Raw genomic sequence first — 57,671 nt, forward strand, 5'->3', positions numbered from 1 at the left:
CCCCTGCAAGAGTAGGACGCCGCCAGGCAATTATAAATTTTATCTAAACGACCTACATACTCAGTGATATTTATATCATTGGGTTTATTAATATCTAAGGATATATACTATCAATACACATACATAAAATCGTTTATATGTCTATTCCACAGTAGCTCAGTGGTAGAGCAATCGGCTGTTAACCGATCGGTCGCAGGTTCGAATCCTGCCTGTGGAGCCATAATGCTTCCATAGCTCAGCAGGTAGAGCACTTCCATGGTAAGGAAGGGGTCGTCGGTTCAAATCCGGCTGGAAGCTTAATAAAAACGTTAAAATGACGCTGTTCTTGAAAAAAGAGCAGCGTCATTTTTGTTGAATCTATTTCTTGGACTGTTCCACACTTTGTTAATCACCGAATGACAAGGGGAGTGTCATAGAATCTAATACCCACAGACTGTAGCCGGCCAGCACTTAAAAATCGGCTTGTTGGTTCCTCCTCAGCACATAATGGACATTGTCACTACTCGAATTACGATTTTTTTGATCTTATATGCTAAGTTGTAAAATAATTAGAATGTTTATTAATTTATGTTAAGATATATAATGGGTAATTCAATAAATAGATCAGATTGTTCAAAGGCTATACTGATAATGATATGTAAAAGGAGGGGTATATTAAAATGGCTGTTAAAGTATTATTTAGCCCTATACTAGCTTTTGCTCTCTTTATGGCAGGTATGTGGTTGGGAACAGTAAATATATCATTCGGTTTAATGTCAATTGTAGGTGGTTTACTATTTGGTTTTTCTTTATCACGTAATGATGTGAGAACTATGAATAAAAAGGCGAAGTTATTACTTTGTGGGGCGTTTATTTTTTTTCTGTCACTATTCTCGATAACTTTTTTAATTATAACTAAGGTCCTCTTTTAGGTTAATTGTATTAACGATTATGCCTCAATCAGGCATGATTGCAGTATACTGGTTTCTATGTAAGGGCTAGATTTTCCTAAAAACAATAGATGGAGGAAAAATTGTGCTCGATATTTTAGTGTTAGTGATTTTGCTAGGCTTCCTATTTGACTTCGTAAAGCTTAGAAAGCAAAATCAAACAATGATTGAACAAAATGATAAAATTATTTCTCTCTTAGAAGAATCTAAGAACAAATAATAATCCAACTAGAAGTCGTCGGTGGAAATGCGGCGTCAGGCCATTAAAAATAGCTATGTAGCTTTTTAGGCGAACATATTTATAATGAAGCGTGTCCTATTAACATACATATCAATATACGTGCTTTTTCTATGGTTCTATTTCACAGATTTTTGGGTGTCATCATAGACAAAGCATTGCATTTTTGAGAGGGGGATGGACATGGGTGCATTATCCGTGATACTTGGCATTGTGATCGTCATATTTTTTCTTTACAGCATTTTACCAGCACCGTTTGGCTGGTTAGTCATTGGCTTGATCGGAATGGTGTCGCTTGGCTGGTGGGTGTACGAGGGCAGAAAGAAAGCACCCCCTAAGGCAAAAAGGCGGCACCCGGAAGATGGAGACTTCGATGAACAACGGCTGACCATTGAGACGAAACGACAGGAAGAAAGAACTGATAATAGGATGCGATAAAGGATCTGACATGACTATGGGTGTGCCCACACCTGAGTTAGTCATTCGTAGCCGATAAAAATAAGTTTGAGTTCCTGTATAGCTAGAACGATTGCTCCTAATACAAGTAATATAGGTGTTAACCCTTGGCGCGCGAAAAAACGCATGTTTTAAGTGGTATGCAAGTAACAGAGTAGTTGTATGAAGTTCGTATTAGAGATCGATTGAGGATGAAATTTTGATAACTTATAGAAGCTCTCTTTTAAGCGCTTAACTGATAAAGGTTAGGCGTTTTTATGTGTGAATGCTGTTGTTACCATTTGTTGTCTATTTGAAATAAGCTGTAATGTTTTCTACATACTTTCTGCACAAGCTTCCCTTAACATAGTATCTAGAAAATATTTACAGGCGGTGTGGAGAATGAAACGATATATCGTGATGGTTTTAACCTTAATGGGCCTTATTATTTTGGCTGCATGCAATGCTGGTAATATGATGGATACGCCAATGGATACGTCAGATGAGAATTCGGAAGACAATACCCAAGGATCGATGATGGGACAAGGGTCAATGGGCATGGGACACGGACATGATGATGTGCACATACAAAATTCGACAGGGGAAAATCGGTTAAACATACCGCCTTTATTGGAAAAAGATAAAGAAGACGGTAATAATGTCTATTATACAATTGAAGCACAAAAAGGTCAGACCGAAATTTTTGACGGTGTCCAGACCGATACTTTAGGGTATAATGAGCCTTTTTTAGGGCCAGTTTTGAGGTTAGAAAAGGGGCAAACTGCTCATTTGACATTAAAAAACAAATTAGATGAAGCAACAACCTTTCATTGGCATGGCTTGATTATAGAGGGTGAAGCGGATGGTGGACCGCATAGTGTTATTCAACCGGGAGAAGAAAAAGAAATTACGTTTGACGTACAGCAAGACAGTGCAACGTTGTGGTTCCATCCTCATCCAAAAGGAAAAACGGCAAAACAAGTTTTTGAAGGGCTGGCGGGATTAATGTATATAGAAGACGAGGCGAACGACAATTCATATGTATATGGTGAAAATGACTTCCCATTAATCATTCAAGATAGAACATTTAATGAAGAGAAACAGTTGGAGTTTGAAGCGGTAAAGGATGAAGACGGTACATTGGGTGAGACGTTACTTATTAATGGTACGTTAAATCCTTATTTAGCAGTTAAGCAAGAAAAAGTACGTTTAAGACTATTAAACGGCTCTAATATGAGAAATTATACGTTTAAATTAAGTAACAACCAATCATTTCAGCAGATTGCATCAGATGGTGGTTTATTAAATAAGCCAGTGGAATTAACTGAAATACAATTAACGCCGTCAGAGCGGGCAGAAATCGTCGTTGATTTCTCTCAGCTAACAGAAAACGAAAAGATCGCGTTAGTCACCGATGATGAAACTGTATTATTACCATTTAAAGTAACTGATGCAGTTGCTAAAGAAACTAAGGGCATACAGTTTCCTGAAGCGCCAATAGCGTTGACTCAAGAAGAGTTGGATAAACCGGTTAGTAAGCGAATAGAATTATTCGGTATGGGTGAGCATGTGACGATTAATGGTAAAAAGTTTGATATGAATCGGATTGATTTTACGCAGAAAAAAGGTGAAACAGAAATATGGGAGATTTATAACAAACCGGATATGATGGGCGGTATGATACACCCGTTTCATATTCACGGTACCCAATTCAAAGTGATTTCTGTTAATGGTGAAGCCCCTCCGGCCAATTTACAAGGCTATAAGGATACGATTGCGTTGGACCCGGGTGACAAAGCAAAAATCGCAGTCAAATTTCCTGAAGAAGGCGTTTTTATGTATCACTGCCATATTTTAGAGCATGAAGATAACGGTATGATGGGGCAAGTGAAGGTTGAGTAATCAGTGGTTTTACACGCAAAGAAAAAAGGAATCATAAAAGAACAGGTGGCCATTTATCTATAAGAATGAACTAAATTGATACGAATCAAAAAGATGATAGGGGCGATTTTTTATGGTAGACCATAAAGGTAACAACCACGAGGAACATGCCAATCATCACGATCATCATACACATCAACATGAGCATCACAGTCATGAAGGACATGATCACCATAACCATGGGGATATGGTGAGCGATTTTAAGAAGCGTTTTTATGTCTCATTATTGATCACAATTCCGATTCTCGCTTTATCACCAATGATTCAGGATTTTATGGGTGTGAATTGGCGATTTGCAAATGATCACTATATCTTATTTTTCCTTGCCTCACTTGTTTTTTTCTATGGAGGCTGGCCATTTATTACAGGTGGATTTAGTGAATTAAAGGATAGAAACCCTGGAATGATGACCCTGATAGGCCTTGCTATAACAATTGCCTATGTGTATAGTGCGCTTGTTGTATTTGGATGGGACGGTCAAAATTTGTTTTGGGAGCTTGCCACTTTAGTTGATATTATGCTCCTTGGTCATTGGATTGAGATGAAATCCGTAATGGGTGCCTCTAATGCATTAGAGAAGCTCGTTAAGCTCATGCCGAGTCAAGCACATAAACTCGATAGCAATGACGAGGTTCATGAGGTGCCCATATCGGAGTTGAGCAGTCAGGATAGGGTTCTCGTTAAACCCGGTGAAAAAATACCCGTAGATGGAACAATATTGGATGGGAAGTCGACTGTTGATGAATCCATGTTAACTGGTGAATCAGTACCTGTTGAAAAAGAGCAACAGGATGAGGTTATCGGTGGTTCAGTCAATAATGAAGGCTCATTAATCATTCAAGTAGAAAAAACGGGTGAAGCTTCTTATTTATCCCAAGTTATTACATTGGTCAAAGAAGCACAGGAGTCTAAATCAAAAACACAAGATTTAACGAATCGAGCGGCTAAATGGTTATTTTACCTTGCGTTAACAGCAGGCTTTGCAACATTGTTTATCTGGCTCGCATTAGGTCATTCTTTTGATGTTGCCTTAGAGCGGATGGTTACCGTAATGGTCATTACGTGTCCTCATGCCTTAGGTCTAGCAGCCCCTCTCGTTGTCGCAGTTTCGACAGCATTGTCAGCTCATAAAGGATTATTAATCCGTAACCGAGCAAACTTTGAAAATGCACGCCATTTAAATGCGGTCGTTTTTGATAAAACGGGGACTCTGACAGAAGGCAAATTTGGTGTCACAAATATTGTACCAAGTGAAGGTTTTTCGGAAGACGAGGTTTTGATCTGGGGTGCAAGCTTAGAGCAGAATTCAGAACATCCAATAGCAGCTGGTATCTTAAAATCAGCGATTGACAAGGGATTGAAACTTAAATCGATTACACAGTTTAACTCAATGACTGGTAAAGGGATTGAAGGAATTGTTGAAGGGAAAAAGGTTAATGCTGTTAGTCCAGGTTATATAAAGAGTCAAGGTATAGAATATAATCAACAAATGTTCAACCGAATGTCTGAAGAAGGTAAGACGGTCATATTTGTCCTATTGGATGATGACCTAATTGGCATGATTGCATTGGCGGATATCATTCGTGAGTCAGCAAAAGAAGCCATATCCGAGTTGAAAGATAATGGTGTACATTCCATTATGCTAACAGGCGACAATAAAAAAGTAGCGGATTGGGTAGCGAAGCAGTTGGATATCGATGAGGTGTATGCTGAAGTGTTACCAGATGATAAAGCCAATCAAGTAAAGGATATCCAAGCCAAAGGGTGGAAGGTAGCGATGACAGGAGATGGCGTTAACGATGCTCCTGCATTGGCGACAGCTGATTTAGGCATTGCCATTGGCGCTGGAACAGATGTCGCGATGGAGACTGCTGACGTTGTCCTTGTCAGAAGTAACCCTAAAGATGTTGTAGACTTAATGGATTTATCTAAAAAGACCTATCGAAAAATGGTTCAAAATTTGTGGTGGGCAACAGGCTATAATATATTTGCCATACCGCTTGCGGCTGGTGTTCTAGCGCCATTCGGAATCGTATTAAGTCCGGCGGTCGGCGCGGTGTTGATGAGTTTAAGTACGATTATCGTAGCCATCAATGCTAAGCTATTAAAGGCATGACGATGAGAGGTGTTTGATGCTGTTCAAATTAGTGTTATTGTCACTTAATGTCCAGTTGAAGCTCAACACCTCACTGACTTATATTACCAGTATACAACGCGTGAGCGGTATAAATACTGTTACAATAGTTAATACGCCCTAATTGCTCACCATTTCACAAATTTTGCGAATTAAATTACTTGTATTCACCCTATGAGTTTGTCATACTGTAAATGAAATAAACATATTAATAGATTATTCATCAAGGAGATGGCAAATATGGGTAGAGTTGAAGGAAAAGTCGCACTCGTAACAGGCGGTGCATCAGGAATTGGTTTATCTACAGCAAATTTATTGGCTAAAGAGGGCGCTAAAGTCGTAATTGCTGATTTTAATGAAGCAGGTGCCAAACAGGCTGCTGAAGATATTAAAGCAAAAGGATTCGAAGCGTCATCGGTATTTTTAGATGCTGGTCAAGAAGAATCTATTAAACAAGCTGTCCAGTTTACAGTTGATACGTATGACACAATTACAGTATTGGTAAACAACGTTGGATTAACTAACTTACAAAAAGACTTAGATGTTGTCAACATGGATATGGATGAATGGAACCGTTTGATTAATGTTAATTTAACCAGTGTCGTATTAGGCTCACGCTTTGCCATTCCTCATATGCAGGAAGCTGGTGGTGGTGCCATTATTAACACAGCATCGATGGCGGCTTATGCGAGTGATTCTATTCGTACGGCTTATGGTACGACGAAGGCTGCTGTTACTCATTTAACACGGTACATTGCAACACAATACGGAAAAGACCGCATCCGTTGTAACGGTGTGGCACCTGGCTTAATTATGACACCTGCAGCTGAAAAGAATATTCCAGATACGTTAAAGGATTTATTCTTAAGACATAATGCGTTGCCATACCATGGCGAAGGCGACGATATTGGCAATACTGTACTTTTCCTAGCTTCAGATGAGTCGAAGTTTATTACAGGTCAAACGATTCAGGTAGAAGGTGGCCATTATCTTGCTAATCCTACGACACCCGACTTGAATGATTTAATGCAACAATAATAATAATAATAATGCCTAGTATCCGCGGCCGAATGAAGGCTTAGGATCTAGGCTTTTTTTTATGTCTAAAAAGGTCCTTTTTCTATGGATTTAAGGGCTCCTCTTATATTTCGTGTACACGTAATGTTTAACATCTTAAAAGTATGGAACAATAAGGCGGAATAGAACTATTAACGAGGAGTGACGAAGCATGGATCAGAAAGAAATTCGGGAAAGCGTTGAAAAAATATTAGATGAATCTCATGTTGGCACAATGGCGACGGTTAAAGGGAATGAGCCTCATTCACGATACATGACGTTTATGAACGATGGGTTAAAGCTGTATACTGCAACGAGTAAAGAGACCGATAAAGCTGAGGAAATTGAAAATAACCCTTCGACACATATTTTGCTAGGATATGAAGGTGATGGAATCGGCGATGATTATGTCGAATATAAAGGTAAAGTGTCCTTTAATGAATCTGAAGAAATGAAGGATAAAATTTGGAATGATTATATGAATCATTGGTTTGATGGTCCTAATGATCCGAACTATGTCGTTTTAGAAGTCGACCCTGTACAGATCAGACTCATGAATAAGAACAATTTGACTCCGAAAGAATTAGAGTTGTAAATGAAAAGGAGGTTGGGACATAACTTAAAGTTTAACTCAAAAGACGAACAATGCTCACGATTAGCTCCGGAAATATACGAAGACTCCAGCGGAATGGAAGGCCTAGGCGAGACCCCGCAGTGCTTAGGGATGGAAGGCTAAGACCGCGACGTCAATCGCCACGCCTTCATGACGAACCTCCTGTTGCCCTGAGGCTCACCGAGGGGATGGTCGACTAAGTTCGGCGCGGCCTGCGCCAACGTCGACACTAAATCGGCCTGGTTGTCGTTCGTTAAATTCGGCGCGTCCTGCGCCAACGTCGACACTAAATCGGCCTGGTTGTCGTTCGTTAAATTCGGCGCGTCCTGCGCCAACGTCGACACTAAATCGTCCTGGTTGTCGGTCGCGAAGTATATTTCCGGAGCGGTCGTATTGTTCGGCCCTTAATTTGATTAAAACTCTTTTGTCCCAGCCCCTTAATCATGTTCATTCTGCTGTTTGAGTAATTGGCGGATGCGTGCTTGATAAGGGTCTTCTGGGATAGTTGCATGAACGTTACCGAAGACTTTTGTTTGGCAGCTTAGCCGGATATGGTTATGAATATTTGTATCCCCTAGTTTATATCGCTCTTTATCGTTAGGCGGGGAGACATATGATTGATCCTCAATCGTCACCTTGCATGTCGTACATGATGCTTGTCCACCACATTTGTGTCGTAGTGGCACATGTCCTTGTCGCGCAGCACGCAAAATCGTTTGACCGTCTTTAATGGTGGTTTCATAGGACTTTCCGTCTGCGTTTATAAATGTAACGTGTACCATCATGTGCCTCCTGTCTATATGGTGAACCTATTATAAGGTTGCCGAATGATCATAAGCAAGGATATCACTGTTTGTAATTAATGATTCTGCCTTTATGATATGCATTTACTTATCATGACCATCATAAATAACTATTTTCCTTATTCATAAAAATGCTTTATCCTTGTTATAGGAGGTGTGTTTGTACGTTATGGAAAGTACAGAGGCAAATAATCAAATAAAGAAAAATCCTTCTCCGGTGAGTGCTTGGGTAGGAGGTGTTGCATTTACATTTTTAATTGCTTTGTTAGGCTATTTGTTGGCAATGGTTCCTGGATTTGATCAAGTGGGCCAATTAGCATGTGCGATCATTATTGCCGTTGCTTATCGGCAAATATTCGGCTACCCTGAAATCATTCGCTCGGGAATTGCTTTTTCATCTAAGCGGCTTTTGCGAGCAGCTATTATTTTATACGGTCTTAAATTAAATATTGATGTTGTGTTAAGCGATGGTTTAGGGTTGTTGGTTCGTGATGCAGCTGTTATTGCTTTTGCGATTATAGCAACTGTTTGGCTTGCTAAATTGTTCAAAGCGGACAAAAAAATTTCCTTGCTGCTTGGGGTGGGTACAGGTGTATGTGGAGCGGCTGCAATTGCTGCAGTTGCACCGATTATTAAGTCAAAAGATGAGGATACAGCGATTGGTGTTGGCATCATTGCTTTAATGGGAACGGTATTTGCGATTACCTATACCATATTAAGACCAATCCTACCAATCGATGCCATACAATATGGTATTTGGTCGGGAACGAGTTTACATGAGGTTGCCCATGTGGCATTAGCAGCAGCGCCCGGTGGTGAGGATGCCCTTGCCATAGGACTTTTAGCTAAACTCGGACGTGTGTTTTTACTCGTACCACTTTGCTTTATTTTTATTTATATGATGAAACGTAAAAACAAAAATGCTGAGGAAACTGATGCAAAAATCGAATTTCCATGGTTCCTCGTCGGCTTCATTATTTTAAGTTTACTTGGAAGTTATGTATTTGGTCATTCCATTCCAGTATCTGATGGTGTTATGGAAGGTGTCTTTACTTTGACGACATGGCTATTAACCGCCGCTATGGTTGGACTGGGTCTGAATGTGAGTTTAAAAGACCTGCGCACAAAGGCATTACGCCCATTAGCAGCAATGACGATCGTATCACTGGCATTGTCTATCATTGTGTACGTTACTATTTAAAATGAAACAAAAAAGGCACCAATTTATGATGCCTTTTTTGTTAAATTAATTGCATTGTTGTAATGCATGTTCCATCATTGTCGAATGTTGATATATTAGATTCTACTTCCTTACCGTCATACGTCATTTTCACCATATAGGTTTGGTCACGCGGAAGCCACAAATCTATAAAGCCATTTTTGCCTGTATTCATCGTATCTTCAAGTATGACATTTCCGTCCTCGTCCTCAATGTACAAATCAATATCTCGGTCAACCAACTCCCCTTGGCAACCTGTTAAGCTATGATTCGTGCATGGATGTGTGACATTCATGTATGGTGCTATCGAAACAAAGAATTCATCCTTGGGTAAGTCATGAACAGTCTTTTTATTATCGTTACTTGTGATTACGAGCTCTGTTGCCGTAATAGAAGCGGATTGTCCAATCCCATCGCCTGTACTATAATCATTAATCAATTGCTTAAGCTCCTCTGGCGCGAGGTCGTTTGATGCATTTTCTGAGCCATCATTACACGCAGCTAGCAAACCAGTAATTAACAGCATGATGATCGTTAACTTTAGTTTCATTTTCATCCCCCGTTTAGTCTTTTACGTATTAGAACTTGTACATTTTAAGCATATCAATACGTATTATATCAACCAATTATCAATAATGTGTGCAGATACGGATTATTTGTAGGGGATTCGTCATAAAAAGACCAGCAGCACCTTGAAACAGTGCAACTGGCCTTTTCATAATCAATTCTAGCTTTAAATTGGTTAAATTAAACCCATTTTCCTTCATCGATTAGTTTTTGTTTGCCTTTAAAGGCGACAAAGATGATAAACGTAGCAATGACTAACATAACTAAAATAGCATATAAAGCGGAAGAATATGTTCCAGTAAATTGATAGATGTACCCATAGATTGGTAATGCTAGAATCCCGGCAACAGCTAAACCGAGAGAAGCGGTTGAGAAGATTTGGGTATAATCTCGATTACCGAACAATGTGGACGTTAAAACAGGTCCAAGTGTACCGATTGATGCCGATACGAATCCGAATAGCCCAACGCCGAGCATTAACATAATGTTCATTTCTGCAAGGAATAGAAGTAAAGAAACTGACGTGAATCCGACAACCATCGCAAACAAAGCAGTACTCTTCGCACCGATTTTATCACTTAAGTAACCAAACGTTAGAGAACCTACCAGCATACCAATCATGAAAGCACTCATGACATTACCAGCAAATTTAACATCATGTCCCATACTCATCGCATATGATGGAATGTGCATGGCGAAGCTGCCAAATGACGTAATTAAAAAGAAGAACAAGATAAGTGCATATAATGCCATCGATTTTCTTGCAACTGCAAGCTCTACCCCTGACACTTCAGGTTCTTTCGTCTCTTGATTGTCGTCTTGGGTGACCTCTGCTTGTCCATAAGGCAGCATGTTCTTATCCTGAGGCTTGCGAATAAAAAATATAATGATAGGAACTGAGATGGCAATAACAACTACACCAATTGATGTATATGCAAAACGCCAGCCTTGATTTTCAATAAGTGAACCAATGATTGGTTGTATGATTGCTCCAATAGCACCAGAAGCCGCCATCATGACCCCGATTGCAAAGCCTGTCCTTTTCTTAAACCATTGGTTCAATAATACTGGACCAGATACTTGCGTGATAAAAATGGCCCCAATTGACATAGGTACGGCAAAAATATACCAGCCCCATACCGAGTTCATAAATCCGAACATAGAAAACGATCCTGCTTGTAAAATAACAGCCCCAACTAAAACAAGCCGTACATCATACTTTGTTAATATTTTACCCGCAATAGGTAGAAAGACCATCGTAGCAATCGATGCGATACTCATATAAACAGATAAGCTACCAATACCAATACCTAAATCTTCAGAAACTGGCGTTAAGTATAAGCCACCTGAATTATTCAGGCCACCCCTTCCTAAACCGACCATTAGACAAAGACAGATTAACATCAACCAAGCATAATGCACTTTCCCTTTATTCTGACTCATTTTCGTTCCACCTTCCTATCGATTATGAAACAAACTAATAAATCCTAAATTGTAAAGGTGAACAACAATGGTGTGACGATACAGAAATTATGGATTTGAAAAATCTTATACTAATAATTAATGAAGTGCTTAAACGTAAATCATAATAGGTGTACCATTTAGCGATGCATTCCATAAGTCTATATCTTCTAGCTGATATAACTCCTTCCCGCAATAGTTTGCTCACCATTTCACATAGATTATATTTTAGATGGTTGGTATTGTCAATTTTATTCCTGTTAAATAGTGCACTTTTTCACATGTTCGGCTATATATATACATGATCATGTGCAAATTGCACAAAAACAAAACCTAATATGTAAAAAATATACTCTATGATTTTGCTCAACATTTCACAAATTTGTAATCAGATCGTATTGAATTGGTAGAATTGAACTGTCACAATAAGAGTGTAAAGACATTACTAAATAATGGATACCAACTCATAACAAGGAGATGTCAGTATGGGAAGAGTAGAAGGAAAAGTAGCATTGGTAACTGGTGGCGCTTCAGGTATTGGACTATCTGCATGTAGACTAATGGCTCAAGAAGGTGCCAAAGTCGTTATAGCAGATTTTAATGAAGAAGGCGCTAAAAAAGCTGCAGAAGACATTAAAGCAAACGGTTATGAAGCAACGGGTATCTTTTTGGATGCTGGTCAAGAGCAATCTATTAAAGATGCAGTTGAATTTACAGTAGATACGTATGGTGAACTTTCTGTATTAATTAATAATGTCGGATTAACGAATTTGCAAAAAGACTTGGATGTAGTGAACATCGATCTTGATGAATGGGATCGTCTTGTAAATGTCAACTTAAAGAGCGTTTTGTTAGGTGCGCGTTTCGCGATACCACATATGAAAAAAATTGGCGGCGGTTCGATTATTAATACATCTTCAATGGCAGCTTATGCGAGTGATTCTATTAGAAGCGCTTATGGATCGACAAAAGCAGCTGTTAATCATTTAACAAGCTACATCGCTACACAATATGGTAAAGATCATATTCGTTGTAACGGGGTTGCACCAGGGTTAATCATGACACCAGCAGCCGAGAAAAATATTCCTGATCCATTAAAAGAAACATTTTTGAAGCATAATGCGCTCCCATATCATGGTGAAGATGATGATATTGGTTATACGATGCTGTTCCTTGCATCAGATGAATCAAAATTCATCACAGGACAAACGATCCAAGTAGAAGGCGGTCATTATCTAGCTAATCCAACGACCCCTGTACTTAATGAAATGATGAAGCAGCAGTAAAAAACGCATCACATTCATAAAAATGCATTATTTCTTCACACATTACCGTTATCATTTGGGTAAATAACAATGAAGAAGGTGTGTGTGATGTATATGATGCATGGATTTGGATCATTTTGGTCCTTTATTGTCATGATCTTATTTTGGGTTGGTTTGATCGGTTTGGGGATATTTTTAATCTCGCAATTCATTAATGGGGGTAATAAAAAAACATCCTTAAACATTCTCAAGGAACGTCTAGCTAAAGGTGAGATTGATGAGGCAGAGTATGAACGGCTAAAGTCAATCTTAAAAAGAGATGAGTAATACTTGTCAATATTGATGCTTGGTGTATAGTGAGGACAAATAGAATTTATATTCTATTTTTCAAAATAAAAACGATATTAATGAGCTGTGAGACACACAACTTACTTAATATGCGAAGGGATGATGGATATGCGTTTAGAAAACAAAGTTGCAATCGTTACAGGTGGTTCTAGTGGTATTGGTGAGTGGACTGTTCGTGAAATGGTCAAAGAAGGTGCCAAAGTGGTCATCGCTGACATTAACGAAGAACTTGGTCAGAAATTAGCTGATGAATTGAATCAAGATGGGAAGCATACAGTTTTTCAATTTGTTGATGTATCTAAAGAAGACGATATCGTAAGCATGGTAAACAGAGCAGAAGCCGAATTTGGTAAGCTAGACATCATTTTTAGTAATGCTGGTATCGGGGCGATGCACCCTTCAACTGAATTAGACTATGAAGATTGGCAGCGGATCATATCCATCAATCTTGACGGTGTGTTTTTATGTGCTAAGCATGCAATCAAAGCGATGCAAAAAACAGGTGGCGGTAGTGTTATTAACTGCTCATCTATTCTTGGTCATGTTGGTCAAGCTGCGACTGCAGCTTATACAGCTGCAAAAGGTGGCGTCACGAATTTGACAAGAGCTTTAGCTGTTGAATACGCAAAGGAAAACATTCGTGTAAACGCCATTTGTCCAGGTTATGTAGATACGCCAATATTGGATGGTGTCGAGCCTGAGATGAAGGAAGCGCTCATATCTCTTCATCCAATTGGACGTCTCGGTAGACCAGAAGAAATCGCTAAAGCAGCAGTATTCCTTGCATCAGATGAGGCGAGCTTCGTTATTGGCGCAAATCTTCTAGTCGATGGCGGCTATACAGCACAATAAATTTATAAAAGGTAAAACAAGAGCCTGGAAAATAACCAGCCATAAGATCTGAAAAGGATTCAATCTTCAAATATGAGGATTGAATCCTTTTGCTTTGGATTGCTTCCTATCTATAGCAGGCTTGTGTCCGCAGGGGTACCGTGGTTCGTGCCCCGATCTATCTAACTGTTCGCTGATGTCCTTTAACAAGATCAATAAATGATTGCAACGCTTTCGTTTGAAACGGTGATGCGGTTACGATCGAAAACTGACGGGTGAAAGGTAACTCAGCAACATCAAGGCAGACGAGATCACCATTACGAATATCCTTCTGAATTGCCCATTGTGATAATAAACTAATACCAAGGCCTGCCTCTACGGCTTCTTTAATGGATTGTGTGCTGCTAAAATGAATGGTGTTACTAGGGGTAATGTTCAACCTCTCAAATACAGCTTCAGCTGAACTGCGCGTACCCGAACCGAGCTCTCTTAAGATCCACGTTTCGTGCTCTAATACTGCCCCCGTGATATTCCCGCCGTGGTGTGCGAGTGGATGCCGCGGTGAGGCGATAATGACCATATCGTCATTGGCAAACGCTTCAACCTCCATATGCTGCTCTTTTTTAAAATGCCCTTCTACTATACCGACGTCCAATCGGCGTGTCATAACTTGCTCAGAGATGTCAGCTGTATTGCCAATTGTAATCTCAGGCTTAATGCCAGGATATACCTCTTGCATTTCCGCGATAATTTTAGGTAACACATATTCTCCAAATGTGTAGCTCGCGCCAATTGACAGCGATCCGGTGGCTTTATTGGCAAGGTCATCAACAAGATTTTGCATCTTCTCATAAAGACCGATAATTTCCTTGCCGTGATGATATACAATTTCTCCAGCTTTGTTGAGGCGGACGTATTTATTTGTTCTTTCAAGTAGCCTTGTCCCCATATTTTCTTCTAGTACTCGAATATACTGACTGACGGCGGGTTGCGTCATATGTAATTCTTCTGCAGCACGTGAGAAGTTTTGTTTCTCTGCTACCGTAATAAATACATTGAGATGTTGATCCATGTGATCACCTCTATTTTTATAGACTACGATGCTTATTCGTTTACACTGTTATAGTGTAACATCCAATTGAGATTAATCGGTCGTTTATTTCTTTAATAAGCCTTTCTTGGATCGTTTTAGTTTAAAATTAAGAGGGAAAGTCAAGCTACTTTTAATTAAGAAAGTTCTGTTTCCCACTAGACAGAAAAAGAATCGTTGAGTAGACTAAAGTCAAACAAAACGATTCCCTATTTTTGGAAAACTGTTACAGATCTCCACTTTTAAAATACTACTCATGTTTTTAAAGTGCCTCTTTTTATTATGAATCTAATCTATCAAGCAAACATTTGCCGTTGCAAGGTACAGAATGATAAGGGTGTGGTCACCATTGTTAGAAGCATAAAAATAATGGCGTGTATAGTGACGCTGTTTTTCCTTTTTGGTGGCATCAATTTCGTTCAAGCGAAAGATGTCACTGAAGGAAATCCAGTCGCTCAATTACACAATGATACAAAACAGATTAAATTAGATTCATACATTGATGTCCTTGTCGATAAAGAGCAGACATATACAATTGAGGAAATATCTTCAGGTAAGCTCGATGAGGCATTTTCTCCATACACACGGAAAGGTCGGCCGAACTATGGCTATACAGATTCAGCTTATTGGATTCGTTTTCAAATTGCCAATGACACTTCTGTTGAAGATTGGTTACTTGAAATTGATACGCCAAAAATGAATCACATGACGTTATATCAGCCGACAGAAACAGGGGGATTTAAAGAGACAACATTAGGAAATGCATATACATTTCAAGAAAGAAACGTGCAACATCGTAATTTTATCTTTAATCTTTCGGCGCAAACAGATGATGTAGAGACGTATTATATTCGCTTTGAGACTGGCGGCGCAATGCAATTCCCTTTAACGATTTGGCAGCATACAGCATTTGATCAAAAATCCCAAGTTGAGTATATGTTATTTGGGATTTTGATTGGCATATCAATTATCATGGCGTTGTACAATTTGTTTCTTTATTTTTCAATCGGTGATCGCAGTTATTTATATTATGTTTTATTCGTTGTCTTTAATGCTCTCCTGTATATATCAGATTCGGGTTTGGGCTTCCAGTTTCTATGGTCGGATTATGTGTCATGGAACTTAAGTGCGGTTGTAACATTCATTTGCCTAGATAACATTGGTGCTTTACTGTTTACGAGGAGATTTCTGCAGACAGATCGCTTTTTTCGTAAATTGGATAAAGTTTTCCAAGGGCTTATTGTCTTAAACGCAATTTCTGCAATATGGAGTCTTTTTTCTTTAACGCTTGCGATGTATGTCGCAATTATATGTATCATATTGACCATTATTATCGTTCTTACAACCGTCATGATTAGTCTAAAGAATGGGTATCGTCCTGCGCGTTTTTTTGCGGTAGGTTGGACTATTTTTCTTTTTGGTGTGTTTGTCTCGGTATTGGTGGATGCGGGCGTGATCCCTTATGTCCCCTTTACGAAATATGCCTGGCAAGTGACGACAGCGATAGAAGTCATTTTGCTTTCTCTTGCATTAGGTGACCGGTATAAGACGATACGGCGAGAAAAGGAAAAGGCTGAAAAAGAAGCGGCTGAAAGCCAAAGGACTGCGATAAAGAACCTACGTAAAGCTGACAAGCTAAAGGATGAATTTTTAACGGTTACGTCACATGAGTTACGGACCCCTTTAAATGGGATTATTGGCATTGCCGAAACGTTAAGAGCTGGCGCAGCAGGTCCATTGTCCGATGACCTTGATCGTCATTTATGGATGATTGCAATTAGTGGAAGGCGGTTGGCGAATTTAGTTAATGATATTATCGATTTTTCCAAGCTGAAAAATGATGACCTTGACATTCAACCTGAACCAATTCAATTATCGTCATTAACGGACGTCGTTTTGACGGTATGTCGACCTTTAGCAAAAGACAAGCCGATTACTATAAGAAATCATGTTAAAGATACATTGCCCTTGGTGTTGGCGGATAAAGATCGCTTGCAGCAAATTTTATATAATTTAATCGGAAATGCCATTAAATATACCGAAAAAGGAGAAGTGACTGTTTCCGCACATCAATTAGATCATCAGTTAAATATAACTGTATCAGATACTGGAAAAGGAATAGATGCTAATCAAATTCCAGATATTTTTGAACCGTTTTACCAAGGTGACATAGAATTATCAAGAGAAGATGGCGGTTCAGGTATTGGGTTAAGTATTACGAAACGATTAGTCGAGCTACATGGTGGAGAAATACATGTTCATTCAAGAGTCGGCTTCGGTTCTATGTTTAGTTTTTCACTCCCCATCAGTCAGGAACAGCGGCTTTCATCTGATGAAAAAATATTATCTAAAGCATCCTCTCTTAGGGTGGATGAAGGGGATTATGAAATTGTTTCGGCAGCCCCGGGTCACCCTGGGCAAAAAGACCTCAACATCCTAATTGCCGATGATGAATTTGTGAATCTTCAAGTCTTAAAAAATCAACTGACATTAGAGGGGTACCGCGTCACAGCTGTGTCTAACGGAGAGGCTGTCTTGAAGGAAGTGAAAGCGCAACACATTCAAATTGTAATTCTTGACATTATGATGCCAAAAATGTCTGGTTATGATGTTTGTCGTCGATTAAGAGAGCACTATTCATTATTGGAGCTGCCTATTCTGATGCTTACTGCAAAGGATCAAATGCAGGATAAAGTTGCTGCTTTTGAAGCAGGTGCAAATGATTACTTGTCTAAGCCTTGTGATAAGCAAGAGTTATTGTCACGTGTCAAAACGTTAATTCAGCTCAGCTGGTTAAATGAAGAACTCATAAACATGAACCGGCTATTAGAACAAAAAGTTGAAGCGCGAACAGAAGCGCTTCAACATGCAAATCAAGATCTAGCAAAAGCAAATGACGAGTTGGTGCATATGGCCAAGTCACGTCGTGAACTGTTGGCGAATATTGTTCATGAGTTAGGTACACCTGTAACGTTAATCCAAGGATACGTTGAAGCTGTTAAAGAGGGATTAATTCCACTCGACCACTCACGTTATATTCAGATGGTATTTCATAAGGTGAAAATTTTGGAGCGTTTAATCAATGATTTATCTGATCTTTCCAAGCTTGAAGCGGGCCAAATTAACTTAAATCGAAAAGACGTTTATTTGAATGAGTGGTTAGAGCAGATTTACACTAAACTTGAACTGGACCTCCAACATGAAAACCGGACATGGTCTTTTGAAAGTGAGCCAAATACAGCTGCTTTGTCGCACTTTGTTTGTTACGTTGATACCGATCGAATGGATCAAGTGTTTTTCAATTTAATTTGGAATGCGATCAAGCATACGTCAATTGATGGGAAAATTACGTTGGAATCAATTGTAGGAGAGGCAGCCGATGAAGTGACTATACGGATACGAGACAATGGAGAAGGTATACGTGAAGAGGTACTTCTGTATATTTTTGAGCGATTTTATAAAGGTGGAAAGTCAATTGATAATGATAATACAGCCGGTATGGGGTTAGGTTTAGCGATTGTAAAAGAGATCATTCAGGCGCATGATGGCATAATCTGGGCAGAAAGCGAAGAAGGTGTAGGAACTGTTTTCACCATCGTACTACCAATTTATGCGAGATCAAAAAGGGGGCGTAGAGAATGATAAAAGAAACAATATTAGTTGTTGATGATGAAGCGGGTATTCGTGAGTTGATGCAATTAAACTTGGAAAATAAGGGATATCGCGTGTTAACAGCACGTAATGGAGATCAAGCATTAAGGTTAGCGACTTTGGAGAATCCAGATTTAATTATATTAGACATTGAAATGCCTGGTCAAAGTGGCTTTGAAGTGTGTCAACAACTCAGAAGAGAGATGACTGTACCGATTATCTTTTTAAGTGTCCGCAGAGAAGTGATTGATAAGGTTAAGTGCTTTGAGTTAGGAGGGGATGATTATATCACAAAGCCTTTCGATTATACTGAGCTTGAAGCGAGAATACGTGCTAATTTAAGACGCTATCAACAGTTTGAATCGGAAAAGAACCTTTTAGAATATGATGAGCTGACGATCGATCTTGACCAGTATCAGTGTTACTTAAATGGTGAACCAGTTACCTTATCAGCCAAAGAAATGCAATTGCTCGTTCAGCTTGCAAAACATCCAAATCAAATATGGAGTGCAGAACAGTTGTATGACCATATATGGGGATTTGACAGTGTAGGTGAACTGCAAACGGTTAAGGTCCATATTAGTCATTTGCGACGAAAACTAGAAAAGGATCCTACTAATCCAAAATATATTCGCACGGTCCGAGGGTTTGGCTATTTATTTTCTAGCTAGTGTGCCATCGTGTGCGTTTTCAGTATAAAATTGAGCCTATTTGGCTTATTTTTTTTTGTCTTAACCTCCATTTAACCCTCGGATGTTAAGTTTTTTAGAAAGGAGGGTTTAATTCATGCGAAGAGGCATGATCTTATTTGTTTTACTCTTGTGTATGGGGCTCGTTGCTTGTGGGGAAGAAGACACTCCTTCTATCGGTGATGAGGAACATGCAGTAGACAAAAGCAAGGAAACAGATGATCAGCTAGATGCTCGTGCTGAAGACGATAAAAAGGATAAAGACGATGACACTGAAAATGAGCATGTCGCTGAAAAGGGAACAGAAGAAAAAACTTTAGGCGCTGAAGATATTTTATTGAAGGTTGCTGAAGCGCTAAAAAATGTAGATGGGATGGCGATAACAGGCAAAATTGAATCTGAGACAAATATGCTGAATACGACAGAGCAGGAAACGACTCAATTAACAGGAGAAATGTCACTGGATCCTTTCGCGCAGCATTATGAGATGAAATCAGAGTCTAGCCTAGATGGTCAATCGAAAACGGAAATGTATTGGAAAGAGGATACGATGTATGTTTTTGATTCAGATCATGAACAGTGGCTGTCTATTTCTATGGATCAAGCAGGTGTAATGGCTGATGTGACGTCTGTCTTAACTGATGCACAATTCGAATATTTAGCAGGTCACCATCAATCATTTGAAATGACAGAAGGTGGTAACTATTATACTCTCACATTTTCTGGATCAAATGAGGACTATAAAGAAATTGCGTTTGGTGCGTTGAAAAACATTGTTGGCGAAAAAGCGTATCAAAGCGTTACGAATTTGTATACAGATATTAGTGGAACATACGAACTCACCATTTCAAAAGATACACATTATATGATGTCCTTGAAAATGGAAAGTGAGCAAACAATGGTTGTCGGTGGTAACGAAATCCGTTCGACAGAGCGTATTTATTATGAGTACAGTGACTTTAATAAGGTAGCGGATGTTGTTGTCCCAGCGGATATTATTAACAATGCACAGTCATTAAACATGTCAGTGTCGTCTCAAGGGAATTAATGTCGTTTGTTGCGCCTTGCTTAATTAAACCTTGCTTTTGTTTAAAATACTATTAAAACACATTAAAAGGAGGAACGTAAGATGACTGATAATCAAACAGAGCATCAAGATCAAACAGTATTTAAGGGGGAATCAGAGGAAGGGAATGAGGGAACACAAAATGCACCTCAAGCTGAGTCGAAGAAAAGTTCTACCGGTATGGAAGAGAATGTAGCAGGGTTGCTTTGCTATTTAGCAGGCATAATTACGGGTATTATCTTTCTCGTTATTGAGAAGGAAAATCGCTTCGTTCGCTTTCATGCCATGCAATCTTCCATAACGTTTGGGGCATTATTTGTGTTATCAATTGTGCTCTCATTCATTCCGATTATCGGGTGGTTAATTGGTCTACTCATAACGCCGTTAGGGTTTATTTTGTGGATTGTCTTGATGATAAAAGCGTATCAAGGCAAATGGTTTAAGCTGCCGATTGTAGGAAACATGTCTGAAAAGCAGCTAGATAAGATGGAAGGATAAAACGATTCAATAAGCTTTTGTTCTAGAAGCTTGTAATTCTATCGCAATTAAGGCATTTGATTATTTTTTATGAATACGAGGGGGCTAAAAGTGAAAAAACTGATATCATTCGTGGTAGCGACCTTCCTGATGCTGCTTCTCATACCAATTATGAATACAGATGCAAATACAACACTTGTACCAGATGATGGGTTGAGAGAAGCCATTAATGCTGAACTGGGAAAGCCTGCAGATCATGAACCGACATCAGCAGAATTACAAACCCTTATTACGCTTGATGCGTCTGTTAGAGGTATAAGCAATTTAAGCGGTTTGCAGCATGCAATTATGCTTGAGGAATTGAATTTAAGAAACAATCAAATTACGAGTATTGGTGAGATTGGCAATCTTGGTGAATTAACAAAACTCAATTTAATGTTTAACAACATTAGCGACGCCCGCCTTAGTCCATTAACCAATTTGCCTGATCTAAAAGAATTGTATCTTTACGCTAACAATATAGCCGATGTTTCAATATTAGGCACGATATCAACTTTAACAAATCTCGATGTTGGCTCGAATCCTATAACCGATATTCAATCGCTCGGGCAGCTCACAAATTTAACGGCATTAAACCTATCTAATGCGCGCCAGTTGAATACAGCGCAATTAGATGCTGTTAATCATGTCACATCCCTAGGGATCATGGATACGAATTTAAGTGACTTAAGCCCATTAAGCAATTTTACGAATCTCACAACCTTGTCGGTGGGACATAATCATGTATCTGATCTATCACCACTTAATCAATTAAATCAATTAAATCGTGTAATAGCGCCTCATAATCAGGTTCAAGACCTTTCAAATGCGACAAATCTTGTGAATGGCTTGTCGGAATTGAACTTAAAGGATCAAATGATTACAAGAGCTGAGGAAGTTCTACAACCATCAGTCACATCGTTGACCATTGCCAATACGATCACAGATGAATCTGGAAGTCTAGTTGACCAAATCACTCCGTCCGATGGTGGCACGTATCAATCCCCTGATGTAACGTGGAACGGCCTGACAAATAGTGATACAGAAAGAAGCTATCAATTCGAACACACATTAAACAATGGAGACTTTTCTGGGATAGTAAAGCAACCGATTAGCTGGGTGCAGAGTGTCGTTCCGGATGATCAGCTTAGAAAAGCGATTAACGCCGAACTCGGTAAGCCTGAAGACTATGAACCTACGATCAATGATTTAGAAAGTTTGACAGCTTTAGATGCTAGTGCAACCAACGTTACTAATCTGGAAGGGCTTCAGTATGCAACAAACTTAAAACGGTTAAATATTTCGGCTAATCGCATTAGTGATTTCGGTCCTATTGCACAGCTGACACAGCTTGAGGAGCTGGATGCGTACACGTCAGCAATTAGTGATCTCACATTTATAACGAATCTAAACCATTTAACATCCTTGAATGTATATAACAACGATATTGCTGATGTTTCGATCTTAGCAAATCTTACAAAACTAAAACATCTCAACGTATCACGTAATGAAATTGATTCAATTGAGCCTTTGGAGCCGTTAACCTCTATAGAAATACTTTATATATCTTCAAATAACATCTCAGATTTATCACCGTTAAATAACTTAACGAAGCTTGAACGACTATATGCAGGGAACAATGTGATTGAATCTGTGAGCGCTTTGCATCAACATCATCAGCTGACTGGTGTGAATGTGCGGAACAACGCAATTACCGATTTATCACCATTGGCGTATGTTGCCGATCAATTAAAGTGGTTGGATGCTACGAATCAAAAAATCACTTTAGGCGTAAAGAATATATTCGAAACGACAACATCTATGTTTATTCGTAACATGGTGACAGGTTTAGATGGCCAGTTAGTGAGTAATATTACGCCGAGTGATTCTGGTGTTTATAACGAACCACGGATCGCTTGGGCAGGGTTAATAGGTTTTGTCGATACCGAAAGAAGCTTTCAATTTAGCCATATGATTAGTAACGAACTCGAAAACGATCTTGAATTTTCTGGTACTGTTATTCAGCCAATTAATTGGGTTGAAAACACATCACCAGTTATATCAGCGGATGATCGCACGATTCAGGTTGGAGATTCGTTTGATCCGCTAGAGGGCGTTACAGCTAACGATGCGGAGGATGGAGATATTACAGTTCATATTCAAGTGATCCAGAATGATGTAAATGTAGATGTACCAGGTCAATATCAAGTAGCCTATCGAGTTGTAGACAGTCATGGTGGTACAGATGATAAGACAATTACTGTTACAGTTGAAGAAATTGATGGTGACAATCCAATTCAAAATGAACCTCCGCAAATTGATGCGCACGACAAGACGATTGCTGTTGGGAGCGACTTTGATCCGCTGGATGATGTAACAGCAAGCGATGCGGAGGATGGGGATCTTACAGATGAACTCAAGGTGATCCAGAACGATGTAGATACAGATGTACCTGGAGCTTACGATGTAGTCTATGAAGTAACGGATAGCGCCGACGAAACAACGCGTTTGTCGATTGTAGTTACAGTTGAAGCTAAAGAGAAAGAAAACCCTGAAGAGGAACAAAAGGATCCTACAAAAGAATCAGATGAACAATCAAATAAAACAGATGTCAAGAAAGACCCAGAGGATGAAGAAGGAACATTGCCGAAAACGGCCACCTCAATCTATAACTGGCTCTTAGTTGGTGTTGTATGTATCGTAGTAGGGCTTTCGACGGTTGTGATTCGTAGACGTATGCTCAAACAGCAATAGGCTTATTCGAGATTTTGTTTGGGATACAAGGCATTCATTCTTGTGTTTTAAATAGCTTGGAAAACAGCACCAGACTAGCAAAAACGACCAAAGCAATCGTGCACAGGTTAATATAGTACCAAACCCCACTACCGAGAATGCTTAATAATGTGTCTGCAGATGTGGGGCGCGCCAAAAATAAGTAGTTTGCATTAAGCATTGGATTAAGGACAAATCCGATTACTGCTGCGTAGCTTAATAAACTTATATATGCGGTCCACATCGTTTTCCAGGTGATTGTCACATGTGATGTTAAGACGAGAAAGAGACCTGACCAAGAAATCGCCAAGTGATGCAAGAAAAATTTCCAAAAACGAAAATGGGGATAATCATAAATCAATTCTGGGGTTAAAAGTGCTAAAAGAGCCGGGATAAATGCAATGAAATAAGCAAGTTGTATCAGTTTTTTATGATAAGTGGCGAGTGCAGCAGCACTAACAAGTCCTGCAATGCCACAAAGATGAAGTGGTATGTAGGCATCTGGTGTCCATAAATCATGAATAGCTGCCCATAGTTGGTATGTTACTTCTGACAGAATCAGAACGATAAACAGTCCCCAACGCATTGATTGGTGTACAGTGGGTCGCTCTATTATTTTTTTGCGATAAGTGATGAGCAGCAACAGTCCAACCACATACAGTCCGAGCACGATTAAATGATTCTGTCCAAACAAGATGAATGGATTGCCGGAGTCGCGACCAAAAATAGCTGTCATAACGTCTTCCCCCCACAGAAGAATCTGTTTTTGATATTAGAATAGACGCCTGGAGCAATTACCAGGCGTCTATTAGGTGTTGCGTTATAGCTGTCTTTAGCCACCGAGAATATGGTAGCCTGAATCAACGTGCATCACTTCACCAGTTACACCACGAGAAAGGTCGCTCAGGAAGAATAATGTCGCATCTCCGACCTGATCCTGATCGACATTTCTGCGTAAAGGCGCTTTTTCTTCGATAACTGAGAATTTCTCATTAAAGCCAGCAACACCTTTGGCTGAGAGCGTACGGATTGGCCCAGCAGATACGGCGTTGACACGAATGCCATATTTACCAACATCCTCTGCCAAGTATCTGACGCTTGCCTCAAGGGAAGCTTTAGCGACGCCCATGATATTGTAGTCTTTAATCACGCGTTCAGAACCGAGGTAGGTTTGGGTTACAATGGCGCCCCCCTCTGTCATGAGTGGCTTGGCTGCTCTTGTAACGGCTGCGAGGGAATATGAGCTAATTTCATGAGCCAGTAAAAAGCCCTCTCGAGAAGTGTCGGCATATTCCCCTTTAAGCTCGTCTCGATTGGCAAATGCAATAGAATGGACGACACCATGAATGACACCAACTTTTTCACCGATCTCTTTAAACGCTTCTGTGATGCTGTCATCACTTGCGACATCACAAGTGACAATCATTTTTGCGGTGACGTTATTTTCCTCCAAAAGCTTGTTTAGTTTATGATAGGATCGTTCTTGGCGATTGGTGAAAATTAAATTCGCCCCAGCGTTATGTAAAGACTTGGTTATACCCCAAGCGATACTTCGTTGGTTAGCAACGCCCATAACGACGATATTTTTGCCTGTTAAAAGATTTGACATACGTATTAAGACCTCCTACTAACTTTTCATTTATTATAACTTAACTGATATGAATTAGGAAATAAAGGATTATGTTTTTTTGTTTATTGGAATGAATGGTTATAGAGGGCAAAAAAAGCGTTCGTTATAGTATCATACATTTTCATTAATATATGTTTCTAATGCTTAATCATGATGATATAGAAAAACAAAAAACACTTCGTACACTGTCATTTAACATCTGAAAGTGCGACTCTGCTACTATTTGTTATGGTATATTTGGCTCTAGTTAAAAGATTTTTCGGGAAAACTACATTTACCTCTTTACAAAAGCATACAAACTGTATATAATAAAATTCGTTGATTTGAAAAGCCATTATGGCCCGTTGGTCAAGCGGTTAAGACACCGCCCTTTCACGGCGGTAACACGGGTTCGAATCCCGTACGGGTCACCAAAGAAGCCGGCCTAGCTCAATTGGTAGAGCAACTGACTTGTAATCAGTAGGTTGGGGGTTCAAGTCCTCTGGCCGGCACCATTTTATCTTCATGTTTTTTGCTGGATACAAACAAGCATGTTGGAAAACATATATTTGGAGGGGTAGCGAAGTGGCTAAACGCGGCGGACTGTAAATCCGCTCCCTCAGGGTTCGGCAGTTCGAATCTGCCCCCCTCCACCATATGTATAATCTTACAGTTATTAGGTAACAATTAAAAATATCTTATATGAGTAATGTTGGGCTATAGCCAAGCGGTAAGGCGACGGGTTTTGGTCCCGTCATTCCCAGGTTCGAATCCTGGTAGCCCAGCCATTTTTTTGTTCTAAAAACAGAAACATGCCTCGGGTTGTAGGCCTGCGAGGAGTGCGGCATTCAGTAAACGTAACAACATCTAGAATATACGAGCCATTAGCTCAGCCGGTAGAGCATCTGACTTTTAATCAGAGGGTCGGAGGTTCGAATCCTCCATGGCTCATCACCAATTGCATATTTTATTTTAAACATAAACAAGGTCGTTACTTAATGGGCAACCTTGTTTATTTGCATTTATTGAGACTTTTGAACATAATGGATACAGTCAAAATTTATGTTTTGTTTAATGTAGTATAATAAGAAAAAATCGTTCACTTCATAGGCGGTTTGTTTTATAATGAAGTTTGAATGATTCATGAACATTTACAGATGGATCAAAAAATGTAAACTCAAATCAAATGATATTCCAAAAGGATGAATTTAATGAAGACGTCTAGGATTCCCGGGTTTTACAATATGAGCGTAGAGGATCGCAGACAGCTGTTAAAAAAGATGCAAGTATTTTCAGGGGAAAAAGCTAACGATTTTTTTTCGGAAGAACCGTTGTCATTAGATACCGCTGACAATATGATTGAAAATGTCGTTGGAACGTTCCCGCTTCCGCTTGGATTAGGGTTGAATTTTTTAATCAACGACAAAGAATACATCGTTCCAATGGCAATTGAAGAACCATCAGTTGTAGCATCTGCCAGTCATATTGCTAAAATTGTCCGTGAAGCGGGCGGTTTCCAAACAGAAGCGACGGATAGAGTCATGATTGGCCAAATTCAAGTTGTTGGCTGTGACGATATGGACATAGCCAAGCAAGCTTTACTAAAAGCAAAAGATACAATAATTGAAGCGGCTAATTCAGCATATCCAAGTCTCGTAGCTAGAGGCGGGGGTGCTGAAGATATGGACGTTCGCGTGTTAAATGAGGCGTCAGATTCTAATTATACAAAAATGCTTGTTGTGCATATATATGTTAATACGTGTGACGCAATGGGCGCAAATATTGTAAATACAATGGTTGAGTCACTTGCACCTAAGGTTGAAGATTTAACCGGTGGAAAAGTATATTTACGTATTTTATCTAATTTACCAGACCGTTGTCTTGCGCGGGCAAGATGCGTCATTCCGCCTGCATTACTTGCAGATAAGACGTTTTCTGGTGAAGAGGTGCGTGATGGGGTCGTCTTGGCTTATGAATTTGCGGATTCGGACCCATATCGAGCAGTCACGCATAATAAGGGAACGATGAATGGGATTGATCCAGTCGTTATTGCGACAGGGAACGACTGGCGAGCAGTTGAAGCGGGTGCTCATGCATACGCTGCTAAGGACGGACACTATAGTTCGATGACATCATGGTCTGTCGATGAAAAAGGAAATCTTGTCGGTGAACTTGAATTGCCGATGTCAGTTGGCACGGTGGGTGGCTCGATTAATGTGCATCCAATGTCAAAGTTTGCGCTCGATATTCTTGATGTGACATCCGCACAAGAACTTGCTCAAGTGATTGTTGCAGTAGGACTCGCTCAAAATCTCGGTGCATTAAAGGCACTCGTTACAGAAGGTATACAAAAAGGGCATATGGCTCTTCACTCTCGCTCGGTTGCTATTGCAGCAGGAGCTACAGGGGAGATGATTGATATGATTAGTAAACAAATGATTGACGCTAAAGATATCCGTGTAGGTAAGGCACAACAATTAGTGGAAGCGTACAAGCGATGAGCGCGGAAAAAGCGGCAACAACAGAGAAAACGGCAACGGGGACAGCTCACAGTAAGTTGATTCTCATTGGAGAGCATGCGGTTGTACACGGACAGCCTGCGATTGCGATCCCGTTCCCGTTAGTTGGGGTTGAGTCTGTTGTTGAATATGTTCCTGGTACCGTAAAGCTTGATAGTACCTTTTATCATGGACCGATGAAGCATGCCCCAGAATCTTTGCACGGCATTGTGAATTGTATTTCTGATACGTTGAAATATCTTGACATACCTGAAGAAAATTTGCTTATTCGAATTAATTCGTCGATCCCGCCAGGAAAAGGACTCGGTTCCAGTGCGTCTGTCGCAATTGCAATTGTAAGATCGTTGTTTGCATATGCGGAAAGAACGTATACGGAAAAAGAATTATTGGATTTAGCAAACGTTGCAGAAACGATTGCCCATGGCTCACCTAGTGGGATTGATACGTTAACGATTACGTCGGAAACACCTGTCTGGTATGAAAAACAAAGCCCATTTGATCATATCAAGTTAAGTGACGATTTTCATTTTATTGTTGCTGACTCTGGTCGAGTAGGGGATACCCGTCAATCAGTTGAGTCTGTTGCACGGCTCCTCAAGTCTGCCCCGAAAAAATTTCAAGTGAAGTTAGATCGGATAGGGGAATTGACGCATCAGGCAAAGCACGCAATGGAGAAGGCAGGGAAGCAATTTTTGGGACATCTTTTAAATGAAGCCCAGAAAGAATTAGAAGCACTTGGTGTGAGTGACGCAGGGTTGAATCGCTTGATTTATTTTGCCCGGCAAGAAGGCGCCCTTGGTGCTAAATTAACCGGTGGAGGGAATGGTGGATGTATTATAGCATTGGCTAAAAACGAACTCCATTCCGTACAAATTTCTGAGAAGTTGAAGAAACTAGGGGCGGCAGCAGTTTGGTCATTTTCTTTGAAAAAACATGACCAAGATTAAGTCATATTGTTGAGCTGCTCAATGGACATAAGAAAAGGGGATACGTATGAAAGCGACCGCAAAGGCGCATACAAATATTGCCTTGATTAAATATTGGGGGAAGCGTGATGAAAGACTGATTTTACCAACAAACAACAGTCTTTCTTTAACGCTTGATGGTTTTTACACGAAGACGACAGTTCATTTTCGTAATGATTTGTTGAGGGATGTCTTTTACTTGAATGATACGGTTGTCTCTGGAGAGGCATATAATCGCGTAACAAAATTCCTCGACTTAGTACGACAGCAGTTTGGTAAACAAGATCTGTATGCGGATATCCGATCAACAAATGCGGTTCCGACAGCTGCTGGCTTTGCGTCTTCTGCATCGGGATTTGCGGCACTCGCTGCGGCATCTACGAGAGCATTAGGTGAAACGATGACAGAAGAAGCGCTATCACAGCTTACACGGCAAGGCTCAGGCTCTGCTTGTCGTTCTATTTATGGTGGTTTCGTTGAATGGCAAATGGGGATGAAGGCTGATGGGTCGGATTCATATGCCGTACCGGTTGCGCCTGCTCATCATTGGGATGTCAGAGTGGCTGCTGTAGTGTTGAATGCAACGGAGAAAGATGTTTCAAGTCGTGAAGGTATGAAGCGGACTGTTGACACGTCACTGTTTTATCAAGGCTGGCTTGACGGGATCCCCCAAGATTTAATAGATATTAAAGATGGGATACGTCATCGTGATTTTGAAAAGCTGGGCGCTATTGCAGAAGCGAATTGCTTGCGTATGCATGCAACAACGCTTGGAGCAATTCCGCCGTTTACTTACTGGAATCATTTGACGGTACAAGTGATGGAGACTGTTCGACAAATGCGCCAAATAGGCATACCGGCATACTTCACCATTGATGCTGGACCAAATGTAAAAGTACTTTATTTACCTGAATATGAATACAAAGTGGAACAGACGCTTCGGGAATTGCCTGGCGTTGCTGATGTCATTCTGAGTCGTCCAGGAGAGGGCATCACTTACCTATAATAGGGGATGAACAACTTGTCAAACATGCCATTGACTATAAAAACACCAGGAAAGCTCATGATAGCAGGTGAGTTTGCAGTGCTTGAACCGAACTATAAACTCGTCGTTATGGCTGTCGATCGCTTCGTTTATACAACCCTCAATGAAGCATCAGAATATACGATTACGCTAGAAAATTTTTCTTTAGATAACTTGCGGTGGCAGTATAAGGATGGTCACGCTTTTATTGAATCGAAAGACGAGCGCGTATTGTATACGTCCAATGCATTAGATGTGGCATGTCGTTATTTAGACGAGCTTAATATACCAATTAAACCAATGCACATCGCTATTCGGAGTGAACTTGATGATGCATCTGGTCGAAAATACGGTCTCGGATCAAGTGCAGCTGTTGTAACATCTATTATATCCGCTATTCTAACAGCTTATCTTCCTCATCCACCTGAGCCAATGCTCGTATTTAAGCTAGCAGCCATTACACATGTTAACACTCAAGGTAATGGCTCAGGGGCGGACGTTGCGGCCTCAGCCTATGGTGGCTTTATTGAGTATACGTCTTTTCAGGCCGAGTGGCTGAGAGAGGCTAATCGAACGACTCAATCATTAATAGAGCTTGTTAACATGAACTGGGAATATTTATCGATAAAACCTTTCCGATTACCTGAACATGCTCATATGGCCATTGGCTGGACAGGAACACCTGCATCAACTGGACAACTTGTGAAAAACATTTTAAAGCTTAAAGTAACTGATTTGGAAGCATATGAGCAATTTTTATTAGACAGTAAGACGGCTGTTGCTCAGTTTATTCAAGGTGCGAAGGTAAATGATATACCACTTATGCAAGCTGGCATTAAAAAAAATAGACACGCACTTGCACGTGTTGGTATGGAAGCCGGAGTCGATATTGAAACGGACGTCTTAAAAACGTTGTGTGATATAGCTGAGCGTTGTGGCGGAGCTGGAAAATCCTCTGGAGCTGGTGGAGGCGATTGTGGCATTGCTGTCATGACAACGCATGACCAGGTTGATAGACTAGAAGAACGTTGGACATCAGTGGGGATAGAGCCGCTATCGCTCCGAATGGCGCCACAAGGAGCCGCAGTGACGAAGGATTGTAATGAGAACTAATCATTTAGTATGATTCATGCTCGACTGTTTTATTAAGCAAAGGGGGGCATACACATGCATACGAAAGATATTTCTTTACTCGGCATGCCGATGGACTTGGGGCAATTAAGACGTGGGGTTGATATGGGACCAAGTGCTATGCGGTATGCTGGAATTATCGAACAATTGAAAGCGCTAAACTACAAGGTGTATGACAGAGGAGATCTTCCAATCCAGCGTCCTGATCAAGATAGTAGCAGCAGCGCGAATCCGCATAATTTACGGAATTTAGATCAAATCACGGAAGCAAATGAGCGTTTAGCAAAGCATGTGAACCAAGAAATAGAAACAGGTCATTTTCCGCTCGTTTTAGGTGGTGATCATAGCATTGCTATTGGGAGTCTTGCTGGGATATCAAGACATTATGAGAATCTAGGTCTGATCTGGTATGATGCCCACGGTGATTTGAATACAGCTGATACGTCTCCTTCTGGCAATATACATGGAATGCCACTCGCTGTTAGTCTAGGAATTGGTCATGAGAAGCTCACCCAGGTGATGGGCTATGCACCAAAAGTAAAGCCCGAAAATATTGTCATCATTGGGGCGAGAGATCTTGACCCTGAAGAAAAGACGCTTATAAAGGATAAAGGCATCAAGGTTTATACAATGCATGAAATTGATCGTATGGGGATGCCACACGTTATGACGGAAACGATCAATTATTTAAAGGCGCGTACAGATGGGGTTCATTTAAGCCTAGATCTGGATGGTTTGGATCCGTCTGAAGCACCTGGGGTTGGGACACCCGTCCTTGGTGGGCTCACATATAGAGAAAGTCATCTTGCGATGGAAATGCTTGCGGAAGCAAATATCATCACATCAGCTGAATTTGTTGAAGTTAATCCGATACTTGATGAAAAAAATAAAACCGCTACATTAGCTGTCGGGTTGGTCGGGTCACTGTTTGGAGAAAAACTTAAATAATTGATTCCTAAAAAGGGATTAAGAAAAAAGATCCGAACGCCATTCATTATGATTGAATCATCATACGAATCGGTTCGGATTTTTTGTAATGCGTTGTGTTTATTATGTTCATGTTGTTATGATTATACTTGCCAAACTGAGTCACTATTCATATTTATTGCTACATGTTTATTTCGGGTCGAAGCATTTTGTTTGTGATATTCGTTTAGCAAGACGTCAAGTCTCTCGCTTGCTTCCAGAACAAACGGAGAATCTATGCCGTATTTTGTACTTAACGCAATCATTTCTTGACGTGTTAAAGCGATTTTTTTTGCGAGCGAAGACATATCCACCATACATCCTCTCATCTTGATACTACTCATATTAAATTATATACTTAAAAAAGACAATACAAACACATCACTTGAAATTAATATTTATATTTTGTTATATGAAACCTTTTTAATAGCCTTATCGTATTACAAGTACCGCATACTGAGCGGAGGATATTAGATGGACTTAATGATAAGAGAGAAAATAATACAAGTAAAAAAAGGGGATCAAGCTGCATTTGAAGATGTCGTAGCTTTTTTTCAGCATAAGATCTATCATCATTGTTATCGGATGCTGGGAAATGCACATGAGGCAGAAGATGTTGCCCAGGAAGCGTTCATACGTGCTTATGTAAACATTCATTCTTTTGATGAACATCGAAAGTTCTCGACATGGCTCTATCGTATTGCAACGAATTTAACAATAGATAGGCTAAGGAAGCGCAAGCCAGATTATTATTTGGATGCTGAAATAAAGGGAGCTGAAGGGCTTAATATGTATTCTCAGCTTGCAAACGATGATCCACTTCCACAAAAAGAAGTTGAAAATCTGGAGCTGCAGGATGAAATACAGCGTGTGATTGCTGAGCTTCCACCGCATTATCGAAGTACGATTACGTTAAGATACCTTGAGGAGTTTTCATTGAAAGAAATTAGTGACATTCTTGATGTTCCACTTGGTACTGTTAAAACGCGTATTCATAGAGGTCGGGAAATTTTGCGGGAGAAACTTCGTCATGTGTAAAGGAGTGTGGTCCAGATGAATTGCGAAAAAGAAGTCATAGAGCTCATGCATAAACATTTAGATGGTGAGTTAACGAATAAAGAACAAACCGCATTAAGCGAGCATCTGGAGAAGTGTGAGGACTGTCAGAAGCATTTTCATGAGCTTAAACGGACAATCACACTTTTGCAAGGTCAAAACGCTTGGAAGGTGAACGCACCAACAAACTTTGTATCGGGTGTCATGCAAAAGCTGCCAGCTGAGAGGAAACGTCATAAATATATGCGCTGGTTTAAGGCACATCCGGTATTGACGGCTGCAGCCATTTTCTTCATTTTAATGTTTGGCGGTATGTTTTCTGAATGGAACAAAGATCAAGAGCTGGTCGTATCAAAACAGGATAATCTGCTCATAAAAGGTGATACAGTCATCGTACCTGAAGGCGTAACGGTGAATGGCGACCTTGTCGTTAAAAATGGCAAGCTCAAAATCAAAGGAAAAGTTGATGGCAATGTGACGATCATTAACGGTGAGCTCATAAACAGTGATCCCCCAATAGAGGGTGAGGGCCTAATGGCATCCGTTGGAGAGATTAACGGAGAGTTTGAAGAGATTGATCAAGTATTTGAGTGGATGTGGTACCATGTTAAGCAGTTGGCACAAGGTATTATGTCTGTAGGGGACCCGTCTGAATAGCGACCATTTATATAAATTGATGCCGGATAAGAAGTGCGTATCCGGCTTTATTATTTTCTCCTGTTTTGAAAGTTTTACAAATTTCACGTCACGTCATCATTCATTTTTTTGTTTAAAATGTGATATAATATGTGAATGACCCCCTAAAATTTAGCGGGGATTATTGATGCCAAGGGACGTGAAAACATGCTTGATGGGGGAATAGACCTGCTTGATATCATAAAAATCGCTGTAGATATTACTCTCGTCTGGTATGTTTTATATAAATTGATCATGCTGATTAGAGGTACAAAGGCGATTCAACTGCTAAAAGGTATTGTGGTCGTCTTTGCAGTTAGACTTCTCAGCATCATCTTTGACTTACCGACGATACAGTATTTTACAGCTGAAGCGATATCGTGGGGCTTTATCGTAATTGTTATTCTGTTCCAGCCCGAATTACGTCGAGCTTTAGAGCAATTAGGACGGGGAAATATATTTGCGAGAAGCTCTAAATCAGAAGAAGAAATGCTTGAAGAAATTATAGAATCAATTGTTGAATCATGTAAGTATATGGCTAAACGACGAATAGGCGCTTTAATAACGATTGAACGAGAGACGGGTGTTGGCGATTACGCCGAGACAGGGATAGCGATTAATGGTAAATTAACACATCAATTGCTAACGAATATTTTTACACCTAATACGCCGCTGCATGACGGAGCAGTCATTATAAAACGGGATGAAATTACGGCCGCAGCCTGTTATTTGCCGCTATCTGAAAGTCCCTTCATCTCAAAGGAGCTCGGGACACGGCACAGAGCAGCGATGGGGATAAGTGAAGTGACAGATGCACTTACTATTGTAGTATCGGAGGAAACCGGTCACATTTCCTGTACAAAGAATGGCGAGCTGCACAGAAACCTCGATATAGACGCCTTCAGATTGTTTTTAAGTGAAAACCTATCCATGAAGCTTGCGAGCTCTGATTCGCGGGCATGGAACTGGAGGGGGAAAAAGAATGGATAAGTGGTTTAGGAGCAAATGGTTTGTTCGTGCGCTCTCACTGGCATTTGCCATTTCCCTGTATATATTTGTGAGTGTGGAGGAAAATCCAAATGACACAGATCTACGCTTTTTCGGTGGTTCAACGGAAACAGAAACCGTCACCGATGTGCCTGTCGGTATACGGATCGATGATGACAATTATGTCGTAAGTGGTGTTCCTGAGTTTGTCAATGCAACCCTTGAAGGGTCAAAGAGTGCCGTAACGAAAGCGGTCAAACAACGCAATTTTGATGTGTACGTTGACCTCCGTGGTAAGAAAGAAGGAGATCATACAGTTGACATCGAATATGACAATATACCAGGTGATTTGTCTATATTTATCGAGCCAAAAACGATTGATGTCACAATTGAGCAACGTGCAACGAAGGAATTTCCTGTTAGCATTGACTTTATAAATGAGGACAAGCTCCCACAAGGCTATGAGCTTGGCGAGGTAACAACAGACCCTGAGACTGTTGTTATTACGAGCTCTAAAACAGTCATTGAACAAATAGCCATTGTAAAGGTGTTCGTTGATGTAGGCGGCATTGAGCAGTCTATAACGAATAGGGAAGTACCTGTTAATGTATATGATAGTCAAGGAAATGAACTCAGGGTTAACATAGAGCCGGGGAACGTTAATGTGTCAGTGGAAGTCGATAATCCAAGCAAAACAGTCCCAGTCACAGTTGAAACGACGGGTGAGCTACCTGAAGGCTTTGAGCTTACTTCGATCGAATCGAGCACGCAGGAAGTTGAGATTTTTGCAACGAGCAATATTCTAGAAACGATTGATGCTATTCAAACAGAACCAATCGATTTGAGTGATAGGAATGAATCTGGAACATTTGAAGTGAATCTGGACCTCCCTGAAGGGGTTCAGGTTCCTAATGGAAATACGATTGAGATTGATCTGGAGCTTGAACAAACAAAAGCCTTTGAGGATATTTCCATTAATGCTGTGAATGTACGTGAAGGGCAGGACGTTGCTTTTGTTCAACCGAATCAACCTGTTGTAAATATTACAGTGACTGGAAATCAACGAGACATCGCAATACTGACAAAAGCAGACTTTAATGTCACAGTTGATGTTGATGGTTTAGATACCGGGACACATACATTGGATGTATCAATTTCAGGTCCAGATGATTTTACATACACGAGTAACCTGGAGCAAGTAACCGTTGAAATATCGTAACAAAAAATAAAGCTAAGCAGTCGCAGTGAGTGGTACAATCATTCGCGTAGATATGCACACCCCGATTTGAAGTGCAAGGGTGAAAAGGAGAGATCCAATAATGGGAAAGTATTTTGGAACCGATGGTGTAAGAGGAGTCGCTAATAAAGAACTAACGCCAGAATTAGCATTTAAGCTCGGCCGCTGTGGAGGATATGTCCTCACGAATGGAACTGAAAAGCCGAAAGTTCTTATCGGAAGGGATACACGTATATCAGGACGTATGCTTGAAAGTGCCCTTATAGCAGGTTTGCTGTCAATTGGTGCTGAGGTTATGCGCTTGGGCGTCATTTCTACACCAGGTGTTGCCTACTTGACCAAAGCAACCAGTTCAAATGCAGGTATTATGATTTCAGCATCACACAATCCAGTTGAGGATAACGGCATTAAGTTTTTTGGTGCAGATGGTTTTAAGCTGAATGATGATCAGGAAAAGGAAATTGAGCGCTTAATAGACGAAGATGAAACACTTCCGCGGCCAGTTGGTGCTGATGTAGGGGTTGTCAATGACTACTTCGAAGGTGGACAGAAGTATTTATCCTTTTTGAAGGAATCAATTGATAATGATTTTGCAGGCTTGGGTATTGCCCTAGACTGTGCTCATGGCTCCACTTCAAGCTTGGCAACACATTTATTTGCTGACCTTGAGGCTGATATCTTTACGATTGGTTCGTCACCAAATGGTTTAAATATTAACGATGGCGTCGGTTCAACACATCCTGAGACGTTACAAGCATTTGTACTGGATAAGAAAGCAGATATCGGATTGGCCTTTGATGGAGATGGCGACCGTCTCATTGCAGTTGATGAAAAAGGGCAGATCGTTGATGGGGACCAGATCATGTATATTTGTGGGAAGTACATGAACGATAAAGGCTTTTTACGTCACAATACAGTTGTTTCGACTGTCATGAGTAACTTGGGCTTTTATAAAGCACTTGAGGAAAACGGCATGCGCAGTGATAAGACGTCGGTTGGTGATCGCTATGTTATGGAAGAAATGAGAAAAGGCGGCTATAACTTAGGTGGTGAACAGTCAGGACATGTCATCTTCCTTGATTATATTACAACTGGTGATGGGATGCTGACAGCTCTTCAACTGGTCAATGTTCTGAAGGAAACGGGTAAAACGTTATCCGAGCTAGCTGGTGAAATGACTGTATACCCGCAAGTTCTTAAAAACGTTAAAGTCGTTGATAAGCAGCAAGCATTGAGTCACAAGCATATTCTTGATGAAATTGATAAAGTAGAGCAAGAGCTTGGTGCTGAGGGTAGAGTACTCGTACGTCCGTCTGGAACAGAGCCGCTCGTTAGGGTCATGGTTGAAGCACCAACGACTGAGCAATGTGAAGCTTACGCTGATCGTGTTGTGAAGGTCATTGACCAGCTACTTGGTATGAAGGACGAATAGGAACATCTATTAAAGTTTGCAACACTATATATCAGGCAAAGAAAATCCGAACGACGATACATGATGAGTGAGATCTTCATGCATCGGTTCGGATTTTTTGTGTCGAGGTAATACCGATTTACAATTGAACGTTTTTGAGTGCTTCAAAATAAACACAAATATACACAAAATAAGCATCGTTTCTACCATAATCAGCGAATCATATTGATTTAAGCCGTCAATGTAAATAAAATGATAAGTATTATTTAGAAAACTTTAAATCATATTTAACGTGATTAGAGATTGGAGGCAACATTGATATGGCGAAGATCGCATCAATTAGCAAAGAACAGTTTCAAGCGGAGGTATTAGACCAGTCAGTACCTGTTTTAGTTGACTTTTCAACGGATGGCTGTGGTCCTTGTGAAGGCATTATACCTATGCTAGAAGAACTTCAGGAAGAACTTGAAGGCAAGTTGCAAATTAAAAATTTAAATGTTGCATATGAAGAGCTCGAACAAGACTCCAACGAAATTATGAAGAAGTACGATGTAATGGCATTTCCAACTTTACTTGTCTTTAAAGATGGCGAACCTGTTGAAACGTTAATTGGAATGGTTGATAGAGCAACAGTATTAAAGAAATTGGAAGGCATTATTTAATTGACAATAACGTGATGACGAATTTTTATAGACGTACGTTTTAAAAGAAGCGTGCGTCTCGCTTTAAAGAAATATATTCAGAAAATTTATTCAAGGAAGGGGTGTGACACCGTGGCCGAAGCGATCGATAAGAAAGAATTTAAAAGGCTTAGAAAAGAAAGTGAAAAGGGCATCTGGAGAAAATATACGCGACTCATTTTTAAAGCTAAACTTCCTTGGAAATGGTTGACCTTTTTAGTGTTTCTGAACATCGGCTCCATGCAGTTGTCACTGATGTTTCCACAATACGCTCAAAAAGTATCTGCAGGTGTATTAACGAACGAAGTTATTTTTGGAACAGTCGCCGTCATTTTTGGTGGTGTACTATCGTCTGGAATTGTACGTTACTTTTCAAAGCTTACGATGTACAAAGTTGACATTAGTTACCGTTCCTTAATTTGGCAACGCCTCATGCATTCGCCACTGAGTTTATTTGACAGTGTAAAGCCGAATGAGATGGTCAGTCGAACCGCTAATGATACGTCCACGCTTAGTTCTGTCGTAGCAGGCCTATTGCCGACACTCGTTGGAATGGTCTATTCCGTCTATTATATTATTGATGTTTTATTTGGCTATGATTGGCGGTTGTCACTAGGGTTAATCGTTTACACACCAATCTATGTTTTAGCTCTTATATGGTACGGCAAATGGAATTATCGGACACTCAAACACACACATAACAGACTTGCATCCCTTACGCAATTTTTGTCAGAGCTACTCGTTAGCATTCCGTTAATTAAATCGTTTAACACAGAACGTAAGGAAGAAAAACGCGGGAAAGAAAACCTGCAGAAGTATTATAAAGCATCGATGAGACAAACGATCATCAACTGGATTCATACACCAATGATTAGCATTTTAACCTTGGTTATGGATTTATTCGTCATTGTATTTGGTATTTACCTCGTATCTAACGGATCCATAACAATTGATATTTGGATTGCCTTTTTCTTATATGTCGGTATGTATTTTGGTATTTTAGAGACGTTCGGATTCATGTTTATTCAATTAAAAGAAAGCCAAGGTGCATCTTCACGGATTGCCATTTTATTGGAAAGTGACCTTGAACAATATGAACGCAATCGCTCTGTAGAGGATACGAACCGAAATCTTGTGTTTGATGATGTGAGTTTTGGTTATGGCGATACGAAGGTACTTGAGAATGTGTCGTTCACTGTGAAAAATGGATCGAAAACAGCGATCGTCGGACCGAGCGGTGGTGGGAAATCAACTTTACTCGCTCTCGTCCAACAGTTGTATACACCTAGTGAAGGAACGATCACATATGGTGATGCTCCAATTGGCGATTATCATTTAACCGATTGGCGACGTATGTTTAGCTTTGTTGCTCAGGATAGTCCACTGCTTAATGGCACAATTCGCGACAACATCGTATATGGTGTCGACCGTGAAGTGAGTGAAGAGGAGATAAAGGAAGCTGCACGTGCAGCAAATGCTCTTCAATTCATCCAAGAATCACCACAAGGCTTTGAAACACATGTCGGTGAGACGGGTGCAAACCTTTCAGGTGGACAACGTCAACGTATAGCAATTGCTCGAGCACTATTACGTAATGCAGAATTTCTCTTACTTGATGAGGCAATGGCAAGCTTGGATGGTCAATCAGAACAAGCTGTCCAGGAGGCGATGGAAAAGCTCATGGAAGGCAAAACATCCATTGTCGTTGCACACGATTTATCGACGATTATAAACTCGGACCAAATTGTCTTAATTAATGACGGTACCGTTGAAGCGATTGGTACACATAAAGAATTGTGCCAGCACAGCGAATTATATATGCAATTTGTCGAGTATTTGAGTCAATCATCTGTCAGTTAAAGCTGGCAGGATGTTAGGAGGGAAAGCACCATGAAGGAAGCCGTAGAAGCCTATCGACAATATGGGTGGAAAAAGTTTTTTCAACTGATGTTCAAATCGAGATTGCCTTGGACATTGTATATTATAAGCATTATTACGGCGTTTTTAACGACAACCATTTCACTCGGACTTCCTATCGTCACACAGAAGCTCATGGAAGGGAAAATTTTTGAAGACGGATTGGTAACGCAGTACGTTTTGTTGAGCGTTGCTTCTGCTGTGATGGTGAGTATCTCGGCCTTTTTCGCCTATGTTACAGGACCGATTACGCGTCGTAATATCCAACAGACCATATGGCCAAAATTGATTCGCATGCCAATGCGAAAATATGCAGGGAGCAGTTCATTACAGCAGATTAGCCGTGTGACCATTGACCCGTCGTTTGTCGATAGTGCGATTTCAGATTTACGAATGATGTTGACGGCGACATATAGTCTTGTTGGCTCATTCGTCATTATGTACAACATGAATGTGAAGCTAACATTGGCTTTATTGCCGATCATTCCATATATATTGATCGTATCTGCAGTCGTGGGGCATTTCACACAAAAAACACAGTATGGTGTGCAAGAAAAACTATCGGGCTTAACAGCCTTTTTTGCGGAACGTCTTCCGAAAATCCGCTTGATCAAAACGTTCGGTAAAGAAGCAGAAGAAATTGAACGTGGCCACGCTGTTATTCATGACCAGTACGGTGCCGAGAAGAAACGGGCCGTTGTTGATTTGTTTGCGGAGCCTCTTATGCAGAGTGTGCGTGCCATTGTAGTTGGAATTGTCCTGATTTATGGCAGTATCCTCGTGAGTAGAGGTGAATTAAAGGTTAGTGAAGTAATCGCCTTTTACCTCTATGTGCAATTTATTCATAATGATGTTTTAAAGTATGGGATATTTTGGCAAAGCGTCAAGCAAGCAAGAGGTGCTGCAGAGAAAATTTCTGGCATTAGAGATGCAGAGGAAGAAAAACTGCAGCGTGAGCATTCATTTGATACGGTTGCAGATCGCTCAAGTGGTGACATAACATTTGAAAATGTGTCATTTAGCTATGGCGAGAAAAATGTCCTTTCCCATATTAATTTAACAATACCAGAAGGGAAGACAACAGCAATTGTTGGACCGAGTGGTAGTGGAAAAACAACAATATTCTCTTTGATTGAGCGCTTGTACGAGCCGAACGTTGGTCGCGTCATGATAGGGGATACGCCAGCTGAAGATATCCATCTTGACGAATGGCGTCAATCTATCGCTTACGTGTCCCAAAGTGCACCGCTTTTATCAGGAACGATCCGCGATAACATCACTTACGGTATTAGAGATGACATGAGTGATGAAGAGGTCATCAATGCTGCTAAACTAGCAGCTGCGTATGAATTTATAGAGGAATTTCCTGATGGTCTTGATACAGAAGTCGGGGAATTTGGTAGTAGGTTATCGGGTGGGCAGCGCCAACGCTTAGCGATTGCCAGAGCCTTTATTATGAACCCAGATTATTTGCTTTTAGATGAAGCAACATCAAACCTAGATGCGCGTAGTGAGCATTTGGTGCATCAAGCGTTACAAAAGCTGATGAGAGGACGGACAACGATCATGATTAGCCATGACCTTAAAGACATCGGTCACGTTCATCAAGTTATTCTTGTTGATCAAGGTAAAATCGTTGGTACAGGTAATCACAAAGACCTTATGGGGGAAAGTGATTTATACCAAAAACTCGTCGATATCCAAAATCAGAAATCAAGCAAGCTTGCAGCAACAATGTAATGAATTATTACCTGAAAAAATTCAGGTTGTAATAAAAAGACATTAGGAGGATAAAAAAATGAAAAAATTATTATATGTTATGTTGATGATGGTACTCGCTGTTGGGTTAGCTGCATGTGGTGACTCTGACGAAAATAATAATGCGAATGGCGAAAACAATGATCAAGAACAAGCGAATGTGGACAATGGGGACAACGGTTCAGAAAATGCTGACGGCGCAGAAGAGGGAGACGCTGATGAAGCTGCTGGTGAAGACAGTGATGCGCTTGGAGATGAAAACTACCAGCAAATTGTGGACCTTTTAAAAGACAACGATTTTGAAGTAACAGATGTTCAAGAAGGCTATGATGATGTTATTGGTAGTGAAGGTAGTGTTACAATGGTAGTTAACGGAGAAGATATGCTTGCCTTACAAGTATACAAAATGGAAGAAGGTCATGAGAACCTTGACAAGATCAATGAAAGTGGAACAGCAACACTTGAATTTGAAGGCCAGCAAGGTGATGTGGAAGGGTTTTATGCAATCGGCAATTATGCGATCTTCCTCGCTGAAGGCCATCCCGATAGTGAAGCTGTTGAAACATTACTAAAGGATAACTTCACACCACAATAATAGAGCTTAACGGACATCTATAGTACACTTAGAAAACCGGCCTTCCATTGCCGGTTTTTTAAGGTATTTAGAACACCCTGTTCCCACTAAGAAGGAGGAATTGTTATGACGAGAACGGTAGAGCAAACTGTTGAACACGATAGTTTGAAGGCACATTTAATTCCGAGCAAGACATTCAAAACGATTATGATTGAATTTAAGTTTAAGACGTTACTAGATAGAAACACCATTACGAAGCGTGCTCTATTACCTTTTGTCCTAAAAAAAGGATCTAAAAATTATCCCGAAGACACACGCATTCAAGAGAAATTGGATGATCTGTATGGTGCATCTTTAAATATAGGAGGACAAAAATCTGGTGACTACCATGTCGTAACCGTTAACATGGAGATTGCGAATGATAAGTTCATCGGGCAAGCGTCATCGATTGTGTCTGAGGCGTTAGCCTTTTTAAAGGATGTTGCCTTTAATCCAAATGTAACCGATGGATCATTTGATCAAACGGTCGTTAACCAGGTAAAAAACACACTCCGAAAACATTACCAATCTATCAAGGATGATAAAATGTCCTATGCGAATCTACGTTTGATCGATGAAATGTGTGAAGGTGAGACATATCAGGTTCATTCTCATGGGTATGAAGAAGACCTCGATGCGATTGACGGTAAAAATCTATATTCGTATTTTAAAAGTATGATAGACAATGACATCATTGACTTGTTTGTTGTTGGTGACTTTGATGTGAACGATATGTCACAGCTTATTAAAAATGAGCTTGACAGCTTTCGTCCTACACAGCCGGCTCCTTTTGAACAAGGGTGTGTCAAACGCTCTGCCCCTTCTGAGCCGAGAGAAGTGATCGAGACAGATGATATTCAACAAGCAAAGCTACATATCGGTTATCGGACACATACAACATTTAATGATTCCGATTTCCCGGCAATGCTCGTCTGCCATGTCATGATCGGTGCCCATCCAGGCTCGAAGTTGTTTGTTAACGTCAGGGAAAAACATAGCTTGGCCTATTATGTGGCATCACAGCTTGATATTTTGAGTGATAAGCTCTTCGTATTTAGTGGGATCGCACCAACTGACTATGAAAAGGCCCGTGACATCATTGCGCTACAGGTGGCCGCAATGAAGGATGGTGCGTTTACAAAAGCAGAACTGGAAGAATCCAAGTCTATGATTATTAGTCAATATCGTTCCGCTATGGATCAAGCTGGCGGCTTAATTGACCTAGAATATCAGCAAGTGCTTGGGCATACAGAGCGGACGATTGAAGACCTGATGGCACAGGTTAAAGCTGTTACATCGGAAGACGTTATTAAAAGTGCTAATAAGCTTGAAGAGGATACAATATACTTATTAACGAGCAAGGAGGCGAACTAGATGCAGGGCACAACTTACAGCAATGTTGATGAAACGATCTACACTGAAGTACTGGATAATGGGTTAAAAGTTTGTCTGATGCCACGAGAAGGGTTATCAAAGACATATGGCATCTTTACGACAGCTTTTGGTGCAACGGATATGACGTTTGTGCCGCTCGGCCAATCAGAAAAAACGACTGTGCCATTAGGTGTTGCACACTTCCTTGAGCATAAGTTGTTTGACAAAGGTGACCATGATGCATTTGCCGACTTTTCAAAGCTCGGTTCGTCAGCGAACGCCTATACAAATTCAACTCAGACGGCATACTTATTTTCCGCAACAGAAAAGGTCAAAGAAAATGTCGAGCTGCTGCTTGATTTTGTCCAGGATCCGTATTTTTCGGATGAAACCGTTGAAAAAGAAAAAGGTATTATTACGCAGGAAGCCCAAATGTATGCTGATAACCCTGATCAGCGGCTTTATATGAGCACATTGGAGGCGATGTTCCAAGATCATCCGGTCAGATATGAGGTTCTCGGAACGTTAGAATCGATTAACAACATTACAAAAGAAGATTTATATACGTGCTATCATACATTTTATCACCCATCTAATATGACGCTGGCCATCTCAGGACAAATGGATGTTGATGAAATGATGGAGCTGATTCGATCAAATCAAGCTCAAAAGCAGTTTGCGCCATCTGAGTCTATACAGCGCTTCGTACCAGAGGAGGCAAGTGACGTATTCCAACAGGAAAAAACCGTGACAATGCCGGTATCAACACCGAAATGTATGGTTGGTATTAAGGAATATAGTGCCTCGATTGAGCCGGTTGAGCTTCAAAAGCGCTCTTTGTTAACGAGTATGCTATTAGACTTTTTGTTCGGCAGCAGCGGTCCTTTCTATAAAAAACTGTATGATGCAGGGTTGATTGATTATTCGTTCGGTGTTGAAACCCTTTGTGAACTAGATTACGGGTACTCACTACTAAGTGGTAACACAGAAGATCCAGAGGGATTTGCGGCTACGATTAAATCATTGCTGCTCTCGACAAACGAATTTAAACTCGATGAGGTGTCATTTGAGCGTATGAAAAAACGCAAAATCGGACGCTTACTTCGTGGCATGAATTCGATTGAAAATGTTGCAGAAAATTATACATGGTATGAAAACCGTGGTCTCGATTATTTCGAATTAATCCCAGCGATCGAAGCTTTAACGCTTGAAGACGCAAATGCGTTTTTAAACAACTGGATTACAGAAGAGCGATTGACAGTTGTAACGATGCAGCCAGAGAAATAAATAATGTTTAACCATAGAGATTCTCTCCCGATTATCAAAGGAGGGGATCTCTTTTTTTCTGCTTTAAAATAGGTCACATGACCCATATTAAATAGTTAGAATAATTGATATTATAAAATTATAATTTGTTGCTTGATGATCCACACGACCCTCAAAGATGGAAAGAGGTTGTTCCTATGGCATTAATCGAGTTAAAGGACGTTTCTGTAACGAAAAAACAAACGAAGATCTTGGACATGTCTGCCTCGTCAATTTCAATTGAAGCAGGGGACAAGATTGGGATTATTGGTGCGAATGGGGCAGGAAAGACGACCCTGATTAAAGTGATCTTAAATTTGATTGAATACGAAGGAGATGTTCACCGTAACATACAAGCCCAAGATGTAGGCGTCCAGATGCAGAACAATGAATTCTCTGATTTAATGAAGGTGAAAGAAATTATTTCACTCGTGTGTAATTGTTCAATAAGAGATCAACGGATTCAAGATGACCTCTCACGTTTTCAACTTCACCCATTATTAAATAAAAAGCTGTCCCATTTATCTGGTGGGGAAAAACAGCGTTTAACGATATTTCTCGTTATGTTTAATGACCCCAAGCTGCTCATATTTGATGAAATCACCTCAGGACTTGACTTCGAAAGCAGAGAAGCAATGATTCAATTCATTCAGACTGTCACCAATCACAAAACACTTCTAATTGTATCTCATTACTTTACTGAAATTGAAAAATTGGCCAATAAAATATTGATGCTTCATAAAGGGCAAATCCTTGCCTATGGCAGGATTGATGACTTATTTTCCGAATATCAAATATACTCGAGCATCAGCATAGACAAAGAAGCACCTTTCCCCCCTTCAGACTTGAGATATGTCAAAACAACCGATAAAAAGGTACTAATTACGAAGAACAAAGAAGAAGAGGAAAGACTCGTTGAGCTGCTTAGGAAACAGATGATTTCCTTTGCTTATAAACCGAAGGACATTGAAACATTATATACATTTATTCGAGATCATCAGCCTAAAGGGGACGTTTCATGAGATATGTTCGGTATGTCTTAATCGAATTAAAGGTGATTTTGTTTCGTATTCCAATCGTGCTGTTTTTCAGCATTGTTTTCCCGTTAATGATGATGGTCATCGTCGTCAGTAGCACCGGGAATATTGACATCGGTAATGGTTTTCATCTTACAGACAAGTACATTATGATTGCTGCGGGCATTGGGCTGGTGCCACTAGGTCTCGTATCGTTACCTGTCTCCATCGCTATTGAACGTGAGACAGGTGTAATGGAAAGGTATATGTTATTTGGCATTAATCCTTTAGCGATTGTTTGGTCTAAGGTTGTTGTCCATGTCCTCATGGCAGTTTTACAATTCAGCTTGATTTGTCTGTTTGCCAAGCTCATTTATACCCTCTCAATTCCAAATATCGTTTCACTGCTAAGTTTTTTACTCCATTATATTTTGGCGGTTTCATTTATGCTTCTCTTTGGCGTCATGCTCGGTCTGGTCGTTAAGAAAATACAAGCTGTTCAAGTGATTGGACTTGCCTTAATGTTTATGGTCCTAGCGATGTCAGGTGGATTCAATGAATTTCATACGTTGCCAGCGCCGATTCAAAATGTAATGGACTATTTTCCAGTTAAATATTTGATGAACGATTTTATATCAATATGGTTCAATACAGAATTGGTATTAAACGAATTTATTTGGCTGACGTTTGGTTACTTAGTTGTTATTGGACTCATCATTATGCTGCTTATACGCCACACATTCAAGTTTAACTACCAATTTAAACAATTGACAACTAAGGAGAAACATCCGAACTCTAAAAGCGCGTAACTGCGCCAATAAAATCCACTACTTTATTTTAAAGGAGGTGAGATTTATGAAAATGAAGGATGGTTCCATTCAGTCGCATAGCTTCATGAGTACAGAAGAACAAGCACAGGCATTAAACTATGCTGCTGGAAGCTGTTCGTGCTCTTGCTCTTGTAGCTGTTGTTGTTCATCTTCAGCCCAGGCTGTTATCGTCGCTTAAAGGATTGTTTGCCAGTGTGAAATGATCTAATGGTCAGCACTGGTCTAGTCGAACGTCCTTATTAGAAAACGGCCTCACCGTAACAATCAATCATTTCTAGACATCAACTTAATTATTTTTCCCATCATGACCAGATTAAACATTATCACATCCACCTTAATCTCCCACGTTTATCCTGGGAGATTAAGGTGCATTTAACATTAAAGGAGGGCTCTGGATGAATATGAAACGCATATCAATCTCGTTTATTTCTGCGATTATTATTTCTGCGGTCGGTTTTTATTTTTTAATTGCTAACGGCTATGAACAGGTTGATATTGAAAATCTCCAGTCAGATCAATCCTTAACGATTTTAGGATTGGAGTATTTTAAGTTTGAAGCAAAGCAAGGCGAGCCAGCTGTAGGTGTTCCAAATAACTTCAATATGTCACTTGTCGGTATTGTACTCGGCATCGTTATATTTTTCTTATTGGAGCTATTCTCCAAAAAACGGATGAAGGGAGTGAAGGCATGAATAAAGGATTAATGAATCTTCATAGTCTTATTTATCAAGACGAGAGTAATGTCGCCAACCTTTCGAACACAAAGCTGTACGCCAGCATATTAAACGGGCATGCAGATTCAAATGCTTTCAACTATTTACTGGGAATGACAAGTCTAGGTATTAGTGATATCCGTGCTTTGAATTTTTACAATGAATCTGGACTTGCCAATCAAATCAATGCGAGTCGTCAATTGGAGGAAATTACAGACGGAGCTCGAAGTGTTATCTTACCAAAGCCAAAAAACTTAAAAGGCTCTTTGGTAAATGCTCTTAAATCAAGAAAAAGCACGCGCGCCTTCACGAACCATCGCATGCTGCTGACAGAGCTATCTACGCTATTAAAATATACTGTCGGATTGAGTGAACGCTCTACTGAGGATGCAGAGGGAAAGAAATCGTATCATCGTTACCATAGTTCAGGTGGAGGGTTGTATCCGATAACGGTTTATTGTGCTATCAACGATATTGAAGGATTAGACAACGGCATTTATGCCTATCGCCCGTATACACATACTCTAGAGCTCATTCAATCTGAATACGATCTGGACTTGCTTTATGAAAATGCTCCAATTGATACACAACGATCTAACTTAAGCTTGTTGTTCAATTATGATGTGAATCGGAATTATTTAAAATATGGTGAACTTGGCTTGCTACTTGCCTTTGTAGAGACAGGAATTATGGCACAGAATATACATCTTGTTGCAAAGCATGTCGGATATAGTACGTGTGATGTTGCTGGCTTTAATAAAAAATACGCTGAAAAGACGCTTCATCTGGATAGTATTAATGCTCACGTGATCTATTCCATTATAATTGGAAAGGAGAGATAGATATGACCACTGTTCAAGAATCTACAGACCAAGCTGTTACGTACCAAAAAACAGTCGGCTTAAACGCCATCATTAATGAAACAGATATTATTTTAAGAAAAGGTGCAATCCACCAAACAGAGCTTGTCATAGATAAGAAAAGCAGTTCTTCACAGTTTATTGATCTACTTGAAAAGATTATTGATGGACAAGAAGTTACGATAGCCTCCAATCATGTCCATCAACACGACTTTAGAACCCTTTATAATTACGGGTTTATTCGAAATCAAATTAAAACAGGTGACACATTATTACTAGTAGAGAATGAAGGCGCACTAGATACTGTGCAAACACTCATGTCAAATTGTACAGTACAAAAACGATCTGAATGGATAACAGATGCAGACCTTGACGCCATTAGTGCTGATAAGGATTACTTCGCCACATCGGAACTGTTCACTCAATTATCAGAAGCGCTAACAGCCTTTTCAACCGTTTACTATGTATCATCTTTAAATCAGCGGCACCACGTTCAAACGATGAATAAACTTATGGTAAAGCTTGATCTCAGCTTCTTTATGGCGTTGTTCGATAATGAGAACTTTCTCTTGTTCGGTGTTGAGCCGAAAGTGACAGGCTGTTATGAGTGCTTGGAGAAAAAAGTGTTGTCTCGTATCAAAGCACCCGTACATATGGAGAAAACAGCTGATGATTTTGAAGTGACAGAAGCGGAGCTGTTGCTCGGTTTAGGGCTTATTAAAAAGAACATTGAGCAAACAGAAGTCAATGAGATGTCAATGCTAACAGGCAATGTGCTTTATTTTTATTTCCCTAATTTTGAGTATGCCTTTGATTTTAATCGACGGACGATATTGTGTAATACGTGTGCGGGCCTTAACCAAACGGATTTTAATGAACAAAATGCTGCATCCATTAATATTACCAAGGAATTGATTCGCCATGAAGGTTAAACTGACAGATAAAAGCGTTGATGCACGTACGCAGCATTTTGACGGTAAGATAGGCGGTCTGTGGAAGAATCCGCAGAAGTTCTACCGTCTAAAGTCATACCCATTACCTAACTTTCACTTTATCACCTCAGAATTCCCATCCTTTGAGAAGTTCGTCTACGAGCAAGATATTCATTTCACGTATCATCTTAGCGGCTATGGCAAGTTGTACAATGAAACGAGAATGTCGTTTTTAGGAGAATCTGCTGAGCGATTTGCTTATGCATCACAATATTTAGGTCTCAAGCATTTAATTGTGAAAAAAAGCTATAATGACCTCGTTACGGAAGAAGGCCATCTTGCGCTTGTTTGCCCACTAGACAATGTTAATCAGCTATATGAAGCTGGGCATTCGCAATATATTTTGCCAACAGATGAGATATCGTGGGTGAAAATGAACTCGCTCATTGATCCGGAAAAGTCAGTGTACACGCCATTACAGCTTATGGTTACAGGTACGCATTTTCTAGTGGAGAATGAAAAATTCGCAATTGCTAATGCGGTTTCTACTGGAACAGCGTCTCATGAAACATTTGACAAAAGTTTAGAAGCCGCGATTATTGAGGTCTATCAACTGGATTCTTATAATTTGTATTGGTATGGTGGTTTGGAATGCCCGGATATTACAGCTGAATGGGACGGTTTAATTCAGCGCGTTATGGATGGAGCGGGAGATTTTTTCAATCACTTTGATCTGAAATTAGTTGATATTACATTAGATAAGCCGGTTTCTATCGTGATGTGTGAAATTACGTCAAACGCGTCATATATGCCAAAATATACAGTTGGTATTCAAGGGGCATATTCAATGGAACGTGCTGTTTACCGAGCAATTATGGAGACAATGGCCATTGTTGAATATAACATGAACGTGAGTTGGACAGATAAAGAAAAGTTTAAATCGGTTATACAACAAACGGTATTCGATAACCTTGATGATAACGTGCTCTATTATGCCCGTTTAGGAAAGCCTGATCATTTAACAACCCGTGCTAATCCTTTGAAAGCACGTGAAAAAAGCACAGATTTAAAGGAATTAACACGAAGTTTAGCAGATTTTAGTACGTATGCCGGCTTTTTAAATATTACGCCCCCTGATTTCGCAGGCTGTAACCAAGTTATCACGCGTATTGTTGTACCAGAACTATTGCCGCTTTGTATTCCAAGCTTTCCGCCAGCACATCATCCGAGATATGCAACTATCGGGGGGATGTTAAATGATTTGGCCCATCCTCTTCCTTAGAGTATTAACGATACTCATTTTCTTTCCGGGTATCTTTTATCAGCTGTATGACAAGACAATTGGCACAAGGCTTGGCACGACTGACAAATTTGTATTGTCATTAATAACCGCTGCGTGTTTGAGTCTTATTTTAGTGAGAGATAGGATGCTATTGATTGTTCTTGTCGTTGCTCTATTGGTGCCAGTCATTCAGGTTGTTGTTGAGCTACATTCATTTAAGTATCTAAAAAAAGTATTTAAACAGAAAAAGTTTTTGCTGCAAACGCTTATTTTAATACCGTTTTTAGAGGAGTATATTTTTCGTTATGTTTTGTATGAGTTGTTGATGGAGCATGATGTGCCTGGTCTGTTTTATATTATTTTTTCAGCGCTCGTGTTTGTTTTTTTACATTACTATCAACTGAAGGGGAACGCTTTTTATAAAGGCGTTTTAGGCGTCATGCTTGCAGCCATCTTCTTGTTTACTGGGAATTTGTTTCTTGTCATTCTTATACACGTCGTGTTTAATGTCATTGTTTATTTATTGAAATATACGAATCATTATACAGGATATGAAGTATAGTTGATTGTCGTTTGTTAATCTGTCCTCCGTACTGGGGGCAGATTTTTTTTGACTTGTATTAGGGGGATGAAGTGGTTTCTAGGATTGAAATAGGATTGTGTGGCCTGTATATGATATAATTCGATATAAACCTATAGTGTAGGTGGTTCGATGGAATGGAGTAGTATACCTTTTATTCACTCATCTATTTTATTTGCAACAAGCTTAATCTTGGGACTATCTCTTGTGGGGGCAAGCCTAAGATACGAGATTAAAAAAATTCTCATTCTAAGCGTGTTTGCTTCTGTTGCCTTTGAAGCTTTCATTGTAATGGATGTAGATTTTCTTGTACCAATCATATATGTTGGCCTTATCCCATTTATCATCTATTTCTTAAAGCTACCCTCTCTACAAGGTATAACGGCTGTGATGCTTGGGGTGACCTATCATTTTGCTTTTGTAGAGTTGTTGGAGTATAACTTGTTTGATTTAATCGTGTCGACGAGTCATGTTGAGTACGATGTGGTTATTCGATTTGTCATGACCTTGTTTGTGATGATGAATAACATCCTTGTTGCCATCACCGTTTTCCAAAATAACCCTGTCTTACTTCGGCGTGATTTATTTTACCCTCAGGATGATAAGGATGAACAAATAGGAACGCATAAACCTCAGCTTATGTTTAGCATCGTAATTCTGTTAACAATGAATGTTTTTTTATATTATATCAATGTTGAGCGTGCTTATTTCACAACTGACTTTCGAATATTTGTCATATTTTGGAGTTGGTTTATGTGTGGCTTGATTTTGTTTTTCTTACGTATGATCCTGGTGCATAAGCTGGAACAGGCGCAAATATATATGGACAAACAGTATCAGAAGGATATGCTGTCATTTTTTGAATTGATTCGATCGCAGCGGCACGATTTTAATTTTCACTTGAATTCGATATACGGCTTAATTGCACGTAAAGAATATGATGCGTGTATCGAATATATTGATGAAGTCGTCATCAGTGCCCAGCATATTAACGAGCTGCTGCCACTTAAGCATCCGGCCGTTAGTGCAATGTTGAACACACAAAGTGAAGCAGCAGAAAGTAAAGGGATTACAATTCATTTCCGTATTTTAGATGATTTAAAGGACATGCCGTGTTCGGTATATGATATGAATAAAATTTTAGGTAATTTGATTCAAAATGCGATTGATGAAGTGGATGAACATATAAAAGATAATCGTCAAATAGAAGTAGAGATAACCCAAGAGCGGGGCCAGCTATCTATAAAGGTGACAAATCCGACGACATTGCAGGCGGATCAGTTGGATCAGCTGTTTTTGTCAGGTTATTCTACGAAAGCGAGTCATGAGGGAATCGGGCTTGCGGGGATTGAAAAAATCGTTTCACGTTATAAGGGGATTATTTTTCCTGAAATATATGGACAAGCCATTACTATGCACGTACGTTTGCCTCTAGCTGAGCGAACATCATCAAGGTGGAAGGGCTGATTCATAATGGAAGTAAAAACATTAATTGTTGATGATGATCAAAATGCGATCAACACATTGAAGATGCATCTCACGTCTTTTCCGTTCATTCACATTATCGGTGATGTGAATGGTGGTAAATCAGCGCTGCAGTTTTTGCGAACCGAACATGTTGATTTGGTGTTTCTTGATATAGAAATGGATGATATTGATGGTTTGCAGCTTGCTGACCATATCCGCTCAATTAAACCTCACATCATGATTATTTTTGTAACGGGACATGCGGGTTTTGCACTTGAAGGCTATGAACATCAGCCACTTGATTTTTTAACGAAACCAATCGATTTCTTTCGACTCGAAAAATCAATGCAGCTCGTTGAAAAACAAATGACCCGAAATGAGACGCCACAGGTGCCTGACTGCAAAATTGGTATGAAGGTTGCAGGTGGGATTCGAATCGTTAATGTGAAGGACATTATTTACATCGAAAAAAAGGGGCGAAAAATCAACATTAACTGTAAAAATAAAGAGTCATTTCAATCGAGTGATTCGATGAAAAACTTGGAAGTCATTTTTTCTCCACATGGCTTTTATCGCTGTCATCAATCGTTTATCGTGCCGGTTCATCATATCAAAGCAATACTACCCGATACGTATACACGCTCACATTCAATTCAGCTTGTAGATGATATTGAGCTTCCTTTAAGTCGAAATAAATATCATGAATTAACCGATTTGCTCGCAGAAAGAGGGATTATGATCTTTTAAAGAAGCACTATACATCTTAAGGAGAGGAGACATCGAACGTGCTAACGCTATTAATTGTCGATGATGATCCACATATAAGAGAGCTGCTACGGTTTTATTTGCAGAAGGAGGGCTACCGGACAATCGAAGCAGAGGATGGTCAGGTGGCTTTAGATCAGCTGGAGAAGACCCAAGTTCATTTGGCCCTTGTAGACATTATGATGCCGAACATTGATGGTTATGCCCTTTGTCGTGATATTCGGGCGTATTATGATATCCCTGTTTTAATGCTGACGGCTAAAGGTGAAATGGCAGATAAAGAAAAGGCATTTGCGGTCGGAACAGATGATTACGTCGTGAAGCCATTTGAACCGAAAGAAGTGTTGTTTCGCATTCAAGCGCTTCTGCGCAGATATCAAATGGTCAATGAAACCTCTATTAAAATTGGTCGCATTATGATTAATCGAAAAAACTATGAAATTGAAGCTGACGGCAAAACGATGATATTACCGCTTAAGGAATTTGAATTACTCGCTCAGCTGGCAAGCTATCCAGATCGTATATTCTCCCGTGAACAATTACTAGAGCTTGTCTGGGGCAGAGATTATACCGGAAGTGATCGGACGATTGATGTTCATATAAAGCGGTTACGGGCGCGTTTTTCTCCTGAACGTCATGGGTTTTCAATCCAGACTGTTAGAGGACTTGGCTATAAGCTGCACGTCGCGTAAGTGCGTCAGCAGGATTTCATAACGTGACATCTGGAGGGATGACAATGAAGACGCTGTATGTGCGAATTATCGTTACGACGATGGTGATTATGATTTCAAGTGCGCTCATTGCTTTTGTTGGGACCAATGTGTATTATCATCATATTTTAAAACCGGAAAACGACGAGAAAATAACGGATATTGCTTTTAATATTGCTGATATTGTATCCGATGGCGTACAGGATCCAGCCACTTATTTTGCTGATCTGTCTCATTTAGGCTATCAATTTTATCTCGTTGAACCAGATGGCACGAGTCGGATGTTCGGTGATCGATTTCGATCATATGAGCTCGATCCTGACGTGCTAGAGCAGATTTTATCTGGTGAGGTGTATCATGGTGTTGAACAGTATCCGTGGCGATTATTCGTGACGGGCTTTTTTGATAATGAATTAAAGAACACAGTCGGCATCCCTGTTGACATTAATGGTGCGCGTCATGCGTTGTTTGTTAGACCAAATGCCGCTCGCCAATTCGGAGAGATGCGCTTTTTCCTCGCTGTACTTTTAACCGTCACATTGCTCCTCAGTTTTTTATTCGTTTTAACGAGCACGACTTTAATCGTTCGCCCGATCAAAAAGCTAACAGCCGCTACGAATAAAATCGCTGCCGGTAACTACCACGTTAAGCTCGATGTCCAGCGTAATGATGAAATCGGGCGTCTAGCAACTGACTTTTCCAAAATGAGTGATAGCCTTGAACAGACTGAAGCTCAGCGCCAAACGTTCGTCTCAAACGTTTCTCATGAAATTCAGTCACCACTAACGTCCATTCAAGGCTTTTCACGCGCGCTTCGTGAGGAGGATTTATCTGAAGATGAACGCCAGCATTACTTAACGATTATTGAAAAAGAAAGCCGCCGTCTCTCAAGCTTGAGTAAGCAGTTATTAACACTGTCGTTTTTGGATAGCGAGACGAGTCGGGACAATTGGGTTACATATGATATCGCTGAACAACTGAAGGAAGTTGTGTCTGTGACGGAATGGCAATGGCGGGATAAGCAGCTCGCTGTGGAAATGGACATTACATCACTTGAAGTCGTCGGCGATCGCCGCTTATTACAGCAGGTTTGGATGAATTTGTTTACGAATGCCATTCGCTACACGGAGCAAGGCGGGACAGTGACCCTTCGAACAGACGAGGATAAAGTGAGCGTACACGTGTTTGTTGAGGACACTGGTGTCGGCATACAAGCGACTGACATCCCTCATTTGTTTGAACGCTTTTATAAGGTGGATCAGGCCCGTACAAGAACAGAAGATTCGACCGGCCTCGGACTGTCCATCGTCAAAAAGATCATTGAGCTGCATAACGGTACGATAACGGTTACGAGTGACATAGGTGAAGGATCGGTATTCCAAGTATCGCTACCGAAATCTCCGTCTTAAGTCTGAGGCAAAATGCGTCTATTGACCTTTTTACTCTGGTGAGCGTTCATGTAGTCTTATGATATACTAAATAAAATTGAATACTGAAAGCGCATTACAAAAAATGGAGGGGAAGACATGATACAATTTCCAAAACCGACTGTGGAACAATTTTTTCGTACGTATGCAATTACGAATTTCGCTGTTAGTCAGGATGAAGCCCGACTCGTCTTTAACACAAACATGAACGGTAAAATGAATTTGTGGGCGATGGATTTGCCTGAGACATTTCCTTATCAATTTGCCCAAAAAGACGAATCGTGCAGTTCTATCAAGTTTGATGCCAAAGGGCGCTTCGTTTTAGCTGGGTTTGACAATGATGGGGATGAGAACTATCAGATTTATGCGCTTCCGTATGAGGGTGGATTACCTCAGCCACTTATTACGGGTGATGCAGACGAAAAGTACTTCTTCGCTGAACTGTCTGAGGATGGCGAACACATTTACTACTGCACATCAGAGAATAACCCGTTATATCTCAATACACGTGTTCGCAATTTAGTGGATGGAACGGATGAGCTGTTACATGAAGGCGAAACGGCTCCGACTTTGCTTACTGCTGTATCAGATGATGAAACGTCGTTTGTCTATAACCAATCATTTGCGAATACATATGTCCCTGCATTTGTGAAAAGCGGGAATGAGACGTATGACCTTACCCCTGATCGGGACGTCGTACATGTCGCAGGCAATCCAATTTTCACAGATAATGAAACGATTTATTTTATTACAGATTATAAATCTGAATATGCTTATGTTGCTAAGTTTGATTTAAAAACAAAGCAATTCTCCTCCGAGCTTGAGATTGAAGGCGAGAGCATACAGGAGATGAAGTGGAATAAAGCACATCATGCGCTTTATCTCGTTACAGAAAATGGTGTGACAGATGGGTTGTATCGTTATGACGTAACGACTGGCGATGTCGCTATTCTTGAAAAGCCGATTGATGTCATTAATCAAATTCATGTTTCAAAGGCCGATAATGTGTATATCCTTGGGCGCAGTGCAACTCAGCCGCCGAACATTTATCAGTCAACAAGCGGAGCCGATTGGAAGCAGCTGACCAACAACCGCGTTCTCGGTTTAACAGCTTCAGACATGGTCGAGCCAGAGGTTGTATCTTACCCGTCATTTGACGGCATGGAAATTGAAGCTCTGTTGTTTAAAGCCAAGCCGGAAAATGATAACGGTCATACGATCTTCTGGCCACACGGAGGCCCACAAGCAGCTGAACGTAAAGAATTCCGCTCGATGTTCCAATGCTTCTTAAACAGAGGTTATACAATTTTTGCACCGAACTTCCGCGGCAGCACCGGTTATGGCTCATCGTTTGTTAAACTTGTCGAACAAGACTGGGGGCACGGGCCACGTCTGGATTGTGTTTCAGGAATTGAATGGCTATTTGACAAAGGCATAACAGACCGCGAGAAGCTCTTCCTCGTTGGCGGCAGCTATGGTGGCTACATGGCCCTATTACTCCATGGACGTCATCCGGAATACTTCAAAGCTGTGATCGACATCTTTGGTCCATCTGATTTGTTCACCTTTGAAAGTTCTGTTCCACCACATTGGAAACCGATTATGCAGCGATGGCTCGGCGATCCTGTGGCGGATAAAGAGCGGTTCATCAAAGACTCACCTGTGACCTATCTCGATGGTATGGTCAAGCCGATGCTCGTCATCCAAGGTGCCAAGGACCCGCGTGTCGTTAAGGAAGAATCTGACCAAATTGTCGCTAAGCTAAAGGACAAAGGTCGTGACGTCGAATACCTCGTCCTCGAAGACGAAGGACACGGCTTCTCTAAGAAAGAAAATGAAATAAAAGTGTATCAGCAAATGCTGGACTTTTTGGAACAGCATCAGGGGTAGGAGGAATTGGAAATGGGTCTCTACATGTATGTGGAGGCTCGTTTTTTTATGGGTAGTGCTTGTTACCTGAATTTTGTCGATTTCATCTGCAATATGCGCCAATATTCGATATACGCTACGGCAATAATCTCAATTCACCTAAACCCAATAAATGAATAATATATTTGTGTAGATATTTATCCTAATAAACCTAATCCTCCCAAAAAACAATTGACCCAATCAATCATTATCCTTTAAAATAAAGTTCTGCCACTTTTTTAAAAATGGCATATTCGAAAACAGAAAGGAGCATAGATGTTAATTGCAAGACAAAGCGCCAGGGCTATTTTTCCGAACGCAGTGAAGAAT

The 57,671-nt window shown here is 40.3% G+C and carries 51 protein-coding genes and 7 tRNA genes; 51 read left to right on the forward strand and 7 right to left on the reverse strand.

All coding sequences use genetic code 11. The features are described 5' to 3' along the window. The first annotated feature begins 145 nt into the window (after positions 1-145). The 8 genes from HPC67_RS08210 (at position 146) to HPC67_RS08245 (ending at position 7,328) form a co-directional block, all read left to right on the forward strand. A tRNA-Asn gene (locus HPC67_RS08210) sits at positions 146-220 on the forward strand. Between the two features lie 4 nt (positions 221-224). Then, positions 225-297: transfer RNA gene (locus HPC67_RS08215), tRNA-Thr, on the forward strand. 362 nt (positions 298-659) lie between these two features. Next, positions 660-911 (forward strand): hypothetical protein, encoded by a 252-nt coding sequence (locus HPC67_RS08220; RefSeq protein ID WP_217587091.1) that lies wholly within the window; start codon positions 660-662, stop codon positions 909-911. Positions 912-1,350: 439 nt separating this feature from the next. After that, positions 1,351-1,605 (forward strand): hypothetical protein, encoded by a 255-nt coding sequence (locus tag HPC67_RS08225; protein WP_217587092.1) that lies wholly within the window; start codon positions 1,351-1,353, stop codon positions 1,603-1,605. 399 nt (positions 1,606-2,004) lie between these two features. Next, positions 2,005-3,504 (forward strand): multicopper oxidase family protein, encoded by a 1,500-nt coding sequence (locus HPC67_RS08230; protein ID WP_217587093.1) that lies wholly within the window; start codon positions 2,005-2,007, stop codon positions 3,502-3,504. Between the two features lie 112 nt (positions 3,505-3,616). Beyond that, the gene (locus HPC67_RS08235; protein WP_217587094.1) at positions 3,617-5,659 is read left to right on the forward strand and encodes a copper-translocating P-type ATPase; all 2,043 of its coding nucleotides are present in this window, start codon (positions 3,617-3,619) and stop codon (positions 5,657-5,659) included. A gap of 258 nt (positions 5,660-5,917) precedes the next feature. Beyond that, complete coding sequence (locus HPC67_RS08240) at positions 5,918-6,715, forward strand: SDR family NAD(P)-dependent oxidoreductase (RefSeq protein WP_217587095.1); 798 nt, start codon at positions 5,918-5,920, stop codon at positions 6,713-6,715. A 190-nt stretch (positions 6,716-6,905) separates the two neighbouring features. After that, the gene (locus HPC67_RS08245; protein ID WP_217587097.1) at positions 6,906-7,328 is read left to right on the forward strand and encodes a pyridoxamine 5'-phosphate oxidase family protein; all 423 of its coding nucleotides are present in this window, start codon (positions 6,906-6,908) and stop codon (positions 7,326-7,328) included. A gap of 455 nt (positions 7,329-7,783) precedes the next feature. Here the strand turns inward: HPC67_RS08245 and HPC67_RS08250 are convergent, their stop codons facing one another. Next, the gene (locus HPC67_RS08250; protein WP_217587099.1) at positions 7,784-8,128 is read right to left on the reverse strand and encodes a 2Fe-2S iron-sulfur cluster-binding protein; all 345 of its coding nucleotides are present in this window, start codon (positions 8,126-8,128) and stop codon (positions 7,784-7,786) included. A gap of 190 nt (positions 8,129-8,318) precedes the next feature. Here HPC67_RS08250 and HPC67_RS08255 point away from each other — a divergent pair, with 190 nt between their 5' ends. Next, the gene (locus tag HPC67_RS08255; protein ID WP_217587101.1) at positions 8,319-9,350 is read left to right on the forward strand and encodes a YeiH family protein; all 1,032 of its coding nucleotides are present in this window, start codon (positions 8,319-8,321) and stop codon (positions 9,348-9,350) included. A gap of 40 nt (positions 9,351-9,390) precedes the next feature. On the opposite strand, the gene HPC67_RS08260 is transcribed toward HPC67_RS08255, so the two are convergent. Both HPC67_RS08260 and HPC67_RS08265 read right to left on the reverse strand, forming a co-directional pair. After that, positions 9,391-9,918, reverse strand: coding sequence for a CueP family metal-binding protein (locus HPC67_RS08260; protein ID WP_217587102.1), 528 nt, complete (start codon positions 9,916-9,918; stop codon positions 9,391-9,393). Positions 9,919-10,115: 197 nt separating this feature from the next. Further along, the gene (locus HPC67_RS08265) at positions 10,116-11,378 is read right to left on the reverse strand and encodes an MFS transporter (protein WP_217587103.1); all 1,263 of its coding nucleotides are present in this window, start codon (positions 11,376-11,378) and stop codon (positions 10,116-10,118) included. 503 nt (positions 11,379-11,881) lie between these two features. On the opposite strand from HPC67_RS08265, the gene HPC67_RS08270 reads away from it, so the two are divergent. The 3 genes from HPC67_RS08270 to HPC67_RS08280 all read left to right on the forward strand — a co-directional run bounded on the left by HPC67_RS08270 (position 11,882) and on the right by HPC67_RS08280 (position 13,861). Next, entirely contained in the window at positions 11,882-12,682 is an 801-nt protein-coding gene (locus tag HPC67_RS08270) for an SDR family NAD(P)-dependent oxidoreductase (RefSeq protein ID WP_217587104.1), read from the forward strand. Positions 12,683-12,769: 87 nt separating this feature from the next. After that, positions 12,770-12,988, forward strand: a complete 219-nt coding sequence (locus HPC67_RS08275) for an SHOCT domain-containing protein (RefSeq protein ID WP_217587105.1) — start codon at positions 12,770-12,772, stop codon at positions 12,986-12,988. Positions 12,989-13,117: 129 nt separating this feature from the next. Next, positions 13,118-13,861, forward strand: coding sequence for an SDR family NAD(P)-dependent oxidoreductase (locus HPC67_RS08280; protein ID WP_217587106.1), 744 nt, complete (start codon positions 13,118-13,120; stop codon positions 13,859-13,861). 157 nt (positions 13,862-14,018) lie between these two features. Here HPC67_RS08280 and HPC67_RS08285 read toward each other — a convergent pair whose 3' ends face one another. Then, positions 14,019-14,912, reverse strand: coding sequence for a LysR family transcriptional regulator (locus HPC67_RS08285; RefSeq protein ID WP_217587107.1), 894 nt, complete (start codon positions 14,910-14,912; stop codon positions 14,019-14,021). A gap of 387 nt (positions 14,913-15,299) precedes the next feature. Between HPC67_RS08285 and HPC67_RS08290 the strand changes: the two genes are divergently transcribed. From HPC67_RS08290 to HPC67_RS08310, 5 genes are all read left to right on the forward strand, one after another. Next, the gene (locus HPC67_RS08290; RefSeq protein WP_217587108.1) at positions 15,300-18,572 is read left to right on the forward strand and encodes an ATP-binding protein; all 3,273 of its coding nucleotides are present in this window, start codon (positions 15,300-15,302) and stop codon (positions 18,570-18,572) included. Further along, positions 18,569-19,252, forward strand: a complete 684-nt coding sequence (locus HPC67_RS08295) for a response regulator transcription factor (protein WP_217587110.1) — start codon at positions 18,569-18,571, stop codon at positions 19,250-19,252. Before HPC67_RS08290 ends, HPC67_RS08295 begins: the two co-directional genes overlap by 4 nt. A 115-nt stretch (positions 19,253-19,367) precedes the next feature. Then, a complete protein-coding gene (locus HPC67_RS08300) occupies positions 19,368-20,318 on the forward strand; it encodes a DUF6612 family protein (protein WP_217587112.1) in 951 nt (316 codons plus the stop codon). An 81-nt stretch (positions 20,319-20,399) separates the two neighbouring features. Further along, positions 20,400-20,834, forward strand: coding sequence for a DUF4870 domain-containing protein (locus tag HPC67_RS08305; protein ID WP_217587114.1), 435 nt, complete (start codon positions 20,400-20,402; stop codon positions 20,832-20,834). Between the two features lie 90 nt (positions 20,835-20,924). Continuing rightward, the gene (locus tag HPC67_RS08310; RefSeq protein ID WP_217587116.1) at positions 20,925-23,606 is read left to right on the forward strand and encodes a leucine-rich repeat domain-containing protein; all 2,682 of its coding nucleotides are present in this window, start codon (positions 20,925-20,927) and stop codon (positions 23,604-23,606) included. Positions 23,607-23,640: 34 nt separating this feature from the next. Here the strand turns inward: HPC67_RS08310 and HPC67_RS08315 are convergent, their stop codons facing one another. Both HPC67_RS08315 and fabI read right to left on the reverse strand, forming a co-directional pair. Next, positions 23,641-24,360 (reverse strand): YwaF family protein, encoded by a 720-nt coding sequence (locus tag HPC67_RS08315; protein ID WP_217587118.1) that lies wholly within the window; start codon positions 24,358-24,360, stop codon positions 23,641-23,643. A gap of 96 nt (positions 24,361-24,456) precedes the next feature. After that, on the reverse strand, positions 24,457-25,233 hold the full coding sequence (gene fabI / locus HPC67_RS08320; protein WP_217587119.1) for an enoyl-ACP reductase FabI: 777 nt from the start codon (positions 25,231-25,233) through the stop codon (positions 24,457-24,459). Positions 25,234-25,592: 359 nt separating this feature from the next. Between fabI and HPC67_RS08325 the strand changes: the two genes are divergently transcribed. The 10 genes from HPC67_RS08325 (at position 25,593) to rocF (ending at position 31,820) form a co-directional block, all read left to right on the forward strand. Next, a tRNA-Glu gene (locus HPC67_RS08325) sits at positions 25,593-25,667 on the forward strand. 5 nt (positions 25,668-25,672) lie between these two features. Continuing rightward, positions 25,673-25,748, forward strand: a tRNA-Thr gene (locus HPC67_RS08330). A gap of 56 nt (positions 25,749-25,804) precedes the next feature. Then, a tRNA-Tyr gene (locus HPC67_RS08335) sits at positions 25,805-25,889 on the forward strand. 57 nt (positions 25,890-25,946) lie between these two features. After that, a tRNA-Gln gene (locus HPC67_RS08340) sits at positions 25,947-26,021 on the forward strand. Positions 26,022-26,111: 90 nt separating this feature from the next. Further along, positions 26,112-26,184, forward strand: a tRNA-Lys gene (locus HPC67_RS08345). A gap of 260 nt (positions 26,185-26,444) precedes the next feature. Then, positions 26,445-27,734 carry a hydroxymethylglutaryl-CoA reductase, degradative gene (locus tag HPC67_RS08350; RefSeq protein ID WP_217587120.1) on the forward strand — a complete coding sequence of 430 codons (1,290 nt, stop codon included), beginning with the start codon at positions 26,445-26,447 and terminating at the stop codon, positions 27,732-27,734. Beyond that, positions 27,731-28,699: a mevalonate kinase gene (gene mvk, locus HPC67_RS08355; RefSeq protein WP_217587121.1), complete on the forward strand. Its 969-nt coding sequence runs from the start codon at positions 27,731-27,733 to the stop codon at positions 28,697-28,699. Before HPC67_RS08350 ends, mvk begins: the two co-directional genes overlap by 4 nt. Positions 28,700-28,745: 46 nt before the next feature. Then, positions 28,746-29,723 carry a diphosphomevalonate decarboxylase gene (gene mvaD / locus HPC67_RS08360; protein ID WP_217587122.1) on the forward strand — a complete coding sequence of 326 codons (978 nt, stop codon included), beginning with the start codon at positions 28,746-28,748 and terminating at the stop codon, positions 29,721-29,723. Between the two features lie 24 nt (positions 29,724-29,747). Further along, positions 29,748-30,854 carry a phosphomevalonate kinase gene (locus tag HPC67_RS08365; protein WP_246569902.1) on the forward strand — a complete coding sequence of 369 codons (1,107 nt, stop codon included), beginning with the start codon at positions 29,748-29,750 and terminating at the stop codon, positions 30,852-30,854. A gap of 54 nt (positions 30,855-30,908) precedes the next feature. Further along, the gene (gene rocF / locus HPC67_RS08370; RefSeq protein WP_217587124.1) at positions 30,909-31,820 is read left to right on the forward strand and encodes an arginase; all 912 of its coding nucleotides are present in this window, start codon (positions 30,909-30,911) and stop codon (positions 31,818-31,820) included. Positions 31,821-31,942: 122 nt separating this feature from the next. Here rocF and HPC67_RS15875 read toward each other — a convergent pair whose 3' ends face one another. Then, entirely contained in the window at positions 31,943-32,182 is a 240-nt protein-coding gene (locus HPC67_RS15875; RefSeq protein WP_343327824.1) for a Spo0E family sporulation regulatory protein-aspartic acid phosphatase, read from the reverse strand. 130 nt (positions 32,183-32,312) lie between these two features. Between HPC67_RS15875 and sigW the strand changes: the two genes are divergently transcribed. From sigW to HPC67_RS08490, 24 genes are all read left to right on the forward strand, one after another. After that, positions 32,313-32,876, forward strand: coding sequence for an RNA polymerase sigma factor SigW (gene sigW, locus HPC67_RS08380; RefSeq protein WP_217587125.1), 564 nt, complete (start codon positions 32,313-32,315; stop codon positions 32,874-32,876). Between the two features lie 15 nt (positions 32,877-32,891). Further along, complete coding sequence (locus HPC67_RS08385; RefSeq protein ID WP_217587126.1) at positions 32,892-33,551, forward strand: zf-HC2 domain-containing protein; 660 nt, start codon at positions 32,892-32,894, stop codon at positions 33,549-33,551. 186 nt (positions 33,552-33,737) lie between these two features. Beyond that, complete coding sequence (cdaA, locus tag HPC67_RS08390) at positions 33,738-34,559, forward strand: diadenylate cyclase CdaA (RefSeq protein ID WP_217587127.1); 822 nt, start codon at positions 33,738-33,740, stop codon at positions 34,557-34,559. Beyond that, positions 34,552-35,775 (forward strand): CdaR family protein, encoded by a 1,224-nt coding sequence (locus tag HPC67_RS08395; RefSeq protein WP_217587129.1) that lies wholly within the window; start codon positions 34,552-34,554, stop codon positions 35,773-35,775. Before cdaA ends, HPC67_RS08395 begins: the two co-directional genes overlap by 8 nt. Positions 35,776-35,875: 100 nt before the next feature. Next, positions 35,876-37,225 (forward strand): phosphoglucosamine mutase, encoded by a 1,350-nt coding sequence (gene glmM / locus HPC67_RS08400; protein ID WP_217587131.1) that lies wholly within the window; start codon positions 35,876-35,878, stop codon positions 37,223-37,225. Between the two features lie 299 nt (positions 37,226-37,524). Continuing rightward, a complete protein-coding gene (locus tag HPC67_RS08405) occupies positions 37,525-37,866 on the forward strand; it encodes a thioredoxin family protein (RefSeq protein ID WP_217587133.1) in 342 nt (113 codons plus the stop codon). Between the two features lie 111 nt (positions 37,867-37,977). Beyond that, a complete protein-coding gene (locus HPC67_RS08410) occupies positions 37,978-39,744 on the forward strand; it encodes an ABC transporter ATP-binding protein (protein WP_217587135.1) in 1,767 nt (588 codons plus the stop codon). A 30-nt stretch (positions 39,745-39,774) separates the two neighbouring features. Next, positions 39,775-41,541, forward strand: a complete 1,767-nt coding sequence (locus HPC67_RS08415) for an ABC transporter ATP-binding protein (protein ID WP_217587137.1) — start codon at positions 39,775-39,777, stop codon at positions 41,539-41,541. A 58-nt stretch (positions 41,542-41,599) separates the two neighbouring features. Beyond that, positions 41,600-42,154, forward strand: a complete 555-nt coding sequence (locus tag HPC67_RS08420; RefSeq protein ID WP_217587138.1) for an LptM family lipoprotein — start codon at positions 41,600-41,602, stop codon at positions 42,152-42,154. A gap of 105 nt (positions 42,155-42,259) precedes the next feature. Then, positions 42,260-43,546 (forward strand): EF-P 5-aminopentanol modification-associated protein YfmF, encoded by a 1,287-nt coding sequence (gene yfmF, locus HPC67_RS08425; RefSeq protein ID WP_217587139.1) that lies wholly within the window; start codon positions 42,260-42,262, stop codon positions 43,544-43,546. After that, the gene (yfmH, locus tag HPC67_RS08430) at positions 43,547-44,833 is read left to right on the forward strand and encodes an EF-P 5-aminopentanol modification-associated protein YfmH (protein ID WP_217587140.1); all 1,287 of its coding nucleotides are present in this window, start codon (positions 43,547-43,549) and stop codon (positions 44,831-44,833) included. A gap of 176 nt (positions 44,834-45,009) precedes the next feature. After that, positions 45,010-45,873 (forward strand): ATP-binding cassette domain-containing protein, encoded by an 864-nt coding sequence (locus HPC67_RS08435; protein ID WP_217587141.1) that lies wholly within the window; start codon positions 45,010-45,012, stop codon positions 45,871-45,873. Further along, entirely contained in the window at positions 45,870-46,676 is an 807-nt protein-coding gene (locus HPC67_RS08440; RefSeq protein ID WP_217587142.1) for an ABC transporter permease, read from the forward strand. Before HPC67_RS08435 ends, HPC67_RS08440 begins: the two co-directional genes overlap by 4 nt. 52 nt (positions 46,677-46,728) lie before the next feature. Further along, the gene (locus tag HPC67_RS16035; protein WP_484984007.1) at positions 46,729-46,875 is read left to right on the forward strand and encodes a listeriolysin S family TOMM bacteriocin; all 147 of its coding nucleotides are present in this window, start codon (positions 46,729-46,731) and stop codon (positions 46,873-46,875) included. A 217-nt stretch (positions 46,876-47,092) separates the two neighbouring features. Further along, positions 47,093-47,389, forward strand: coding sequence for an LlsX family protein (locus HPC67_RS08445; protein ID WP_217587143.1), 297 nt, complete (start codon positions 47,093-47,095; stop codon positions 47,387-47,389). Then, complete coding sequence (locus HPC67_RS08450; protein WP_217587145.1) at positions 47,386-48,252, forward strand: SagB family peptide dehydrogenase; 867 nt, start codon at positions 47,386-47,388, stop codon at positions 48,250-48,252. Before HPC67_RS08445 ends, HPC67_RS08450 begins: the two co-directional genes overlap by 4 nt. Positions 48,253-48,254: 2 nt before the next feature. Next, positions 48,255-49,202, forward strand: a complete 948-nt coding sequence (locus HPC67_RS08455) for a hypothetical protein (protein WP_217587147.1) — start codon at positions 48,255-48,257, stop codon at positions 49,200-49,202. After that, positions 49,192-50,484, forward strand: coding sequence for a YcaO-like family protein (locus HPC67_RS08460; RefSeq protein ID WP_217587148.1), 1,293 nt, complete (start codon positions 49,192-49,194; stop codon positions 50,482-50,484). The genes HPC67_RS08455 and HPC67_RS08460 overlap by 11 nt, the downstream gene beginning before the upstream one ends. Further along, on the forward strand, positions 50,459-51,046 hold the full coding sequence (locus HPC67_RS08465; RefSeq protein ID WP_217587150.1) for a CPBP family intramembrane glutamic endopeptidase: 588 nt from the start codon (positions 50,459-50,461) through the stop codon (positions 51,044-51,046). The genes HPC67_RS08460 and HPC67_RS08465 overlap by 26 nt, the downstream gene beginning before the upstream one ends. A 150-nt stretch (positions 51,047-51,196) precedes the next feature. Next, positions 51,197-52,531 (forward strand): sensor histidine kinase, encoded by a 1,335-nt coding sequence (locus HPC67_RS08470; RefSeq protein ID WP_217587152.1) that lies wholly within the window; start codon positions 51,197-51,199, stop codon positions 52,529-52,531. A 6-nt stretch (positions 52,532-52,537) separates the two neighbouring features. After that, the gene (locus HPC67_RS08475) at positions 52,538-53,278 is read left to right on the forward strand and encodes a LytR/AlgR family response regulator transcription factor (protein WP_217587153.1); all 741 of its coding nucleotides are present in this window, start codon (positions 52,538-52,540) and stop codon (positions 53,276-53,278) included. 38 nt (positions 53,279-53,316) lie between these two features. Beyond that, positions 53,317-53,988, forward strand: a complete 672-nt coding sequence (locus HPC67_RS08480) for a response regulator transcription factor (RefSeq protein ID WP_217587154.1) — start codon at positions 53,317-53,319, stop codon at positions 53,986-53,988. 44 nt (positions 53,989-54,032) lie between these two features. After that, positions 54,033-55,415 carry a sensor histidine kinase gene (locus tag HPC67_RS08485; RefSeq protein WP_217587155.1) on the forward strand — a complete coding sequence of 461 codons (1,383 nt, stop codon included), beginning with the start codon at positions 54,033-54,035 and terminating at the stop codon, positions 55,413-55,415. Positions 55,416-55,532: 117 nt separating this feature from the next. Beyond that, positions 55,533-57,323, forward strand: coding sequence for a S9 family peptidase (locus HPC67_RS08490; RefSeq protein ID WP_217587156.1), 1,791 nt, complete (start codon positions 55,533-55,535; stop codon positions 57,321-57,323). The last annotated feature ends 348 nt before the right edge of the window (positions 57,324-57,671 follow it).

The sequence above is a fragment of the Lentibacillus saliphilus genome, assembly GCF_019093865.1.
Lineage (GTDB): Bacteria > Bacillota > Bacilli > Bacillales > Amphibacillaceae > Lentibacillus_B > Lentibacillus_B saliphilus.

Bases quoted from the DNA above. Each gene is read 5' to 3' on its own strand.
- HPC67_RS08220 (WP_217587091.1), top strand. From the start codon at position 660: ATGGCTGTTAAAGTATTATTTAGCCCTATACTAGCTTTTGCTCTCTTT.
- HPC67_RS08225 (WP_217587092.1), top strand. From the start codon at position 1,351: ATGGGTGCATTATCCGTGATACTTGGCATTGTGATCGTCATATTTTTT.
- HPC67_RS08230 (WP_217587093.1), top strand. From the start codon at position 2,005: ATGAAACGATATATCGTGATGGTTTTAACCTTAATGGGCCTTATTATT.
- HPC67_RS08235 (WP_217587094.1), top strand. From the start codon at position 3,617: ATGGTAGACCATAAAGGTAACAACCACGAGGAACATGCCAATCATCAC.
- HPC67_RS08240 (WP_217587095.1), top strand. From the start codon at position 5,918: ATGGGTAGAGTTGAAGGAAAAGTCGCACTCGTAACAGGCGGTGCATCA.
- HPC67_RS08245 (WP_217587097.1), top strand. From the start codon at position 6,906: ATGGATCAGAAAGAAATTCGGGAAAGCGTTGAAAAAATATTAGATGAA.
- HPC67_RS08250 (WP_217587099.1), bottom strand. From the start codon at position 8,128: ATGGTACACGTTACATTTATAAACGCAGACGGAAAGTCCTATGAAACC.
- HPC67_RS08255 (WP_217587101.1), top strand. From the start codon at position 8,319: ATGGAAAGTACAGAGGCAAATAATCAAATAAAGAAAAATCCTTCTCCG.
- HPC67_RS08260 (WP_217587102.1), bottom strand. From the start codon at position 9,918: ATGAAACTAAAGTTAACGATCATCATGCTGTTAATTACTGGTTTGCTA.
- HPC67_RS08265 (WP_217587103.1), bottom strand. From the start codon at position 11,378: ATGAGTCAGAATAAAGGGAAAGTGCATTATGCTTGGTTGATGTTAATC.
- HPC67_RS08270 (WP_217587104.1), top strand. From the start codon at position 11,882: ATGGGAAGAGTAGAAGGAAAAGTAGCATTGGTAACTGGTGGCGCTTCA.
- HPC67_RS08275 (WP_217587105.1), top strand. From the start codon at position 12,770: ATGTATATGATGCATGGATTTGGATCATTTTGGTCCTTTATTGTCATG.
- HPC67_RS08280 (WP_217587106.1), top strand. From the start codon at position 13,118: ATGCGTTTAGAAAACAAAGTTGCAATCGTTACAGGTGGTTCTAGTGGT.
- HPC67_RS08285 (WP_217587107.1), bottom strand. From the start codon at position 14,912: ATGGATCAACATCTCAATGTATTTATTACGGTAGCAGAGAAACAAAAC.
- HPC67_RS08290 (WP_217587108.1), top strand. From the start codon at position 15,300: ATGGCGTGTATAGTGACGCTGTTTTTCCTTTTTGGTGGCATCAATTTC.
- HPC67_RS08295 (WP_217587110.1), top strand. From the start codon at position 18,569: ATGATAAAAGAAACAATATTAGTTGTTGATGATGAAGCGGGTATTCGT.
- HPC67_RS08300 (WP_217587112.1), top strand. From the start codon at position 19,368: ATGCGAAGAGGCATGATCTTATTTGTTTTACTCTTGTGTATGGGGCTC.
- HPC67_RS08305 (WP_217587114.1), top strand. From the start codon at position 20,400: ATGACTGATAATCAAACAGAGCATCAAGATCAAACAGTATTTAAGGGG.
- HPC67_RS08315 (WP_217587118.1), bottom strand. From the start codon at position 24,360: ATGACAGCTATTTTTGGTCGCGACTCCGGCAATCCATTCATCTTGTTT.
- fabI (WP_217587119.1), bottom strand. From the start codon at position 25,233: ATGTCAAATCTTTTAACAGGCAAAAATATCGTCGTTATGGGCGTTGCT.
- HPC67_RS08350 (WP_217587120.1), top strand. From the start codon at position 26,445: ATGAAGACGTCTAGGATTCCCGGGTTTTACAATATGAGCGTAGAGGAT.
- mvk (WP_217587121.1), top strand. From the start codon at position 27,731: ATGAGCGCGGAAAAAGCGGCAACAACAGAGAAAACGGCAACGGGGACA.
- mvaD (WP_217587122.1), top strand. From the start codon at position 28,746: ATGAAAGCGACCGCAAAGGCGCATACAAATATTGCCTTGATTAAATAT.
- HPC67_RS08365 (WP_246569902.1), top strand. From the start codon at position 29,748: ATGCCATTGACTATAAAAACACCAGGAAAGCTCATGATAGCAGGTGAG.
- rocF (WP_217587124.1), top strand. From the start codon at position 30,909: ATGCATACGAAAGATATTTCTTTACTCGGCATGCCGATGGACTTGGGG.
- HPC67_RS15875 (WP_343327824.1), bottom strand. From the start codon at position 32,182: ATGAGTAGTATCAAGATGAGAGGATGTATGGTGGATATGTCTTCGCTC.
- sigW (WP_217587125.1), top strand. From the start codon at position 32,313: ATGGACTTAATGATAAGAGAGAAAATAATACAAGTAAAAAAAGGGGAT.
- HPC67_RS08385 (WP_217587126.1), top strand. From the start codon at position 32,892: ATGAATTGCGAAAAAGAAGTCATAGAGCTCATGCATAAACATTTAGAT.
- cdaA (WP_217587127.1), top strand. From the start codon at position 33,738: ATGCTTGATGGGGGAATAGACCTGCTTGATATCATAAAAATCGCTGTA.
- HPC67_RS08395 (WP_217587129.1), top strand. From the start codon at position 34,552: ATGGATAAGTGGTTTAGGAGCAAATGGTTTGTTCGTGCGCTCTCACTG.
- glmM (WP_217587131.1), top strand. From the start codon at position 35,876: ATGGGAAAGTATTTTGGAACCGATGGTGTAAGAGGAGTCGCTAATAAA.
- HPC67_RS08405 (WP_217587133.1), top strand. From the start codon at position 37,525: ATGGCGAAGATCGCATCAATTAGCAAAGAACAGTTTCAAGCGGAGGTA.
- HPC67_RS08415 (WP_217587137.1), top strand. From the start codon at position 39,775: ATGAAGGAAGCCGTAGAAGCCTATCGACAATATGGGTGGAAAAAGTTT.
- HPC67_RS08420 (WP_217587138.1), top strand. From the start codon at position 41,600: ATGAAAAAATTATTATATGTTATGTTGATGATGGTACTCGCTGTTGGG.
- yfmF (WP_217587139.1), top strand. From the start codon at position 42,260: ATGACGAGAACGGTAGAGCAAACTGTTGAACACGATAGTTTGAAGGCA.
- yfmH (WP_217587140.1), top strand. From the start codon at position 43,547: ATGCAGGGCACAACTTACAGCAATGTTGATGAAACGATCTACACTGAA.
- HPC67_RS08435 (WP_217587141.1), top strand. From the start codon at position 45,010: ATGGCATTAATCGAGTTAAAGGACGTTTCTGTAACGAAAAAACAAACG.
- HPC67_RS08440 (WP_217587142.1), top strand. From the start codon at position 45,870: ATGAGATATGTTCGGTATGTCTTAATCGAATTAAAGGTGATTTTGTTT.
- HPC67_RS16035 (WP_484984007.1), top strand. From the start codon at position 46,729: ATGAAGGATGGTTCCATTCAGTCGCATAGCTTCATGAGTACAGAAGAA.
- HPC67_RS08445 (WP_217587143.1), top strand. From the start codon at position 47,093: ATGAATATGAAACGCATATCAATCTCGTTTATTTCTGCGATTATTATT.
- HPC67_RS08450 (WP_217587145.1), top strand. From the start codon at position 47,386: ATGAATAAAGGATTAATGAATCTTCATAGTCTTATTTATCAAGACGAG.
- HPC67_RS08455 (WP_217587147.1), top strand. From the start codon at position 48,255: ATGACCACTGTTCAAGAATCTACAGACCAAGCTGTTACGTACCAAAAA.
- HPC67_RS08460 (WP_217587148.1), top strand. From the start codon at position 49,192: ATGAAGGTTAAACTGACAGATAAAAGCGTTGATGCACGTACGCAGCAT.
- HPC67_RS08465 (WP_217587150.1), top strand. From the start codon at position 50,459: ATGATTTGGCCCATCCTCTTCCTTAGAGTATTAACGATACTCATTTTC.
- HPC67_RS08470 (WP_217587152.1), top strand. From the start codon at position 51,197: ATGGAATGGAGTAGTATACCTTTTATTCACTCATCTATTTTATTTGCA.
- HPC67_RS08475 (WP_217587153.1), top strand. From the start codon at position 52,538: ATGGAAGTAAAAACATTAATTGTTGATGATGATCAAAATGCGATCAAC.
- HPC67_RS08485 (WP_217587155.1), top strand. From the start codon at position 54,033: ATGAAGACGCTGTATGTGCGAATTATCGTTACGACGATGGTGATTATG.
- HPC67_RS08490 (WP_217587156.1), top strand. From the start codon at position 55,533: ATGATACAATTTCCAAAACCGACTGTGGAACAATTTTTTCGTACGTAT.